The organism is Cyanobacterium sp. T60_A2020_053 (assembly GCA_015272165.1).
In the GTDB taxonomy this organism is placed as follows: Bacteria; Cyanobacteriota; Cyanobacteriia; order Cyanobacteriales; family Cyanobacteriaceae; genus Cyanobacterium.
The window spans coordinates 57,672-115,342 of the sequence record JACYMF010000008.1; the positions used below are offsets into that span (position 1 = coordinate 57,672).

Sequence of the window (57,671 nt, forward strand, 5' to 3'; positions counted from 1 at the left end):
TGCCCGATGGTGGAGAATATTAAGAGGAGAAGGGCGCTGGTGAGTTGATAGGTTTGGGTTTTTTGTTCTTTTTCCCTTGCTTTTTGGTGTTTTTCTTGCCAATTTTCCTCGTTTTGGCTACGGCGAGGGGCGCTGGGAAACCCTCCCATGGTTAATTTTTCTGCTACTTTTTCAGGATTGATTTTGCCTTGCTCGTATTCTACCAAAGCCACGGCAGTTATAAGGTTAACTGTAGCGCCCACCACCCCATCACATTGATTAATTTGTCTTTCCACAGCTTTCACACAACCAGCGCACTTCATCCCCTCCACATCAAGGGCAACTGTATCAATTATGGTTGGTTTATTTGGTTTTGGTAACGATGCAATGGCAGTCATAAATGTTTAGCAATATATTTTTCTTTAATTAGACATCTCAGACAATATCAGAGATACGATAACGTTTCCTTATTCCCTTCCATATTAGAATAATTCTAATAACTGTTTAGAGGATTATCATAGAAAGTTTACCCCCTACACCTGAACTAAAAAATTTTTTAGCATAGGGCAAACGCATACTAAAAATAAATGCGCCAAGTGGTCATTGATTTTAGAGGTTGAATGGTTAAGCGCCCTCCACCCTACATTTTTTTGATATGTTTAGCGCCAGTCATCCCAATCCTGATTAAAAATGGAAGTATTAGGAAACTCTACTGGATTACCTTTAGTAACTAACAGCGCCCTCAACCTTGGCAAATAACGATTACGAAAAGCAAAACCCTCGGTAATTTCATAGGGGAAAATGTTTTCATTCAAAGCAAAAGAAGCTGTAACCCCTGCCGCCGCGCCCGATGACCATTCAAAAGAATGCACCCGATAAGCCGCCGCCGCAATGTGACTGGTAGCGATACTTTTTCCTGCCACCAATAAATTATCGATTTTTTGGGGAATCATAGCAGATAAAGGAATTTGGAAAGGATAGGCTTGACCTTGCCCCCGTCTTTCTCCTTCTCGCTCCGTATTACCCGGTTTTTCGTGGGGATACTCACTCATACAAGGGTGAAAATCAATGGCATAATGACCAATACCCACAGAATCAGCGTAAACAGTGGAACGGCTACGTTTAACGGCGTTTTCAGGGTTAACATCCCCTGAAATAACCGAAAATCCCTCCAAACCAGCGAGAATTGCCCGTAATTGTCTATATTCGCTATCAGTCAACGTTTTTTTGTAATAGTCATCATCATAATTAACGCGGGAAATATCCACTTCATTGACCATAAAACCATCCGGATAACCTAATTTTGGTCGCCCAATAATCCGGCGCCCTTCCCTTATATAAGGATATTTTGATAAACCATGCTCCGTACCCATAGGAGAGTCAAAACCCTTGAGAAAAACATGATCTGGATGAGGTTTTTTCACCCCGTCACCTAACTGAGAATCTGTAGTACCAGCCACCAACCAATGATAAAAACCCATGGCGTTTTCTTCCCCTTTTCTGAGGGTTTCAGTGCGTAATCCCCCTAACCATCCTCCCGGCTCTAATTGTCCTAATTCTTGCAGTTGATCTCTCGTATAAATTAAGTTATCTTGAGATGTACCCGGACGATAGTCATTACCCCAAGTCCAATTTTGCATGGCAATATCCCCCGGTGTGGGTTTAGTAAAACCAATACCGCTAAAAGTTACCCTCTCCCTAGGTTGTGCTTTGTAAATACGGCGATAGGTAAACACTAAATCAAAATTCGCTAATCTAGGCAATTCGTAGCTGTAATAGGGTGCATATTGCTGATAAAATTCTGGTTCTGGTTGGGGTTGAGGGGTGGCGGTTTTCTCCATGGCAAAGGTGTAGGTAAAACCTTGGGGGCAATAAGGATCAGCCGTTCTACTTGATGCTGATGGATCATAAGGAGAAATGGGATCAATACCGAGCTTGTGGGGGATGTCAGTTAAACCAATGATTTCCCCTGTTTCTGTGGCTTCTATGACCATCCAATCAGCTTTTAGGTCATTTTTGTCGTTTTTACTCGGTACAAATTTAATGACCGTTTTGGTAAGTCTGGGAGAATCTTCGAGACCATAAGCGTCTTCTATAATTGCTGATAAAGGCTCGGTGTTGAGGGGGGGAGTGTTAGGCTGGGGTTGATGTTGAATGGCGAGGGCGCTGGTGATTTGTTGATTGTTAATGGCGACATCTTTAATGACGGTATGGGGAAACCATTTTAATTTGCCTTTGCCTCGTTGTGCGGCTTCTTCTAGTTGTCTGGCAAGGATAGTATGGGCATCTTTGGGCAGAAAACAGGAAGCGCTAACCCAACATTCACCCAAGTTATATTTACCGTAAAATTTGCCGATGTTCTCCCTAAATTCTAAGTAACCTTTGGGGAAAAATAATTCTTGTCTTTGGGTGCTACGTTCATCTAGTGCAGATGTACCCTGTGAAGAAATTTGACCACCTACCCAATCGGTAATATCAGTTAAACAAACGGTTTTACCCATTAACAGGGCTTCATAGGCGGCACCCGCCCCCGCTAATCCACCACCGATCACCAAAATCTCACATTCTTCGGTTTTTTCGTGGGGTATATTTCCTGCGGTGAGGGGCGCTGTGACTAATAATCCGAGGGGAAGGGATAGTATTTTTTGCCAAATTTTCTTCATGGTCACAAATCGATAATATTATGTTGACTTACCAGTATTTTGGTTGAAACTGATCATTGTTGATTATAGTGAATTTTTCTGATTTTTAAATCTAAAACCTGAAACCTAACACCCGAAACCTGACACCTCCCCTCACCAAAATACTTTTTCAGCAAAGCCTAATTAGTTAAGAAAAACTTATTAAGCTAATATTAATTTTTTATAACAATCCTAGTCAAGCAATGGAGTAATTTGTATCATTATATACAGAAATAATTTTTAAATTATCAGCCAAACAAAAAAACATCTGAAAAATGACAAGCAGAGCTCATGATATTAGTTAATTTTGAGACCACAAAATATGAGGCTAGTATTTGATGATCTGAGCGTCATATCAGAAATTATTATTATTTATGGAGAAATATAATGATGTTAACTCAATTAAAATCAGTATCATCCCCTACAGAATTAGATGTTCAAGAAGGGTTTTCAGTTGATAAAATTAATTGCAATAGTGTATGTCACATCACCTATAATCGTGATTCTTGGGTGAAATTATATCAATGTCCTAGTGCTTATGCTGAAGAAGAGGCTTTATTACTATGTGAGCAGTCTTCTGGTGTTTGGGTTAGCTGGATACCCAATCATGGCGAAGCATTATTAGATAAAAGCGAATTTTATTGTTAATTTATCGAAATAGGATAATGGTGGAGGGCGCTGGTTGTATCAATAATTATTAAGTTTTATTTGATTCTTTGCATAAATCAAGAAAATTTAACTGATAAATAAATAGAACAATCAATCAATCACTACCATGAATAAAATTTATACTGGTTTAGTTGCTATTAATTTATCCTTGTCTTCCCAGCATTGCTCAACCTCTTTTAACTCCATCTCTCATCACTCAATCCATCGAACCGACTACTGCTGAAGAATATCTTTATCGTGCCATAGGGTTTGTTCGTAAAGAAAATTATCAAAAAGCTATTGCAGACTTAAATAAGGTACTTCAATTAGAACCCAATAATGTTACTGCTTATCAAGTTAGAGGGGATGCTTATTTTGATTTGGAAGAATACCAAAACGCTGTAAGTGACTATACCAATGCTCTTAAATATGAAAAACTAGCCCTTACTTATTTTCTGCGAGGTAGAGCCTATTTTCAATTGGATCAAGATCAACAGGCTTTACAAGATTTTAACAGTGCCATTAGTCTTAATAATGACGATGAAGATTATTATTATTTTCGAGGACTAACATATTATATTTTAGATGATTATCAAAAGGCAATACCTGATTTGACTGTAGCGTTAAAGTCTAATGATGAGGAAACCATCGCTTCTAATAATAAGGAATATATTTATTTTTACAGAGGTTCATCTTATTTTGAGGCAGATCAATATGAGAAAGCACTAGCTGATCTTAATCAAGCCATTAGCATGACGCAATCTAACCCCAGATTTTTTTCCATCAGAAGTTTGACATATTAGAATTTGAATCAGTATCAGAATGCAATCAAAGATGCTCAATCAGCTTTGAATATCTACCAAGAAAATCAAGAGACAGAACAAGTAGAACTCATGCAAAGGTTAATCGGAGAAATCAGGGCTGATATGTAAGTTATTGTGCAAAATTAATTGTATATTCGTGATTTGATTTAGTTTTTCACTCCGTTGTTGCCCCACCGTGTAATGAATTACACGGAACCAACAGTATCCCGTTCAATAAATTGAACTAAGATTATTTTTAAGCTAAGACGCATTTAAATTACCGTTTATACTAAGTCTTAAAATAACTCAAACGCTGACCTGTTGCCTCTTGCCTACCTTCACCAGTAAACTTAAATGCAAACTAGCTTAATTGATTTATAAGGGATCAAACTAACTTAATATTACCCATAAAAATTGTTCATAGTTTACTTTTTGACGATGGGGAATACAATAACCTAAGTAGGAATGTGATCCTATTCAGTCAATCATCAGCAAAAATAAATCCGTTAATATGGCTAACAGCGCCCTTCACCCTTCCACTATTCGCCCGTTAATTGCTACATCCTTGGATGGTATTAGCTTTAAAAATAATTTTTTATATGCCCTTGATTCTCGTAATGGGTATTTAATGAAAATTAATCCTCACACTAGCGTTACCAAGATAATTAACTACAATTACTGGCAAGATTTTATTGGCGCGAAAGGATTATGTATTACGGATGAAGAAATTTGGTTTGTAACTCAAAGTAGTGTTTATTGTACTCCTATTACATGGCAAGAAGAAGAATTAGTCATAAAAAGCGCTCCTCAGTATCGTTTCAGCTTGGCTTATCCCAGTAATGGTATTGCTATTTGGGAAAAAACTATTTATGTTACTTGCCAAAAAAACGGCACAATTACGGTTTATAGTAAAGCCGATGGCAAACAAATCACTAAGTTTTATGCGCCGGGTATCGGTAACGAAAACATCACCATCAGAGGGGAAGAAATCTGGTTATGTGATAATCTCGAACAAACTGTTTATTGTTTGGAGCGCGCTACAGGTAAGACTAAGTATAGTTTATTAACCCCTTTTGAGTATCCCAGCGCCCTTGACTTTTACCAAAATCCTGACACGGGAGAAGAAACTTTATATATTGCCTATACCGACCAAGAACCTTATATTAGAGATAATCCTAACGCTGAACCTAACCACGAATTATTATATCGAGATCGTACCTTCATTCATCCCCTCTATTTTAAATATTACGAAGACGAAAAATACACCCTATCCAATGGTTTTTTAATCGAAATGAGCTACCTTGAGGAAGTAGCGCCCCTCGATGACATTACCATCAAAGATTTAGAATGGCGCATCGCCTTACCTACCGAAAGCCATCGCCAAAAAATTCGCAGTATTGAAGCGGTAGGTTTACCCTACATCGAAGAAAATAATAACGGGCAGAAAGTCGCCCTGTTTAAATTTCCTAAATTTACTTCCGAAGAGCGATTTGTCTTCGGTTGGCGCGCCATGGTTGAGGTATGGAGTATTAAATATCAGCTTACTCCCAGAGATTGTGAAACTTTGCCACCTCTGCCCCCAGAATTTGCCGATAAATACCTCATTGATAATGATAACCTCGCTATGAGTGCCGATGTAATTTTGAGGGGCGCTGAAGAAGCGAGAGGCACAGAAACCAATTTACTGCGCAAAATGTACAGTATCCGTAACTATGTTTATGATCGTCTTAGCTACGGTATTAAACCTCACATTGATACCCCAGATATAGTTATTAAAAGGGGTGTAGGCTCATGCGGTGAATATCTCGGTTTACTCCTCGCCCTTTCTCGTCTCAATGGTATCGCTTCGCGCACTGTCGGGCGCTATAAATGTCCTCTTAAAGTATTGCAATTTGGTGTACCATTGAGTCCAGACTTTAACCATGTATGGATGGAATTTTACTTGCCTAGCATTGGTTGGCTACCCATGGAATCAAACCCCGATGATTTGCAAGATGGTGGCCCTTATCCCACGCGCTTTTTTATGGGGTTAGCTTGGTATCATCTGGAAATGGCAAAGGATACTACTTTTGAAACTTTGAGGAGTGAAGGGCAACCCGTGAGTAAGGAAAAAACCTCTATCGGGCAGTTAGCCATTAATCATGTTTCTTTTACTATTCTCAAAGAGTTAATCCCCAACTAGGAATAGATAATTGACAATTAGTTATAAAAGATTATGTCTTCGCAATTTACCCACCGTGTAATGAATTACACGGCTAACGGTATCTCGTTCAATAAATTGAACTAAGATCGTGTCTAATTGATTTGTAAGTTATCAAGTGGACTTGATATTATAAACACTAACCACTTTGCTAAAGTCTTTGATTTATAAGCCTTTAAACCATTGCCCATTGCCCTTCACCTCACGATTTTCTCAACCCATTGGCTAATTTGATCTTGATTAAGGCGATAACTGAGAGGATTTGCCACTAGATAAGCGCTACTTTCAAATAATACGTCAATTTCGATTAAGCCATTTTCCCTCAAAGTTTTCCCCGTGGAAACTAAGTCCACAATGGCTTCCGACATCCCTGTAATTGGTCCTAATTCTACCGAACCATACAAAGGTACTATCTCCACAGGTAAATCTAAACTACGGAAATGATCTTTGGCACAATTCACGAATTTAGAGGCTACGATGCCGTGCGCTGGGAGATCAACTGAACTACGATAAGGGCTATCTTTCGGTACTGCTACAGACAGACGACAAGAGCCAAAACCTAAATCAGCTAAATTGGCAACATTGGCTTTTTTTTCTCTCAGCACATCATAACCAACCACGCCGAGGTGCGCTTGTCCATATTCTACATAAACTGGGACATCCTGCGCCCGTACTAACAGCGCCCGTGCCTTTCCTTGAGTATCTTCGATTTGTAATTGTCGATTGCTGGATGACAAAAATAAGCTAAAGTCTAAACCGACTTTTTGCCACATTTCGATACTTTCTTGTAATAATGCCCCTTTAGGTAATGCGATAGTTAACATGAATAATGAATAATTAATAATGAATAATGAATAATTAATAACGAATAATTAATAAGCAATTTTCTTTCTTCCCCTTCTCCTCTGCTTCCCCTTCTCCTCTGCTTACCCTTCTCCTTGAAAATATTAAAGGATTTTTTCTAAACCATAAACGAGAGATTTAAGCTCAACAATTTTACGAATAGACAACAAAACTCCCGGCATATAACAACTACGATCACTGGTATCATGTCTGAGGGTATAAACTTCCCCCATCGAGCCAAAAATAATCTCCTCGTGAGCTAGTAAACCGGGTAAACGCACACTATGAATGCGAATATTATCACCGCAAATACTACCCCTAGCGCCCTCCAAATGCTCAGTTTCCTTCACCTGAGGAGGATTATAAGACTTACCTAAACCAGATAACATCTCCGCCGTTTTGATTGCTGTGCCACTAGGCGCATCCGCTTTCTGATTATGATGTAATTCGATAATTTCCACATAATCGAAATATTGAGAAGCATTGATAGCAGCCTGTTGCATCAACACCATACCAATAGAAAAATTAGGAATAATTAATGCACCTGTACTAGCTTTATCCGCAAAATCACTTAAATCCTTGATTTGATCTGCACTTAAACCAGTAGTGCCTACCACCGGGCGCACTCCATAGGCAAGGGCGCTACGAACATTTTCATAAACACCGTCAGGGTGGGTAAAATCGACCATTACCCCTTGAATTTTATACTGGGTAGCTAAAACTAAAACACTTTGTAAATCACTAAGGATAGGCACTTCCAGCGCCCCTATTCCTGCTACTTCACCTACATCTTGACCTAAAAGGGCTGAATTATGATCCACAGCGCCCACCAACATCATATCATCAGCTTTGGCAATGGCTTTAACAACCTCTTTGCCCATTTTGCCCCCAGCGCCATTCACCACCACAGGGATTAAATTATCTTGACTCATACAATCTCATTACCTTTGCTAACTCGACCCAAATTTTACCACAAAATAAGAAATTAATTAGGGTTTGAGGAAAAAGTGCAATGGTGAGGGCAAATTGACAATGGATAATAGAAGGAATGGAGAGTCTTATAAATCAATTCAACATAATCTTAGTTCAATTTATTGAACGAGATACTATTGGTTCCGTGTAATTCATTACACGGTGGGGAAATTGCGAAGATAACATCTATTTATAACGGATTATCCGAACTTGATATAATTCATTACACGGTGGGTAAATTACGAAGATATGGCAATCCCATGTGAATTATAAGATTATCAACACTCAAATTTTGATAACAAGGGGTTTAAACCCCCTGTCTGGTAAATTAGCTTACGAATTTTTTTGACTATTTAGATCATTCAAATTCGACTCTTTGATACAAATTTTCTAGGCTAATACTTAACTCTAAAGACTCCAAAGATAAAAGGGCATCTTTACCTAAATAATCTGTTAAAACCCATTTTCCTGCGGAATTTTTAGCAAATTGTTTCACATAATATCTATACTGATCAATTAAGATATATTCTTGTAAATCAGCAATGGAACGATAGCTGTCAAATTTATCCCCTTGATCATAATTTTGAGTAGATTTAGACAACACTTCCACAATTAAAAGAGGGTTAGTAATACAGGTTTTATTTTCCCCTTGATAAACCGGTTTTCCCTTCACCACCATAACATCAGGGTAAGTATAACGGTGATAATCTTCAATCCATAAGCGCACGTCATTGATATAGACTTGATATTTTTCAGGATGAAGTTGTGTAAATAAGAATGAAGCAATGGTTAAAGCTAAAATATTATGATTAGTTGTGCCTCCAGTCATGAGGGTAATTTCTCCATGGTGATATTCGTGTTTTTCTTCTGAGGTTTCCTCTAAAATGAGATATTCTTCGGGAGTGTAATATTGCTTCTCTGTGGAATCAGAGATAATGGTTTTTTCTTCTTTTAGTGCAATGGCATTTGTCATAATAAATAATGGATAATTGGATAATTAATTATCTTTGATGAAAGAGTGAAAAATATTTTAAATTTACTCTTGCCCTTTGTCTTCTTTCCTTTGAGCTATACTTACGAGTATTCTATCATATTCTACAGTAATAGAATCCAGAAAGTTAACAAAATTTACTCTATTTTTTCGCCAGTAATAGAATCAAAAATTACAATTTTTTCTATGTCTATCACTAAGTTAATAATTTCTTTTTTGTCGATATTAACGTTACTAGGTACTAAAAAATCGAGGGTTATATCTGTTTCTAATAATAGTCCTTTGATGAGGATTTCTTTGCCTAAAGGTTCAATAATTTTGGTTTGTAGGGGAATCCCAGCGCCCTCCGCCGTAGTTGTGATATGCTCAGGACGAATACCTAAATCAAAACTCTGTCCATTATGGGGCGAAAAAGAAGCAAGAAAACGAGAGGGTAGAGTAATGGGGTAAATATTACCGAGATAAAATTGACCATCTTGGAATACGGCTGGAATGATATTCATGGGCGGACTACCCAAAAAAGTAGCTACCATTTTATTAACAGGGGAATTATAAACATCTGTGGGAGTGCCTATCTGTTGTATTTTTCCTTGATCTAATACTACAATACGATCTCCTAATGTCATCGCTTCAATTTGATCATGGGTGACATAAATAGTAGTTATGTTAACCTGAGAGTGAAGTATTTTTAACTCTGTTCTAGTTTGCTCTCGTAATTGCGCATCGAGGTTAGATAAAGGCTCATCTAACAAAAATACTTGAGGATTTCTAATGATAGCACGACCCAACGCTACCCGTTGTTGTTGCCCCCCTGACAGTTGTTTTGGTTTACGTTGGAGGAGATGACTAATGTTGAGGATATTTGCCACCTGTTGCACCTTTTCTTCTATCAGCGCCCTTCCCACTCCACGCATTTTTAAACCAAAAGCCATATTTTCTGCCACCGTCAAATGAGGATATAGCGCGTAATTTTGAAACACCATGGCTACGTCACGGTGACGGGCGCTGGTATCATTCATTAATTTTTCATTAAAATAAATATTACCTTCGCTAATCGACTCTAAACCGGCGATACTACGCAAAATAGTTGATTTCCCACACCCAGAAGGTCCAACCAATACCCAAAATTCCCCGTTGGGTATCTCTAAATTGATATTATCAATGATGATGGTTTGATTGATTTTTCGGCTAACTCTTTCCAGTTTTACCCTTGCCATACCTAATTTGCAACGTTAACCATTAAATTTTATCAGCTTTCAACTTTTACTATCAATTATCTTTTCGGATTTTTGCACGGTGAAACAGGCATCTTGCCTGTATTTCTGGAGAGGTGTAGGCAAGGGGTTTAAACCCCTTGTTATATCAAGTTCGTTTGATCAGCCGAAGGCTGCCGCTGCGCGATCATTTATAAATAAATTAAACTAATCTTAGTTCAATTTATTGAACGTAATTCTATTAGACGTGTAATTCATTACACGGTGGGGCAACAGCGAAGAGACAATCTATTTGTAACTAATATCCGAACTCGATATTACGGAACAAACCAAACCCAAAATTTATCGTTATGATAGAATGCAAAATTTCTTGAGTAATAGTACTCCATATGGGGATGAATACCACAACCTTGTTAAACAATCGTTATCAAATTACCTCTACCCTCGGTAGAGGCGGTTTTGGAGAAACCTTTTTAGCCATTGATACCCATTTACCGTCAGGAAAAAAATGCGTCATTAAGTTGCTGAAACCGATTATTAGCAGTGGTAGGATACCCCAATGGATGTATGATCGTTTTGAACAAGAAGCTCGATTATTAGAGCATTTAGGGGATGCCCACCGCCAAATCCCTCGTCTCTATGCCTATTTTTCCGAGGGCAATAATTTTTATTTAGTGCAAGAGTGGATCGAAGGTACTACTCTATTAGAAAAAGTCAAAAAAGAAGGTCAACTTTCTCCCCATCAAGTAGAAGAAATTTTACTTAATATTTTGCCCGTCTTGAAGTTTTTACACGGTGAAAATATTGTCCATCGTGATGTAAAACCCGATAATATCATTTTTCGAGAATCGGATAATTTGCCTGTTTTAATCGACTTTGGGGCAGTGAAAGAGGCTTTAACTACCTTTGTTGACATGGAAGGTAATTCTGCCTATTCTATCGCCATTGGCACACCCGGTTATATGCCATCAGAACAAGCAGCCGGGCGCCCGATTTACTCCAGTGACTTATATAGTTTAGGTTTAACAGCAGTTTATTTATTGACAGGCAAAAGTCCTCAATATTTAGCCACGGATACCGATACGGGGGAAATTCTCTGGCGGGAAGAATTACCCGATTTACATAGTAATTTAGCAGGAGTGATTGATCGAGCCATTCGTTTTCATCCCAGAGAGCGTTTTAAAAGTGCCAATGAGATGATGGAAGCACTCCAGCCTATATCCAGCGCCCCTCTCCCTACCGTTAGTTTTCAGGGGGTAAAAGTAGCCAATCAAACGATTAGTCATGATCCTACCATAGCGGTGGGGGGCAGAAGACAAAATGCACCCATGGGTAATGATGCCACCATAGCAGTGGGTGGAGTAAATCATAGTAAAGTTAGTCAAATTTATCGTCAAAATGCGCCCCTCACCCCTACCAATGGGGTTAATCTTTCCCCACAAATCACAGATTCTCCAAGGGAAAGTAATTGGTTTAGTGGTTTTTTGCCTTTTCTGTGGTTAATGGTGATTGGTATTGCCTCTTTTACCATCGGTTATAACGTCATTGCTTCCCGTTTTGCGCCAGCGCCCGAAGTGACGGAAAATAATACCCCTGACACTCCAGAAGAGTTATTTCCTCCTAAAAATCCCCTGCGCCGTCAAATTGATTTAATTATTCCCCAAGAAAATCCATCACCCAATCCTGACACGGAAATTGATAACTCCGTGGATGCTAACTTAGAGGAAAATCCCACTTCACCGCAACCTGAAGCAAATATTCCTGAAACACCTCCCACCGTTGAAGAAACGCCTCCTCCAGAGAATCCTCCTCCATCTCCTATTAAAAATCCTCCTCTGGTGTCAGTGGGAGGGTTGGTTAATCAGTTGATGGGTAGATTTGGCAATCCGGCTTATAAAGAGCAAGGGCGCTGGGAAAATACCACTGTTTGGGTGTATCCTAATCTTTTTAATAGTACCACCGAAGTACGTTACACTATCCATGATCAAAATGGGCAAGTAAAAGAAATTGATTTGTTTTTTCCCCTCACCGCTAACATAGACAATGTAATAACTTTGTTTGATCGTTTGGTGGATGGTAATGTCACTCCTGTGGTGCGAGGGGCGCTGGAAGAGGTTTTGAGAGGGGAAACTGATTTACGCTCTTTTAATCTTGGTAAATGGAAAGGAATGATTCGTTTACAGGATGATTTAATTAATCTCAATATCCATTCGGGAGATAATTGATAATTGATCTGAAGATTAGACAATATGGCAAATAAGGAGCAAGAGTTTGAGTGGGATGAGCAAAAAAATATCAAGAATCAAGAAAAACATGGAATTAGATTTGAGGATGCAATCCCTGTTTTTGACAATGATATGCTAATAGAAATAGATAATAGATTTGATTATGGTGAGATAAGGTGTAAAGCAATCGGAAAAACTATAGCCGTGTATTTTACAGTTATTTATACTGAAAGAGGAGAAAAGATTAGAATTATATCAGCGCGTAAATCCCATAAAAAAGAAAAGGTGAAATATGACAATTATTACAGTTAAACGAAAAGACATCCCTCCTATGACAGAAGAAAGAATGAAGGAAATTCTAGCAATACCTGATGAAGATATTGATTTCTCAGATATTCCTGAATTAGATGATGAATTTTTCAAAAACGCTCAATCAGTTAATTATGCTAAAGGTGAAAGGTTTAAGCCATTAAGCAAAACAAAATAGAGTTTGGGCGAATGGACAATTTAGGATTTACACACCGATTAAATATTAAAACTTCATAATTCATAATTTTCCCATTCCTCTTAACCTCTCGACTTAACTAGGGGTTGCTGAAAAAGTATTTTGGTGAGGGGGAGGTGTCAGGTTGCGGGTGTCAGGTTTCAGGTGAAATGCTTGTAAATTAAAGACTTTAGCCAAATATTTATTTTTCATAAATTGCTCATTTATATCAATAATTTTTGATTAGGGGATCAGAAATACAGATTTTTTGGCAAAAAAAGACTATTTTTGGCACTTTTTTGAGTTTTATTATGCTTAAAACCTATATTAGACAAAGGTTTTAATTTATTCAGCAGACCCTAACTATTACATCAAGACTTACCTAATATGCTATGATTTACTAGGTTGAAGGACTCTAAAGTAATTAGTATGAGTAAAATTGTTGAAATTAAAAACCTACGCAAAAATTACGGCAAAATTGAAGCGATTAAAGATATTTCTTTTAGTATAAATAAAGGAGAAATCTTTGGTTTATTAGGTCCTAACGGTGCAGGAAAAACTACCACCATACGCTGTCTAACCACCTTAGCACAACCTGACGGCGGTGAAATTATTGTGGATGGTGTTTCAGCAATTTCTCAACCAAAAAAGGTGCGCCAAAAATTGGGTTATGTGGCGCAAGAGGTGGCTATCGATAAAATGTTAACGGGTAGGGAATTATTGCAACTGCAAGGGGCATTGTATCATTTACCCAAAAAACTGATTAACGCTAGAATTGATCAATTAGTGGATTTATTAACCCTTTCAGAATACATTGATCGCGCGACAGGGACATATTCTGGGGGAATTCGTAAACGTTTGGATTTGGCTTCAGGGTTATTACATCAACCACAATTATTGATTTTAGATGAGCCTTCGGTGGGTTTAGATATTGAAAGTCGGGTTATTGTCTGGGAGTTTTTACAACAATTAAAATTAGCTGGTACAACGGTATTAATTACTAGCCATTATTTGGAAGAGATAGACGCACTGGCGGATAGTTTAGCAATTATTGATCAAGGTAAAGTTATTGCTGAAGGTAGCCCAAACAGTTTAAAGGCAAGGATTGGTGGTGATCGTGTTACGGTGAAAGTTAGGGAGTTTTCTCCTCTTGCTGAGGCGCAAATGCTTCAAGAGAAATTAGCTTCTCTTCCTTTTGTTAAGGATATTATTATCAATAAAGCCCAAGGTAATTCTCTTAATTTGATTGTGTCAGGGGAAGGGCGAGGGGCGCTGGAAAAAGAAATTAATTTACTAGGTTTACCATTATTTAGTATTAGTCAATCTCGCCCCAGTCTTGATGATGTTTACTTGGCAGCCACCGGGCGCACTCTCCTCGATGCGGAAATGGAAGCCTTTACCAAACGAGATTTAAAAGCAGAGAAAAAACAGGCAATGAGTGGCAAATAGGGTTTGTTGAAACAATGGATAATTGATAATTAATTTCTTCATCTGTCACTCATTAATTATTAATTCTTGCTTCCCTTTCCCCCCCTTTTCCCTTTTCCCTACCTCAACGACACCACTAATAAGTGCAACCCCTCGCTATATAATCCAACGAAAGGTTAAATTAATGCGAGGGGCAACAAATTTAGTAGTTTTGGGGATTTGATGTAACCAATAGTGTTGAGTTTCACCCCCCATCACTAACAAACTACCGTCAGTTAAATTAATTTCGGTTTTAGCTGGGTTTTTTTTGTCTCTCGATTTCAACATAAATCGCCTGACTCCGCCAAAACTAACGGAAGCAATGACGGGATTTTTGCCCAATTCTGGCTCATTATCGCTATGCCATCCCATACTATCTTGACCATTTCGATAGTAATTTAATAATACGCTGTTAAATTCATGATTAGCAAGAGGTTCAACTTTTGCTTTTATTTGTAATAAACACTCTAACCAATCATTACGATACATAGTCAAACCTGAATAGGTGTAATTTTTATCGCCATACCAAGCGATTAAGCGTGGTTGTAAGTGAGTTTTGCCAAAAACAGTTATGGAATCTTGGCGCCATTGTATTTCTTGTTGTAGTTGTGTGAATATTTGATCACTGGTGGCATGATCAAATAAATTAGGATAGTAGTAAATGTCGCTATGGGGTAAATCAATTTTGGTCAGTATCATACAGTTGATAATGGGTAATTAGTTATTAATGATCTTTCTTAAAAATCTCTACTTTTCACCTTATAAATAATAAGATTTGTATTTTTAAAATACTATAAAGCCTAATCAAATAAACTTTGAGTCAATGATTTTCTATTAATTTTTCATACCTACTGTAAAATCGCCAACTTTTTTTTCTCATTTTTCTTAATTTATATTAACATTATCAAAAGGTCAAAAGAAGATTCATGAGATTTTAATTAATTATAATTAAGAATATAAATTGCTCAATTTCTAATTTATAGCTATAGTAAAGACTGACATATTCAAAAAATACTAAGAAACGATGATACCAATCATGGATTATCCACCAAATTTTAATTTTAATTTTATTATAGCAACTTTAGCTCAAATCCCGATTGCTGAAGATGTAATTCCCTTACTAATTAGCGTGGGAAAGGCTCTTTTAATTTTGATTGTTGGTTTGATTTTAGCCAATATTTTCAAGACAGTTATCAAAAAATGGTTACATAAAACCGACATTGATAATAAAATTGCTAATTTTATTGTCGGGGAGAATAGTCAAGTATCATCACAAATTGAAACAGAAAAATGGATTTCTGAAATTGTTGGTTGGATTATTACTCTTATAGTCATAGTTGCTTTTCTCGATGCTTTAGATTTAGATGTGGTTTCTCAGCCACTTAATGCGCTTTTAGAACAAGTTTTGGCGTTTTTACCTAGTTTGGGGGGCACTGTTGCTTTATTGGCAGCGGCTTGGGTTATTGCTACGGTAGTTAAGCTATTTATAGTTAAGGTTTTTCGTCAATTAAATATCGATGAAAAATTAAATCAACAAGTACAAGATGAGGAAGAAGGATTAGAAAATACCGAACAAATTGCTATCGGTGAAACCATCGGTAATGCGCTTTATTGGTTTATTTTTCTCCTGTTTTTACCTTCTATTTTAGGTATTTTAAGACTAGAAGGTACTTTACGACCGTTAGAAGAATTAGTCAGTGATATATTGGGCATTATACCCAATATTTTCTCGGCGGTTATTATTGCTTTTATTGGTTGGGTAGTTGCCCAAGTGGTGAAAAAAGTAGTAATTAATTTGCTCAAGGCAACTGGTGTAAATATTATTGGCGAAAAGTTCGGTTTATCTGCTACTAAAAAGAATCAATCTCTAGCTTATATTATTGGTTCAGTAGTCTATATATTGATTTTAATTCCTATTGCTATTACTGCTCTTGATGCTTTACAAATTAAAGCTATTTCTGTTCCAGCTATTGCAATGTTGGATCAAGTTTTGGAGCTTTTACCCAAGTTATTTGCCTCGATTTTAGTTCTAGGCTTTGCTTATTTTGCCAGTCAATATTTAGCAGAGTTACTCACTAATTTATTAACTAATATTGGATTTAATAATGTTTTTGTATGGTTAGGGATTACGGAATCAGCGCCCTCCACCGCACCTCAAGCCGATGAGGAATTGTATGAAACACCTCAATCCTATGAGGAATCCTCTGAGAATATAACTAAAACACCGGCGCAGATGGTGGGCATTGTTTTAATTATTGCCATCATGTTAATTGCCACTGTGACGGCGGTGGATATTTTACAAATTGAGGCGTTAAAAGAAGTAGTTGCTTTTATCTCCCTGTTAGCTGGACAGGTATTAGTGGCGATTGTTATCCTTGGAGTAGGGTTATATTTTGCTAATTTAGTGTTTAGATTAATTGCTAATTCTGGCACTAATCAGGCGCAATTTTTAGGACAAACTGCGCGCGTCGCCATTATGGTGTTAGTCATTGCTATGGCTTTGGAAAGAATCGGCATCGCGCCTAACATTGTTAATTTAGCCTTTGGCTTGTTAATGGGTGGTATTGCGGTAGCCATCGCCCTTGCCTTCGGTTTAGGAGGTAGAGAGGCGGCAGGAAGGGCGCTACAGCAGTGGTTAGACTCTTTTTACACCAGAAATGATTAATTGATAGTTGATAATTGATAATGGGTTGAACAATATTCGTTCAACCCTTTTTTTTTCCTTATTTTTCTAGTTGATTTCTAATTTCTTGGTGATATTCTTTGGTAATGGGGTAAAAGTAAGCTAAAACCATCCCGATAACTAATACCAGTGCCGGTAAAATACTCACTACTAAACGGATGGCGAGGAGGGCGCTGGGGGGTTGGGTGGGGATTTCTTCCCCCGGTATTGTGCGCAAAAATCCTGATAAATCAAGTGCAATTCCTACTAAAAATAACCCTAAAGCTAAACCCATTTTTTGTAATAAAACCATAAAACCATAAAAGATTCCTTCTCGTCTTTTTCCTGTATTTAACTGGTCTAAATCAATAACATCAGGTATCATTGACCAAGGAATCAGATAAGCTACTGATACTCCACAACCTGCTAAAATTGCTAAAAAATATAATAAACCAGTCTGCCCCGGTTGCACTAAAAATAAACCTATTTCAGCAATAATCCAGATTATTGAACCTAAAAAATAGACGATTTTTTTATCTAATTTTTTGCTGATTAATTGCCATACAAATAACATTACTAAAGCTGTACCTTGCACAGCAATAGCGACTTGGGGAAACGATGCCTCTGGCATTCCCATCCAATTTACTACGAAAAACAGTAAAATTGAAGCGGTTAATTGTACTGCTAACCATGAACATAAATAGATACCAATTACATATAAAAAAGGCTTATTTTGCAAAGCAATTTTTAATTGTTCAAAAAAAGGGATATTTTCTTCATTGTCTCCTTGTATTAAAGATTGCGTTAATAAATGTTTTTCTGTTTTTCCTTTAATTAAAGTCCATGACATAGTAGTAAGTAAAATCATAAAAAACAGACTGATTATGCTATTGAAAATAGTTTGACTATTAGAGTTAGTTAATAAATTAGTTACACTAACTATTAATAAAATAGTCGCAATAGACAGTAAAATTAAGCCAAAAATTGTTTTATTTTTTGGGGATAAAAATGGTTGGTATCCTCTTTCTCTTAACTGTAATGGACACCATAATAATGAAATTATACTGATTAAACTAGAAATTAAACCAAGAATAATATATTTTTCTTGATCGCTATCTTGATAAACTTGAAAGATTATTTGAGCTAAAATTAATGAAAGAATACTAGCGCCAATAGAAAAACTAAAACGAAAACTATTCAGGGAAGTGCGCTCATTATAATCAATAGTTAACTCTGGAGTAAGGGCTTGATAAGGTAGATTTACTGCTGTATAAAATATATTAAAAATTATACCTATTATCACATAATAAATAAATAGAAAAATTTGGTTAAAATTTGGTACGATCCACTGTAGAAAAAAACTTAATCCAAATGGTATTGTTGCTAAAATAATCCAGGGCATTCTTCTTCCCCATTTAGTGGAAGTGCGATCACTTAAAATACCAATAATTGGATCATTAATAGCATCAGCGATTTTGCCGATCATTAAAACACTACCTGCTAAACTAGCAGTTAAACCAGCTACATTGGTCAAAAATGGTAATAAAAAGAATACTAATAAATTGGCGGTGAGGGCGCTGGCAATATCTCCGGCACCAAAGGCAATTTTAGTGGTTAAATATAGTTTTTCTGCTGATTTTTCTTGATTTTCCATTATTTTTTTATTGTTTAATAATTACAGTTTTTCCTTTTTAATATAAAAAATTAATCTTTTAAAATTGGTTGATTAAATTATAAATGATCAATAATTTTTCTACTTTTAGCATGGAAAACTATTACTTAATTTAGAAAAAAATAAGTTTTAATATTAATGTCTATAATACAGTATTGATAAGAATTATTTTTTATTGATTTATCATAGCTAATGTAGAAAAACTATAATTGATAATTGCTATAATAGGACTTTTATAAATTAATTATTAATCATAATTTAGTTTGCTGAAGATGAAACAATTTTTTTTTAAATCTCCTGTGATTATGACTGGTAAATGGGTATGGTATAATTTCTGGCGGTTGATGATGTCGAACTTAGCGCCCTCCGACGATACTGGCAATTATCAGCGCCCTTCATCCCATTTTCGTCATCAGGTTAAGGAAATAGAAGCTAATCGTTACACTTTGTATGGTGGCATAACTTGCCCTTGGGCGCATCGCACTTTAATGGTAAGGGCGCTAAAAGATTTAGAGGATGTCATCGAGGTTAATTTGCTAGTGCCTTCGGTGAATGAGGGGGGATGGATAATGCAGGAAGTATCGGAAAATTGTCGCACCCTCAAGGAATTATACCAGTTAGCCGAGCCTAGTTATGAGGGGCGCTGTACGGTGCCTGTTTTATGGGACAAAAAAACTAAAAAAATCATTAACAATGAAAGTGCAGATATTATTATTATTTTGAATGAAAAATTTAATCAATTTAGTAATCAAAAAAAAATCGATCTTTACCCTCAAAATTTACAAGAACAAATAGATTTATGGAATAAAAAAATTTATCATTATATTAATAATGGTGTTTATCGTTGTGGATTTGCTCAAACTCAATCAGCTTATGAAAAAGCCTGTTTAGGATTATTTACAACCCTTGATGAAATCGACTTACATTTAGCCGATAATCGTTATTTATGTGGGGATGACTTAACCTTAGGTGACGTGCGCTTGTTTACTACCTTAATTCGCTTTGATAGTGTTTATTTCCATCTCTTTAAATGTAGCCTCAAAAGAATCAAAGACTATACCAATTTAAACCGTTATCTTGAAGATATTAATAACTTACCAAAAATTAAAAATACCTATGATATAAAAAAGATTAAGGAAGACTATTATCATAACCTTTTTCCTCTTAATCCTAGCGGGATAATTCCTCTAACAACATCCTAAATAAAAAAAGATTACCAAGGTAAAACAGCGCCCTCCCAACTAAAAAATTTACCATGATCATCTATAGTTAAATTATTAATTATTGTTAATAATTGTTGAGTGCAACGTTGCACCGAAAATAACTTTTCGGGGGGGACATTATTTTGGAATGGTTGAGATAAATTAGTATCAGTTGTACCCGGATGTAACGCCACAACAATGGTTTTTTTACTCACTCGACTATATTCAATAGAAATATTTTTGATAAACATATTTAGAGCAGATTTTGAAGCGCGATAACCATACCAACCACCTAAGCGATTATCTTCAATGCTACCAACTTTAGCTGAAATACAAGCAAAAATGCTTCCTTCTTGATGTTTAAATAAAGGTAATAAATGTTTAGCAAATAGTACCGTAGGAATACTATTAACGGTAAAATAACGCAATAAATTTTCAGTATTGATATATTTTAAGCTCTTTTCTGGTTGCAAATTATCTTCATGCAAAACACCAACACAATTAATAACTAAATGCAAGTTATTAGTATCTGTTTTAATACTTTCAATAATATTGATTATATTAGATTCTTGGGTAACATCTCCCTGCAAACATTGTAATTTATCAGGAAAATTATTTGCCATAGCTAATAATTGACTAGCGTTATTAGTATTTCTATAAGTAGCATAAATTTTGTTAATGTGAGAATCATTAATTAACTGTTGCACAAAGCCAAAACCAATACCTTGAGTTGCGCCAACTATCAACACATTTTTTGTTTTAGAGTTATCCATAAAAACAATAGCAATCTTATCTGAGTTGTGAGATTGTCAATAATTAAATTTTGATAACAAGGGGTTTAAACCCCTTGTCTTATAATATCAAGTCTGTTTAATCACTTACAAATATTATCAAATATTACCCCCCTCTCCTATGGGAGAGGGGCATTTTCATTCTCAAAATTGTTAGTTTCTCAAACTAGCTAATAGTCTGAAACTTAGAGGTTTTTAACTAGAAATAAATTAACTATTAGTAAAAAATCTCCCTTTCTCCCGTGCTTCCTCTGCTTCCCCTTCCAAAATTTAGATTTTTGGTTCGACTTTGAAAATCCCCTGCTATGGGAGAGGGGTAGGGGGTGAAGGCAAAAGATTGTAATATCGACATTCATTCAGTTTGACTAACTAACTTTAAATCGTGCCACGTTAGATTCTAACTGTTGAGCAACTTGTAATAATTGCCCGAAAGAATCAGATAATTTAGTTACCGAAACAGTAGTTTTTTCCGCAACTCGTGCCACATCAGACATTTTTTCGCCCACGCTTTCCGAGTTTTCCGACTGCTCAAAAGCAGCAGCCGCAATCACTTCTACCAATTCGTTAATCTGTAAAGTAGCCGCCGTGATTTGGTTCAAACTTTGGCGCGTTTCCTCCACCAGTTTACTACCTTCTACCACCTGCTCGTTACCTTGTTCCATCGCCGTTACTACGCTTTTGGTTTCTGAGATAATTTCACTAACTAGCTTTTCAATATCAGCCGTTGCTGATGCTGATTGACTCGCCAGCGCCCTCACCTCTTCAGCAATTACCGCAAACCCTGTTCCTTGCTCCCCGGCGCGCGCCGCCTCGATGGAGGCTTTCAAAGCCAAAAGGTGAGTTTGAGCAGCAAAGCGCCCGATGAGAGATACCACATTGGAAATATTTTGGGTCGTATCCCCTAACTTTTTCACCTGTTTGGCTGCCTGTTGCACCGTAGTCCGAATATCGAGAATAGATTTAACCGTCCGGTTCATGGCGAGGTCCCCCATTTCTACGCTCTCTTGGGCTTTTTGCAGGGCTTCTTCTGCCTGTTCAGCACTTTCCGCCACCATATTACTAGAACGACTCATAGCGTCAATAGTAGCTAAGGCTTGGCTGATATTTTCTACCTGTTCCCTGATTTCTCCTTGTAAGACCTTAACATCACTTTCGTTAATGGTAGTAGTTTCCGTTACAGAAAGCGCCGCCGTTTGTACCTGAGATACAATTTTACGCAAGTTTTCAATGGTGGCATTGTAAGAGTCAGCAATAGTGCCGATTTCATCTTCCGTCACCGTGGCTCGAATGGTCAAATCACCATCAGAAACTGGATCAACCTGCATTAAGAGGTCTAAAGCTCGTTTTTGTAATAACTCCCTTGCCTCTCTTTGTTCTTGCTCTGAGTTTCGCTGAGTTTCTACTAACTGCACCCTTTCCAAACCTAAACCCACTTGAGTGGCAATTTGTCCAAAAATCTCCACTTCTCCTTTTTCCCAATTTCTCGGTCCTGAGCATTGATGACAAATTAATAATCCCATCAAATTCTGATTAACGATGATGGGCGATACTAAGTTGGCGATCACTTTAAACGGCTCAAGTTGTTTAAGGTGACATTCCGTTAATCCAGCTTGATAAATATTGGGGGTAGCCTGTACGCGCCCTTGCAAGTATTTTTCCACATAACGATCTGCAAAACAAGGATCAGCAACAGTAGCGCCCAAAGCCTGTGGATAGCCTTGTACTACTGATTCAGCGGTAATTGTACCCTTCCAAGTTTCGTCAAATTCATAAACAATGGTACGGTCAGCGCCCATCACCGGTCGAACTTCCGCTACGATTTGATTTAATAATTGCTGACGACTACTTTTAGACGCAATAGAAAGAGTTAATTCTTTGAGCTGATCTGATCTTCTCGCACTAAGGATTTGACCTTTCAACAGGTTAACCCTGTCCAAAATCACCCCAAAACGCAGGGCAAGTTGTCCCATAAAGGTAATTTCTTTATCCTCCCACTGATGGTAATTTTCACAATGGTGGGCGATAAATAAAGCGAATAATTGTCCCTGACTGATAATCGGCACTACTAAATTTGATTTAATTTGCAATCTGTGCATCAAGGCTTCGTGTTCAGGTGCAAATCCAGCTTCATAGACATTTTCAGTAGGTACAACTCGACCATTGATGTAGGCTTCCCTTAATTCTAAAGGAATACAAGGATCGTTAATTTCTTCTTCAAGGGCGCTAGGGAATCGGACGCTACCAGCTTCATTAGAAATATAACCACTCCAATCCGGTTTAAAACGATAAATAACCACCCGATCCACTTTTAAAATGGCTTGAGCTTTAGCTAAAGCGCGGTTAAATACCTGATCCACGTCAGTTTCATCTAGGGTTTTCGCCCCTGTAATTTCTTGTAATAACACCGCTTTGTCGTTATCTAACATTAACATCTCTTGGTTTTCAGCGATGTTATCAGCTAACTGGTTAAAAGCTCTACCTAGTTTACCAATTTCATCATCCCCTAAAATATTAATTTTCTCCCTATAGTCTCCCTCGGCAAATTTTTCCGTTGCTCTTTGTAAATTTTCAATTCTACGAGCGATTGCCCTTCCTAAAATGACAATAAAAATTAGGTTTAAGGCAACAACTGCCACCGCAACTTGTGATTGTAAAGTCACACTATTGCGCAAAATCGAGTTTAATTCTGTCTCTGGTGTACCGCGCACCAATACCCCTACGGGTTCATCTAAACTGTTGATAATGGCACGGGCGCTTACTGTGTAAATATCGTCTTCTTCTGCTAAATTAGTTCTGGTGAAAACAATTTCGCCTTCATTTTCCAGCGCCCTCCGCAATATACCTTCATCGGCTAAAGGTTCATCATATTCCAATTCTTCATTATGTTCGTGAGAGGCGCTGGCTAACTGAAATTGTCCATTATCTAATAATTTGTAAATTGCTGAATAACCACCGTTAAACTCATTTACAGTAGTTTCCACCACACTATATTTACCATTAATGACATCACCAGCTACCAGCGCCCCAATAACTCGATTAGTATTAGGAACTACCACTGGAGTCACCACATAACGAATTAAAGCATCGCTACCCGGTTGAAAAAGTCTGAGATTCAGGGGATTTTCCCTTTGTAATTCATCCCAAGATACCAACTCACTGATCCGAATTTGTTGATTACTTTCGATTGCCCTTGTTACTAATCCTTGGGGGTCAAAAATTTCTCCCTGACGGTTACTAGCATTACCATTAACAATAATACGTTTATCTATACCTACCAAAGTAGCATATTCGATATTTCTAGCATTAATTTCGTTTAAAAGAATTTGGCGCGCTACCCTCAACTGGTCTATGGAGGGATTTTGTCCATTAAATTTAGTTAAAGCAGTGTTAATAATAGCTGAGTTATCGGATTGACCACGAAAACCAAAACTCATTTGATCAATTTTTATATCATAATTAACTGCTGATGCCTTTAACTCAGATGCTGATTGTTTGGCTAACTGTTGTCTTCCTCCTCGGATGGTTTGGGTTACACCTACCCCCACCAGAGAGGCAATGGCTAACGCTTGAGCAGTCACCAATACCAATAACTGTTTTTGTCTTAAGGAAAGGTTGTAGAACCATTGCACCACTGGACCTAGTTCTTTTTGAGGTTCTTCTGGTGCTTGACTCGGAGGGGGGGTAACAATCGGAGTTCGGTCAATTTTTTGGGTTGTTACACGATTGAGATTTAATCTAGGTTTTTCGGGCGCTTGTGTCATTTTTCTTGGCGTTGATAACAGCGTAATTTTATTGGTTCGTAGGGGTTGAATATTATTCAACCCTTATAGAGTTTTAACCCTTATAGAGTTTTAACCCTTATAGAGTTTTAACCCTTAATAGCTTCGCAATTTCCCCACCGTGTAATGAATTACACGGCTATTAGGTATCGTTCAATAAATTGAACTAAGATTAGATGATGATTATTCATAATTCATAATTCTTCTAACTAACTTTAAATTTACTGACACTTTCTTGTAAATTTTCAGAAACTTTCAATAATTTACGGAATTTGCGTGCTACGTCTTCCACCGCCGTAGAAGTTTCACTGGCAATGGTGGCAACATCTGCCATGGTTTCCGTGATTTCGTCTGATGTCTGAGACTGTTCTGCCGCCGCCGAGGCGATGGTAGTTACTAATTGGTTAATTTGGGCTGAGGCTGCGGTAATTTGGGTCAAGGATGCTCGAGTTTCTTCTACTAACCTTGTACCTTCTACTACCTGTTCTGTACCAAATTCCATAGCTTTTACTACTTCATTGGTTTCCTGTTGAATCTCAGCTACTACTTTTTCAATATCCGATGTCGCTTCTGCTGACTGGCGCGCCAGTGAGCGCACTTCCTCCGCAACTACCGCAAAACCTCGACCTTCTTCCCCGGCGTGCGCCGCCTCAATGGATGCGTTTAACGCTAATAGGTTGGTTTGATCGGCAAAACTACCAATCAGGTTCACAACTTTAGAAATTTTTTGGGTTGATTCCCCTAATCGTTTTACTTTTTTGGCGGTTTCTGCTACGGTTTCTCGAATGGCTAAAATACCATCAACCGTACGATTCATCGCTAATTCCCCTTCTTCTACACTGCGATTGGCTTGTAATACTGCTTGTTCAGCTTGTTCGGCGTTATCGAGGACGAGGCGCGCTGAGAAGGACAAAGATTGAACCCGTTCTAATGCTACGTTAATATCATCAGACTGACGGAGAATTTCTATTGCCAAGTTAGCAATAACTGCTTCCTGTTCACTAACTACCTCCGTTACCGCACGAGTACCACCTTGTACTTGAGTTACGATTTTTCTCAAACTTTCAATGGTCGCATTGTATGAGTCAGCGATAGTACCAATTTCATCTTCCGTTACTGTGGCACGAATGGTCAAATCCCCTTGAGATACGGGGTCAACCTGCATTAAGAGTTCTAATGCCCTTTGCTGGATTCTTTCTTTCTCTTGTCTTTGCTCTAATTCTGAAGCTCTTTGTCTTTCCAATAACTGGATACGTTCTAAAGCTGGTCCAATTTGAGTGGCTAACTGAGAAATAAAGCTGGATTCTGATTCTGTCCACTGACGAGGTCCGGAACATTGGTGAGCAATTAATAAACCTAAAAGGTTATTATCCACAATTACTGGTGTTACTAAGTTTGCTTTCACTGCAAAGGGTTCTAACTGCTCAATATGGCATTTCGTCAGCCCAGCGGTGTAAATATTCGGTGTGGCTTGGACTCGACCTTGTTTGTATTTGTCCACATACTTATCAGCAAAACAAGGGTCTTTAATCATAGCACCCAAGGCTTGGGGAAACTGTGGATCGACAGATTCGGCAATAATAGTACCTTTCCAATCTTGATCAAAAGTATAGATAATCACTCGATCCGTTCTCAAGGCTTCTCTGGTTTTAGCGGTGGTTACCTCGAAAACTTTTTCTTGATTGAGAGATTCAGCAATTTTGAAACTGATGTCTTTTAATTTGACTGATAAGAAACCGTCTAACTGCTGGTTTTGAATCAACATTACCCGTTCTAAAGCTGGACCCATTTGAGTAGCTGTTTGGGTGAAAAAGTCGATTTCATTAGGGCGCCAATTTCTGGGGCTAGAACACTGATGAGCAATCAATAGTCCTAATAGTTTTCCTTCTACGACGACGGGCGCTACTAAATTGGCTTTGACAGCAAAGGGTTCCAACTGCTTGAGATGACAATCTGTTAAACCGGCATTGTAGATGTCGTTGGTAGCTTGTACCCGACCATTGAGATATTTATCAACGTATTTTCCTTCAAAACAGGGATCATGAATTTGAGCCCCCAGCGCGCGTGGGTAGTTCCGATCTACTGATTCAGCAATTACTGTCCCTTGCCAATTTTCATTGAAAGTATAGACAATGACTCGATCAGAACCTAGCGCTTGACGAATTTCGTTAACAGCAATATTGAACACCTCATTAACTTCAAAGGCTTTGGTCATTTCAAGGGTAATATTTTTCAGCAAGTTCGACTGAGAAGCAAACATTTGTTGTTCCTGAATCAAATTCCGCAGTTGGGAAGTCATTTGGTTGACATTTTCCCCTAACTGTGCAATCTCGTCATCCCCATCAACAGCAATTTGTTGATCTAATTCTCCTTGACCAATTTTTTTCACAGCTCGAGACATTTTGGTAATGGGGTCAGTAGCTTTTCCAGCTAGAAGCAAGGAAGCAACTGCCACCGCAGCGCCCGTCACCACTACCCCAGTGAATAACCATCCCAACAAAGCACTTTTATAGGCAAAGGCTGTACCACTATCAATGGTAATTAAAGTTTTCCAAATTCTTTGTTCTTGATCTTGTTGCCAAGTATTTAGAGCAAATAAAATCTCCTCGTTATTTTTTCTTCCTTCTAATACTTCACTGACATCCGCTACGGTGTTACCACCAAGAATATTACGGGTTTGGGGAATTACTTCTTCTATGGTAGTACCCACTAATTCAGTTTCTGAACTAATAATAATCTGATTTTCACTGTTAACAATATAAAAATCCTGTTGATTATTTCCGATGTAACCAAATAAGTTAGCAATACCGGTGACGGGAATAGAACCGACTACCACTGCGGTTACTTCCTGACTAGCATTCAAAATGGGTGAAGCCATATATAAATAACTTTCACCATTTCTTTGAATTAAAGAACTAATTTTGCTACTTTTTTGGTTAATTACTTCGCTAAAATAACCCTGAGTAAACTGGTTGCCAAAGTCTCTCCCCTCCGTAGTTAGCACTAAATCACCACGCAGGTTAAATACGCCGATACTATCGAAATCAGGATAAATTTGTAAATAGTTATCTAGGTATGCCTGTTGATCTGCTTCGGTGACGGGCGCTCCTCTAAAAGTCCTAATAGTAAAAACATCTAACTGACTAATGGCTTCAATATTTTCTAATCGTGAGTTTAAATAAGTTTCTAACTCTCTCGTGACACTGGAGGCAGTTTGTGCCAACTGTAAATCAACTTGATTTCTAAACTGGGCATTAGTAGAAAGATAAGCAATACTTCCCACTACCACCGAAGGCACTACCCCCATCAAAATCGCTGTGATGGTGGCTTTATTCTTCAAATTTTGTTTTTGCCACCAACTTTTAAAAGTATTACCAGCTTGGTTTAATACTGGACTAGAAGATATTTTGGTCACAGAGGAAGAACCATTCAGTTGTTCTAGATTTTTGCTCTGTGAATTATTAACTTGAGGAGTGGGTTTTGGGGAAGTCTGGGTCATCGAATCTACCTCTTGGCTATTTTTGCTAATCTATGTTAAGTATTTATACCTACACTGCTTCGGGTGTTGAGTAAGTAATCATAAATCTTTATCTACCCAACTATTCTAGCTTAATTGATTCTTGGTGAAGGTATTTTTTCATTAACAATCAAGACTTACACACTTTTAGGAAAATTTAGGAATTTTGATACATTTCCCCTTTTCTTTTCGTAAACCCTAATTATCCATTGTCCATGACTATGATTTTTTACTTTCTTCATTATTGTGACCATAACCATAGGTATAACCGTAGCCATAATTTTTTTTGTAACCAGATTTATAACCATAGCCGTAACCATATCCCTCATCTTTGCGATTAAAGCAGTTAAGAATTAATCCAGCCACATTAATATTAGCCTGTTCGATAATCTCTCGACTAGCTTTCAAAAGAGGCAAAGTAGCTTTACCTTGACGAATTACCATTAACATAGCGTCACTCATCCTCGCAAACAACTGAGCATCCGCCGCCACAGTCAAAGGTGGTGCGTCAATAATAATCAAAGCATAATTTTTTCTTTGTTCCTGAATAAAATTAAGCATTTGGGGAGAACCGATTAAACCCACCGGGTTATTATTATGTCCCCCCGCCGGAAAAATATCTAAATTTTCGATACCCAAAATATCTTGACCACTAACTAATAACTGCTCAAAAGGAATACGACCGTTACTCTGTAGATATTGATTTAAACCTTTTTCTGCTTGATAATTCCAAATGACTTTTTGAGATGGTTTACGCATATCCCCTTCAATTAAAAGCACTTTTTTAGCGCCCTCCGCCGAGTCATCTTGAGGATTTAAAATTTCGGCAGCAACGGTAGCCAAATTGGCCGCAGTAGTGGATTTCCCCTCCCCGGGTACAGAACTAGAAATGGTAATGACATTTAGTGCTTGTTTTTCGGTACTCATAAAACTGAGGGTAGTATATAACTGTCGATATTCCTCAGCAATTACCGAGTTAGAATGGTCTCTGGCAGGTATTTGAGTTGTGCTATCTTTGCCTAAAACCTCAGAAAAATTGTTAACCCTAGCTAAGATAGTTTGAGGTAATACTTTCTTAACACTTTCAGAACTTTTGAGACCTTTATCTAATTTATCTAAAATTAGAGCAACAATGGAAGCTAAAATGACACCACCAATGAAGGATTGAGCGATGTAGAGTAGTTTTCGACTTGGTATAGGAGTATCGGGAACTAATGCCCTTTCTACCAATTGAATATTGCCCTGGGTCTTACTCAGAGAAATTTGTACATCCTGATAGTTTTGTACCAAGTTTCGCACTAAATTTTCTCTGACTTCAATATCTCTTTGTAGTTGTTGGTTTTTAAACTCTAATTCTGGTAACTGATTAACTCTTTGACGGTAATCATCAATTAAGTTTTCTAAGGATACCAGTTGAGCTTCTAGGCTTTGTATTTGTCTTTCGGTATCAGCATACTCTTCTAATAATCGAGTTTGGGTTTGTCCGGGTTGCACAATGGCATCAATATTGACGTTGGTATTATCTTGAGTTTGACTGACAAAGGTGTTATCTATTTGATTTTGTAATTGTTCTCTTAATACTTCTTCTTCTCTTTGTAGTGCAATAATTTGGGGATGTTGATCACCAAAACGGACTTTTTCTGTTTCAATTTTCGCTTTGAGGGTTTGCAATTCTTTTAATAAGCTACCAGCTACGGGGGATTCATTAATAAAACTAGAAACTACAGCGCTCCTCGAATCCACTTGGAAAATTTCTTGTAGGGATTGTTGTTTTGCTCTGAGGGCGGATAATTCCGTTTTAGTGGTAGCCATTTGTTTATCCAACTCGCCAATAATTTGCACAGTGGAACTAGCTTCGGCTTGAATGTCTAAAATACGATTGGATTGCTTAAATTCTTTTAATTCTTCTGTGACTAATTCTAATGATTCTTGGCTTTTGGGTAGTTGTTGTTCGAGAAAAGTAGCTACGTTGCGATTTTCTTGTAAATTTCTTTCTAAATCAATGGCAAGATAATTATCCATCCAACTGTTAACGATTTGAGCGGCCAGAAGAGGGTCTTCATCTTCATAAGATAATTCAATAATCTCTGTATCTCTAATATTAGTAATATTAATGTTTTTAAGTATATCTAGTTCTTCTTCATCTTGTTGTTGATCTAGTTGTAAATCTTTTATTACTCTTTGGGCAAGTAGTTCAGAATTAATCAATTCCAAATCGTTAGCAACGTTACTTCTTTTTTGATTGAGGGCAAGAATATCAGCTATATTACCGCCACCACGGTTATTGGGAAATAAAAGTTTGCCGGTGGCTCGATAAACGTCCACTTGAGTGGCTGCTTTTTGGAAGCCTAGTAACACTACCGCAATAAAAACAATACTGGCAGGAAACCAACGACGGCGAAGAATTTTTAGATATAGAATTAAATCTTCCATTATGAGTAGTTACTGAACTGATTGATAATAAAGGTTTGTGATAAATTGTTCTGGGGAGTAGGAGTGAGGCAGGAAAAATTTTGCTTTGTTAAATATAGCTTAATCTACTGCTACTTTGATTAGTCCTAAAATACTTAACACTTGTCGGATGGGATCAAAAAAGGAAGTCATGCGATCGGAACGGGCTGCCAATGCTGACCTTTCAATAAAGACGATGTCATTATTTAATAGTTGCGGATTCGTTTCTTCATTAATGGGGGCGCTAAAGTCCACGGGAATACTTCTTCTCGTCACCGTGCCGTCTGGATTTAAGCGAATTAGTTGCGCTACGGTATCTTTGGCTCTTTTTTGGTCGAAACTACCGGCTGCTAAGATAGCTTGTTGTAGGGTAATGTTGGGTTGTAGTTGTTTGATACCCGGATTCTCTACTTCTCCCACTACGTTAATATTAATATTATTAGGAGAGAAACTGGCGGTAGCTAATTGTCTTACTTCTGTTTCATTGATGGCGGTGGAGGTGGGGATAAAAATTTGATCACCATTTTGTAAGATAGCATCTTGTTGAAAGTCCCCTGATTCTAGTAATTCCCATAGGTTCACTTGTACTGTTTGTCTTTGTCCGTTGGGCAGTTGCCGGCGCACTTCAATATTTCGGATGTCGGCGCGCGCCGTCAAACCCCCTGAACTTTTGATTGCCCTTGATACGGTGGGAATACCCGCTAAACTCTCTTGACTGGTGATACGATCAGTTTGAAATTCAAGGCGATCGCTCAAATCAGAGGAGCGCACGTCACTACCACTTAAAGTATAAGGTCCGGGTCGATTGACTTCCCCGACAATATTAACGGAAATGGGAATGCTGAGGTTAGCGGAAAAATTGGCAGTGGCGATACGATAGACTTCATTGGGGTTGAGGCTGGGGGCGCTGGGTATCAAAATCCGATCACCATCTCTTAAGATGATATTTTCGTTGGCGTCTCCTTGATCAATAAAATTCCAGAGGTTAACATTAATTGTTTGTTGTTCCCCTTTATAGTTTCTAATGACTTGGATATTACGGGTATCAGCAGAAGCATTAATACCACTGGCAATATCCAAAGCATCAATGATGGTAGGAAATTTAATTGATCCCCTGATATTGCCTGTATTACCTATTTGTCTAAAGGGTACAGTATAAGCACCCGGCGTTCTCACTTCTCCCACTACACTAACATTAATTGGTCTGGGGGTAACTAAATTAACGGCGATGATGGGGTTACGCAGTAATCCTCTTGACACATATTCACGGGTAATCAATTGTGAGGCTTCCGCTAGGGTTAAGTCTCCTACATCAATATTATTAAGTAATGGTAAATTGACTGTACTATCAATTAATACTTGATACTCTTTACTATATTCTGGCACATTAAATACATCGATACTAATTAAATCTCCCCCTCCTAATGTATAGGGCTGTTGGCGAGGAGGAGCGCTGTTACGAGCAAAATTTCCTGTTTCCAAACGATTAATGGGTTTGAGGCTTTCCCTGATGGGCATGGTTTGGGCTAAGGTGGAGGGCGCTAGGGAAGTGTAAAAGCCACATAAACCAAGGGATATAAAGCACTTGAGATCACTTTGTAACATTATTCTTTATTATCTGCAATTTTAATATTTTGTCATTGTTACATATAATTACGGAAATTGAACAATCTGCATTAGTCTTAATTTCAAAAAAATTGATAAGATTTACGAAGGAAATCAATTAAGTAACAAGTTTTATGCAGTATCGCCGTTTCGGTAGGACAGAATTAGCAATGCCCGTGTTTTCCTGTGGTGGAATGCGCTATCAATACAAATGGCAAGATTTACCACAAAAAGACATTCCTGTTGATAACCAAGCCAATCTTGAAGCAATTATCAAACGCAGTTTAGAGTTGGGCATTAACCACATCGAAACTGCTCGATTTTATGGTACTTCTGAAATGCAGTTAGGGCGAATTTTACCCACTTTACCCCGAGAAAAATTAATAGTACAAACTAAAATAGCGCCCTCCAGCCATAGCAAAGATTTTGGGGAAAATTTTGAGAAATCTTTACGATATTTAGGATTAGAATATGTGGATTTGTTAGGTATTCACGGCATTAATACTCCTGAATTACTACATGATACTGTGAAACCGGAAGGATGTTTAGAATTAGCCAAAAAATGGCAACAACAAGGCAAAGTAAAACATATCGGCTTTTCTACCCACGGTGACACAGATTTAATCATCGAAACAATAAAAACCAATCAATTTGACTACGTTAACTTACATTGGTATTGGATTAATCAAGAAAATTGGCGCGCCGTTACAGAAGCAAATCGTCATGATATGGGGGTTTTCATCATTAGCCCTGCCAATAAAGGAGGATTACTCTATCAACCTTCTCCCAAATTAGTCAAATTATGTCAACCTTTAAGCCCTGTCGTCTTCAATAACCTTTTTTGTTTATCTCACCCAGAAATACATACCTTGAGTGTGGGCGCTGGGCAACCATCAGACTTTGATGAGCATATTAAAACTTTATCACTATTAGACCAAGCGGATCAACTATTACCCCCTATTATTGAACGTTTAGAAGCAGAAGCAAAACAAGTTTTAGGAGAAAAATGGCTAAAAACTTGGCGCTTGGGTTTACCTCACCACAAAGACACTCCGGGTAATATCAATATTCCCCTGATTTTATGGTTGAGAAATCTTGCCCTAGCTTACGATATGGTGGAATATGGGAAAATGCGTTATAACTTGCTTGGTAACGGTGGGCATTGGTTTCCAGGGCAAAAAGCTGATAAACTGCCAGAAGTTGATCTTAAATCTTGTTTAGTTAATAGCCCTTATCAACAGGAAATTCCCCAATTTTTAGCAGAAACTGAAGTATTATTAGGAGGGCAAGAAGTAAAACGTTTGTCTCAGAGTAGTTAGGGTTTGCTGAATAAGTATTTTAGGTATTGATAGGGAAGAGGGAAAAGGGAATAGTTAAAATGCTTAAAATCAATGGTATTAAATCATAAACCGCCAAGAAATTTATGATCTTGTTGGCGAAACATTTTGTTACAGAAAATTTGACAAAATTAACAATTTGTGGATAGATTTGTGTTGGATCATAAACCGCCAAGAAATAAATTTCATGGCTCATAGCTCAAGTCGGCTAAAGCGACTAAAGGTATGTTGATAAATCGCTTCAGTAGATTTTAGCTGTTAGCTTCGTCAATTTATTGCGAAGCGGGTTGTGGCATAAAACCGACTTTTTGTCAAGTTTTATGTTAGTATTTATTTCACCAACAGAGTAATTGATTACAAGGTGGGTAAATTGCGAAGATATAATCTTTTATAACAGATTCCCGAACTTGATATTAGAGCTTAAATTGGTTGGATTAAATAACCACAACGATGCTCACCGCTATTAATCCAGTTGGTGCGCTCTACCTTACAATCAGGAAAGAGAGAGGCAAACATTTCTAATTCATGACTGCACACTTGAGGGTAGGATTCAGCCACATCAGAAATAGCGCAATTATTTTCACTGAGGAAGAATTGGGGTGAATTTTGGTCGTTATTATTTAAACAATATAACTCAGCCATATAGCCTTCTTTTTTTCTCATTTCCGCTAATTTATGAACTCTTTCCCATAAGTTTTCACTCGTTAAATATTCTCTATATAAAGAGGCTTTTTTTTGCCATTGTTTCGCTAAAACTTGTGCTACTTGTTGCTCTCCTACTGTTTCTGTTAGGGTATCTAAAAATGATACGGCAAAGTCTCCATAATTTTGGGGGAATTGTTCTTTTCCTTTCTCGCTAAGACGGTAGAGATATTGAGGTCTCCCCGATTTTATGGGGATAATTTGATGGGTAATTAATTCTTGTTGTTCTAAGTCTTTAAGATGTTTTCTCGTGGCTTGGACACTAATTTGGAGGGCGCTGGCAATGTCTGACACTGTTGCCTCATTTTCTTTTAACAAAAACTGTAAAATAGTTTCCTTACTAGACTGATGTAGGGAAGTTTTCATGTTCTCCCTCTCAAGAAGCATTTTTTTACTAAAACAACAATAATGTTGCTAAAGCTGAATTATAACAGATTTTCAAACTTGATAGCAAGACCACATCAAGGTTATACAAAAAATTCAAGTCGTGAAGGCAAATGGATAATTGACAATGGATAATGGACAATTGACGATTAAGATTTACTGAATAGGTCAAAGCTATCTTTAATTTTACCTTTGTCATTTTGACTTAATGCAAAAATTACCCACAAAAAAAAGCTGGTCAAGACTAAGGGGTTTAGTCTCGACCATTAGGTGTGGTTTAAGTGTTAGGTAGTTTGATTATAGCGAAGTTTTTTTTAATTTGACAAGGAAAAACCAAAAATTTTGCCATAAAAATTAAATTCTTCGTCCAGCGCCCTCCGAATATTTTGAGCTTTACGGAAGCCATGTTGCTCATCGGGGAATGTGATATAAAGAGTCTCAATGCCTTTGGTTTTTAAGGCTTTAACCATCATCTCTGCTTGATTAGGAGGGACGATTTTATCTTCTAAACCTTGAAAAAATGCCACGGGGCATGATAACTTATTCACATGGTTTAAGGGTGAGCGCTGTTGATAAATTTCTTTTTCTTCAGGATATTTGCCAATCAAATTATCAAGGTAACGGGATTCAAATTTATGGGTATCGGTAGCAAGGATAATCAAATCACTAACTCCATAATAACTCGCTCCGGCTTTAAAAGTATCATGGAATGTTAGCGCCGCAAGGGTTGTATAACCCCCAGCACTTCCTCCAGAAATTGCCATTTTTTCCTCGTCAACTTTACCAATTTCTGCTAAATATTTGGCAACATTTAGGCAATCTTCTACATCAACAATACCCCAATTTTTATTTAATCGCTCTCGATATTCTCGACCATATCCTGTACTACCACCATAATTCACGTCCACAAAGGCAAAACCTCGACTTGTCCAGTATTGGATGCGCAGGTTATAACTAGCTGTAGTCATGGCAGTGGGGCCACCGTGACTTTTTACCAACAGGGGTGGTAATTCTTCGGCGGGCGCTAGGAAATCTTTATTTTGAGGAGAATAATACCAAGCATAGGCGGTTTTACCGTTGCTGGTGGGAAATTCAATTTGTTCGGGCTGACTGAGATAACCTTCGTCTAAGTTTAAGTTACTAGCTTGTTGTAATATTTTAATTTCTTCCATAGCTACATCTCCCCAAACTACGGCAGTGGGTTGGCTTGGTGCGCCACCGGTAAAAAGAATTTGATCTCCTTTAGTCTGTAGATAGGCAATATTAGTGAAAGGGGTGTTTAACTCTGTCAAATCTTTTGATTTGGTGTTGAGGCGCGCTAAATGCCAAGTGCCATCTTGGGTATAGGTGCAAATAAGATTATCTTCATCAGCAAAACCATAGACTGATTCTCCAAATACCCAATGAGGATAGCCGAATTCCGCATCGAGGGGATAAATTGGATCAATTGTACCATCTTCTAAACGGCGATAAATATTCCACCAATTACGGCGATCACTGATAAAGTATAATAAGCCGTTAGGGCTAAATTCGGGCTGACAAATGGACTCGGTTTCGCTTCCTGCAATAAGTTTGGTATTGATAATTTTACCGTTATCATCTAAGGTGGCGAGAGTTAAATAGGTGCTTTCCCAAGGCATATAAGGATGATGCCATGATAACCATGCCAGTTGAGTTTGATCAGGAGAAAGACGGGGAGAAGCATAAAAATCAGCGCCCGTCACCAAATCTTGCACTTCTCCGCTATGTAAATCAATGGTAACTAATTTGTTTTCTGGTTCGTGATCGGCGTTATTATGATCTTCGGCTACACAAATCAAACGGTTACGGCTACTATCAAGGCAAAAATCAGCATATCTCAGTTTTCCTTCAGGGGTAAGAGGTTGCGGTGTTTCCCCCATTTTCTGTACATATACCCTCTGATCTTGATTATTGCAAAAATAAACTGTACCATTTTTAACCAAATAAGCGCCCCCACCGTATTCATGCACTCGACTGCGCACGTTGAAGGGCGCTGGGGTGACATCTTCAGTTTGGAGGGCGCTGTCACAATGAACAATCACCGCCCTACCCCCCTCTGAAGGGCGATTTTCCAGCCAATAAATGTCATTTTGGTCAAATTTGACCTCACTTAAACCTTTACTACCCGAAACAATCAATTCTGAAGTAATGGGGGATTGCCATTGCCCGTAACTTTTAACACACTGATTAGTCATAGATAGATTATTTTATTATTTCTTAACAATCATCTTGACATATATCGGTGGAGGGCGCTTGTCAGTGGGAGGAAATTATGAATTATGAAGTTTTAATACTTAAATCCTCAATTATCAATTATCCATCACCTCATCATCCATTTCCTCATCATCATCAACATCCAGAGGAGTGATACTATTAATTAGTTGGATTAACTGATCGCCTTTTTCGAGAGAAACATCTTCAAAGAAACTTAACGCAGGAGTATGACGTAAATTAATTTTTTGCCCTAAGCTACGTCTGACAAAAGCAGTACAGGCTTTTAAACCTGCCATGGTTTCTTCTTTTGCTTCTGGAGTGCCATAAATACTTACAAAAATTTTGGCGTGTTGTAAATCTCCAGATACCTGTACATAGGTAATACTAACCATTCCCGCACCGACTCGATCATCTTTGATGCCACTAATTAACATCTGACTAACTTCTCTTTTAATCAGAGAAGATACTTTTTCAATACGACGACTATTAGCCATTTTATATTGCTCTTAATAATATTTTTTATACTTCTTTTTTTATATAATTAATTTTAGTAATTTAATTTAGAAAATCAATTTATGAATGTTTTATCTCAAAAATAGCTATTTTTTTACTTATTTTCTATATCTACTTTTAATCACATGGTATTCAAACCTAACATAGCTTCTAGAGTAAAATATAGGAAAGAAAAACCGCCAATCAAAATCCCAAAAATAGCTATTCCAGTGAAAGGATTATTAAATAAAGGTTTAATTTGTTCCCACAAAAAAATAAATATTCCCAAAATTAAACTCACCATGTAGCGAGGATAACGCAATACATTTTCAAAAAATTCACCCATAGCTTACCTAAACCAAACTTTTTCTGTCTTAAACTATAACAATTTATTTTCTATTTTGTCAAATTTGAGTTTTAATTTTTATTAATTATCGACTAAATTAATTAACTTATTAATATACAATAAATAAAACTTTTATCTATCAACTTATTTAATCATAAAATATGGTAAAGTAATAGTTTTTATCAAGAGTAAATTTGGTAACAGAGTGGTTAATTTTTTTTAAGATCAAGTAACTTAGCTTGGGTAAAATCAACTTGATCAAAATTGCACCAGCGCCCGTCAGCGTTATTAAAAATAGTATTATGAACATTAGCTAAAACTAGATAAGCCTTAACTAAATGAGTATTAACCAACTGTGCAAAACTAAGATTAACCTTATATAAATAAGCTCCAATTAACTCAGCTTCATAAAGATTAGCATAACTTAAATCAGACTCATTAAGAGTAGCATTAATTAAGTTTGCTTCACTAAGATTAGCTCTATTTAACTGAGCATTAATGATCAAACTATCACGCAAATTAGCTAACCGTAAATTAACTCCAATTAAATTACAATAACTTAGATTAGTACCTCGTAAATCAGCGCCCCTCAAACTACAACCAATCAAATTACTATGACTAAGATCACAGTAACTTAAATCAACTTGATCTAAATTATGATTACTTAAATCAATACCTCTTAAATCAAGAATTTTGCTACCAGAATTATGATGGCGTAATTGATTCCAGCGTTGAATATCAGAAGTTAAAACTTGCCATTCTAATTGATGTTTCATCGTCACAAATTAATAATTTTCCCTATCTCCTCGACACCATTTCTCAAAGCTATGATGAGAAGGCAAGGGGAGCAACAAGGGGCGCACATCCCCTTGCCTTTCCTTGTTACCTTGCCTATATACAATCAATTTTGCCAGAGAACTTACTAGCTATTTATTTGGCAATAAGTTGCTTCGATTCAGCTTCTTGAGCGAGGAATTTTTCTAATTCCGTTAACGCTTCTGCATCTACTTTAGTCTGCATGGGACAGAATTTAGGACCACACATAGAACAGAATTCAGCCGTTTTATAAATATCCGCCGGTAAAGTTTCATCGTGATATTCTTTTGCCCTTTCTGGGTCTAAAGATAACTCAAATTGACGATTCCAGTCAAAATTATAACGAGCTTCCGATAATTGATCATCTCGATCTCGGGCGCCGGGGCGATGACGGGCAATATCAGCAGCATGAGCAGCGATTTTATAAGCAATTAAACCATTGCGCACGTCTTCAGCGTCAGGTAAGCCTAAATGTTCTTTGGGTGTTACATAACATAACATGGCAGTGCCATACCAACCAGCCATGGCAGCACCAATGGCACTGGTAATATGGTCGTAACCGGGCGCAATATCAGTAACTAACGGACCGAGAACGTAGAAGGGCGCTTCGGAGCATTCTTCCATTTGTTTTTTAACATTGAACTCAATTTGATCCATCGGTACATGACCCGGACCTTCCACCATTACTTGTAAATCATGTTCCCAAGCACGGCGAGTTAACTGTCCGAGGGTTTTTAACTCAGCTAATTGAGCTTCATCGGATGCGTCATGGGTACAACCGGGGCGCAAAGAATCTCCCAAACTGAAAGATACATCATGTTTTTTAAAGATTTCGATAATCTCGTCAAAATGAGTGTAAAGGGGGTTTTGTTTGTGGTGATGTAACATCCAACGGGCAATAATACCACCGCCACGGGAAACAATGCCAGTAATACGATTACGCACAAGGGGTAAATGTTCAATTAAAATACCAGCATGGATTGTCATATAATCCACCCCTTGTTGAGCGTGTTTTTCGATGATGTGCAAAAAGTCATTGGCGGTAAGACTTTCGATGTTACCATGAACGCTCTCTAGTGCTTGATAAATAGGCACTGTACCAATGGGAATAGGTGAAGCGTTAATAATAGCGGTACGAATTTCATCTAAATTACCACCCCCTGTGGATAAATCCATCAGGGTATCAGCACCATATTTAACGGCGAGGTGAAGTTTTGCTACTTCTTCATCAATGTTGGAACTGTTGGGAGAAGCTCCGATATTAGCGTTAACTTTACATTTAGAAGCAATACCAATGGCCATGGGTTCGAGATTAGGATGATTGATATTGGCTGGGATAATCATTCTTCCCCTTGCCACTTCATCTTTAATCAATTCTACGGGTAAATTTTCCCGTTTGGCAACGTACTGCATTTCTTCGGTGATGACACCTTGACGGGCGTAGTGCATTTGAGACACATTAGCTTGTCCCCGTCTTTTTGCGATCCATTCAGTTCTCATTTTTTCTTCCTCGATAAACAGCTTCCCTACGCTGGTATTACCCAGTCTCAGGTTCTAAGGGTTTTTCTCAGCCTATAGTCCATAGACACCCCTAGCTATGCCGTTTATTATATCACCAATTCTTGCGCCGATCTCCATTGAATTAGGGTTTGCTGAAAAAGTGCTATCGTGAGGTGAAGGGCAAAGTTAAAAGGGCAAAGGGCAAAGGTTTAAAGGTTTCAGGTTGTCGGAAATACAGCATTTTCAGCGAAAAAACCATATTTTTGACACTTTTTCTAGGTTTTATTATACTTAAAACCCCTACTAAACAAAAGTTTTGATCTATTCAGCAGACCCTAATTAGATATTCTTTTTAATTTATTAAAACTACTGTAGAAGAGCCGATTTTTTCTATTTTTTTAGATTATCAAAGTTACGAAACCAACCCTTTTTCCAAAAAAAGATCATCATTCCAATGGCTACAATTAACATTAGTACCCAGGCAAAAACATAACCCCAATACCAGTTTAATTCTGGCATATTATATGGAGATTTATCGGGATTAAAATTCATGCCATAAATTCCAGCAATAAAGGTTAAAGGGATAAAAACACTGGAAACAACGGTTAAGGTTTTCATAATCCCATTCATGCGGTTACTTACTGAAGAAAGGTAAATATCCATTAAGCTAGATGCTAAATCTCGATAGTTTTCTACTATGTCAAGAATTTGAATAAGATGATCATAACAATCCCGCAAAAATACCCTGATTTCATCAGAAATTAACTCATTTTTCTCTCTCAGTAGGGAATTCATCGCATCTCGTAATGGCCAAACCGAACGACGTATTAAAAGTAAATCCTGTTGTAATTGATGAATTTTCGTTAATGATTGATGGGTAGGAGTAGTTACTACTTCTTTTTGCAATAAATGTATAGATTCCCCATATATCTCCATCACAGGAAAAAAACCATCGATAATCGCATCAATTAAAATATAGAATAAATAATCTACTCTTTTTTCCCGAATTAATCCTTTTTTATGACGAATTCTTTCTCTTACTTCGTGAAAACAATCGTAATCAGGCTCTTCTTGTATGGTTAATAGATAATGTTTTCCCAAAACGAAGCTAATTTGCTCAGTAACAAAAAAATTTGAATGTTTATCCACCGTCACCATAGGAGAAATAAAGATTAAATAGTCTTCATATTCTACCATTTTTGGACGCTGAGGAACGTTAACAATATCTTCAAGGGCAATAGGATGAAGGTTAAACACTTGACTTAATTGTTTCCAAGTTGTTTCATTCCCTAAGCCGTCAAGATTAATCCATGAGACAGATTCAGTATTAAGAGAAAGAGTACAATCTAAAGGGTTTTCCAGTTTTTTACGAGTGGCTTGGTTTTCGTCATAGTCAATCAGTGTAATTATAGGGGCGATGGCATCAGGTTGAAAATTAAGACTGCCGGGTATAGTATTATGAGAATTATTAAAGTAATTAAAATGGGTAACCAAATTGGAAGGACGAAAATGAGTCATAGTAGTTGATTATTGTTTGAAAATAGCCCAATTAGGATTAGTAAAAGCATCTATTCATCAGATATTTGAAGAAACCATAATTAATTGACGTTGAATGAGTAAGCGCACTCCATCCAAGTTAAAATCGTCTGATTGTGAGAGAATATCCCCCACCGATAAACTTTGATTGGGGTTGAGGGCGCTGGATTTCATAAAATTAAATTCACCATCAGACAAAGTAATCGGGTGATATTGATAATCCAATAAACTGCGACTTTCCCAACCCATCATGCAGGGATTCAACTCTGGTATTGCTTTTAATAATTTCTCATCATCTTGCCAAGTTTCTTTGATAAAAGGCGGTTTAGCAAGGAAAAACTCATAATGAGTCACGCTGGAAGGATCAAGTAATTCAATTAAACGATAACGCTGTTGAGGGGTTAAAGATTGCGCCCTCCGCCGTAAATCTTCCCTAGGGATTAATTTTTCTAACTGCCAAAAATCAGGATTAGAAAAACCCACAAAATCTAAACCAGAAGTAGCGATAAAATCAAATAAAGAATTGATGTTGTAGTCAAACTCATTAGGATGCACATACATATCCGCAAAACATTCATCCCGTTGATTTTCCAGCGCCCATCGCTCTTTTTCCCGTTGTAAGAGACGACTATAATCGGGTAAACCAGCAAACAAATCCCTACCAACTTTAACACCGTCTTGATAATCCCCTCGTTTTTCCCCTTGAAGTAAAGCAATGGCTTCTTGCATCAAGAGAATTTCCCATCTACCTAACTCAGCGTAAACGAAAATATGGAATAAACCATCGGGCGCTAACTTATCCGCTAAAGCCTGAATACCAATTACTGGATTAGGTAAATGATGTAATACTCCCACGGAGTTAATTAAATCAAATTCTCCCTCCAACTCTCTGGCATCTTCTACCTGAAACTGTTTAAACTCGATTTTGCCTTGAAAATCTTTTAAAACCCCTGATTTTTCTAACCTTCTCTGTGCCGTAGCGAGGGCATTTTCACTAATATCCACCGCTAAAATGTCAGCGTGAGGATTATGTAAAACTAGGTATTCTGTACTAGAGCCTGTACCACAACCAGCATCAAGAATGCGCGGTGAAGGGCGCTGGGGTTTTTTGCCTTTGCAAAAATTATAAGCTGACTGATAATGCCAACGCCAATTATAACCCGGCGGTGGTTCACTCAAAAGAGGATCAGGGGGAAAAGGATAAGTATTATAGAGTTTTTGAACTGCTTTTCTAACTTCAGACATGATTAATTTAACTTGGTGTTTGATTATTCTCCCCTCTCCCATGGGAGAGGGGTTGGGGGTGAGGGTATCAAAGACTAACCTTCATAATCATCATCAATTAAATCATCACCCATCAGCGCCCGTTCCGAAGACAAAGCGCGGGCAATGTTATCATCAATAACAGCAGGTTCAGACTCATCATAAAGATAAGTAGGCTCAAGATAATCACTAACATCACCGATAAAATCAGAATTACCAGCGCCCACCTCCGTATCTTCCCAATCTAGGTTAGCCTCATAAGCATTGAAACCAGTACCAGCAGGAATTAAACGACCGATAATGACGTTTTCTTTCAAACCTCGTAACCAGTCAGTTTTACCCTCAATGGCCGCCTCAGTTAGTACCCTTGTAGTTTCTTGGAAACTAGCCGCCGAGATGAAACTATCAGTATTCAAACTCGCTTTGGTAATACCCATTAACTTAGGAGTGTATTCGATGGGCGCCCCTCCCGTGATAGAAAGAGTCTCATTATCCTTAGCAATATCTCGTAACTCTACCAATTCACCCGGTAAACGAATACTATCACCACCATCATCAATGTGAACCTTAGAAGTCATTTGACGGACAATTACCTCAATATGTTTATCAGAAATATCAATGCCTTGAGACTGATAAACCCCTTGAATTTGATCCACAAGGAAACGTTGTGCTTTTTGGACAGCTTTCAGCGCCGCTTCATAAGCGCCCTCCGTCTCTTTATAGTAATCATAAAAGACTTCCAACAACTCGTGAGGACTGACCAAACCATCAGAAAGAGCATCACCTGTATCAACCCGTTGATCATCCCCGACAATGATGTTTTGAGTAGGACTTAAAGAATATTCAGAAATAGTGCCATCATCCTCAATCACTTTGACATCGATAGCCTCATCATCCTTATATTCCACCTGACAAACTCCGGGGCGACGTGCCAAAACGGACGGTTCTTTTGGTTTACGAGCTTCCAACAGTTCCTCAATTCTCGGTAAACCCTGTACAATATCCCCAGTTTTTGCCCGTTCAAAAACCAATAGTACAAGATTATCACCCCTTTGCACTAAGTCACCCTGTTGAATGTGTAAAATTGCCCCCGTAGATACTCGGTAGGGGCGCGCTTGGCGTAAAGTTAATTTACCTTTACCCTGTTTCATGATGTAAGCGGATTCGGGCGCTGGTAAACCCTCAGCGATTAACTCACCTTCGGTAATAAAATCACCCTCTTTCTTGAGTAATTTTTCCTTAGTTTCAATTTCCACCAAGTCATTTTCACGCACCACTAAAACCCGGCGAATGGCTTCCCCGTCTTCTCTGATACCTCGAATAATACCATTCTCTTGACAAAGAATTTGAGTAGTGGCTACCACAGCGCCCGGCACGATTTCCTGACCATCCGTTACTGTGATATTGGTAGTGATGTGAGATTCCGCATCTAATTCACGGCGCAACATCACCGACTCTAGTACCACAATTTGTAATCGGTAACAATCCTCATCTTTTTCGTCTGGAATTAACTCAATATCAGCACTCATGCCGTCACTGGTTTCCAGCACAAGCTGAGTAGTAACTAATTGTACTCCCTCAACACTTTTCACCCTTTCCCCATCCTTAAAGAAAGTACGCAACACAGGACGTAAATTAATTTTACCCCCAGCACTATTCAAAGACTCTTGGGAAGGAGACTCAATGGTGTTCACTACCTCATATTGTTTCATGGGGCGTAATAATAAACCGACACCTTCATTAGTATCCACAAACTCAGTGATACATTCATGTTGAGTCACAACTCCCGGCATAATTTCCGTACCCGGAGATAAAATTGTCCCATCCTCCAAGGTTGCCATGGCTTCGGGGTCTAAATCCAAGTATAATTGACCCGGTTTGATGATAATTTCTCGCAAAATATCATTTTTCTGGACAACTTCCACTACTCCACTGGATTGACAGAACATATCCTTAACTACTTCTGTACCACCTTCCACATATTGACCATCTTCCACTAATAATAAAGAAATATCCTTATTAATCTCGTGACTTTCTTCGGGAATCCAGATCAAAATTCCTTCTGTGGTAACTTCATAACCTTGCTTTTTATTACCGCGCCCAGTTTCCAAACCGGCATAACGCATAATCCCACCAGTTTCGGTGGTAAAACTATCGTCAATTAACTCCGCCACAATTTGATTATGTTGTACCTTCGTACCCGGAGACACTTTCAAGGCGAAACGTTCATCTCTGGGGGTATGGATAACGTACTGTTGCTGATTGCCGTGATGTTCTAGGAAAATATCAGCTTGATCTAAAGATACAGAAGCGGTAATAATTTCAATTTCTCGACTACCTTCTTCAAAACGGCACACACCACCGCTTTTAGTTTTGAGCTTGGTTTCCGCTAAAACTTCACCTTGTTTAATAGTGTCACCATTTTTAACCACTGGTTCAGCGTTGGGAGGCAAATTATAAACTTGTCCTGACAATACCCAAATCAAACCGTTACGAGAAGCGGTAATGGTGGTGTTGCCCTGTTTGTCGGTGGTGGAGAGAGGATCAACATCTTGGAATATTACTTCCCCAGCTAAATCGGAGGCAACGTCTTTGGTCACTCTTTCCGTTGATCTAGTTTTTTGGGGCATTACTTCGGCGAGTAAGTCTCCAACTTGTACTTGATCTCCTTCTCTAACAGCGAGTAAACTGTTAATTGGTACGGCAACTTTTTCTTTACCCACTAAAACATCACCGTTTACCTCTACTAATAGTTTTTGGTCTCCGTGACGAGTACGATTTTCTCTGACTTTTAATTTTTTATCAAATTTAATTTTTCCAGCCACAGGAGTAGTAATCCTTTGAGCAACTTCCCCTGTAAACACTCCTCCTGTGTGGAAAGTACGCATGGTTAACTGTGTACCCGGTTCACCGATGGACTGGGCGGCAATAATACCGATAGCTTCACCCATGTTGACCCATTCGCCGTGAGCCAATGACCAACCGTAACATTTTTGACACACGGAGCGCGCTGTTTCACAGGTTAAAGGTGATCTCACTTTAACTCGTTCCACAGTTTTACCAATTAATTTTGCTAAATCTGCGTCAATGGCTTGATTTCGTTCGCCAATTACTTCCCCTGTGATAGGATGCACTACATCATCAGCTAATACCCTTCCCAACAGGCGATCACCTAAAGGAATTAAAACCCGATCACCGTCTTTCATGGGTTCTACCCAAATGCCTTTATGAGTACCGCAATCCGTTTCTCTGATGATTACATCTTGGGATACATCTACTAAACGGCGGGTTAAATAACCAGAGTCAGCAGTTCTCAATGCCGTATCTACTAAACCCTTACGGGCGCCGTAGGAAGAAATAATGTATTCTGTAACGGTTAAACCTTCACGGAAGTTAGTTTTAATGGGTAAATCGATGATTTCTCCTTGAGGATCAGCCATCAAACCACGCATTCCCACCAACTGACGAACTTGGCTAATGTTACCCCTAGCGCCCGAAAACGCCATCATATAAACTGAGTTGAGGGGATCAAATTCTTTAAAGTTTCTGACTACTTCATCTTTAAGAGATTCTGAAGTATCATTCCATGTATCAATTACTTTTTGGAAACGTTCTACTTCGGTAATTTCCCCGTTAGCATAACGATTCATGGTAGTGCGGATGGTAGTTTCCGCTTCTGCTAACATTTCTTTTTTAATAGGTGGTACTTTCAAATCTTCCACACTAATGGAAACGGCGGCTTGAGTGGCATAATGAAAGCCCATGGTTTTGAGTTTATCACACACGGCAGCGCACCTCGCCGAACCGTATTGCGTAAAGGTTTTCGAGATGAGTTTTTTTAATGCTCCTTTGTCGATAATTTTGTTATAAAAAATAGCAGGGTTAGGGGTTTTTTCTTGCTGTTGAGACATAATTTGATAATTTTGTTGATGGGTTGATCAAAAAGTCCTTTCTTGAGAAGGGGGAGAAAGGGGAGAAAGGGGAGAAGAGGGCGAAAGGGGAGACAGGAGGATGATAATTCATAATTCATAATTCATAATTTACCATCCACTATCCACTACCCACTAATCTTTTTAATACTCGTCGTCGTCTTGACCTAAACTAGCTAGGTTTTCATAAGTCGGGCGTTTGGGCGCACGGGTGTGGGCGCTGTCCATTAAGTCGATTTCAATGTCTTCGTTATCTTCCATTACTTTATGGACAGAGACATCTAAACCGAGGGATTGTAGTTCTCTTAACAACACTTTGAAAGATTCTGGTGTACCCGGGTGAGGAATAGATTTTCCTTTGACGATGGCATTAAGAGCCTCATTTCTCCCTTGCATATCATCGGATTTAACCGTTAATAATTCCTGTAAGGTGTAGGCTGCGCCGTAGGCTTCTAATGCCCATACTTCCATTTCTCCAAATCTTTGTCCACCGTGTTGGGCTTTACCACCCAATGGTTGTTGTGTGACAAGGGAATAAGGACCGGTGGAGCGCGCGTGAATCTTATGTTGTACCAAGTGAACCAGTTTCAGCATATAGGCTTTTCCGATAGTTACAGGGTTATCAAAGGGTTCTCCCGATCGCCCGTCATACACTTGAATTTTACCCGGGTGATCTTCATTGAAGACCCATTCTTTACCCTTCTTCTTAGCGGCATCGCGGAGTAAACCGTTAACGGTATTACGAGATGCTTCTTCCCCATACATTTCATCAAAGGGAGTCATTTTAAACCGATAACCTAAATGCTCTCCAGCCCATCCTAACAGGCACTCAAAAACCTGACCCACGTTCATACGGGAAGGTACACCAAGGGGGTTAAGAACAATGTCCACGGGGCTACCATCGGGCAAATAGGGCATATCTTCACGGGGGAGGATACGAGAAACAATTCCTTTATTGCCGTGACGACCAGCCATTTTATCGCCCACTTGAATTTTTCTTTTTTCAGCGATATAAACCCTGACGATCATGTTGGTGTTCGGTGGTAATTCGTCCCCTTGCTCTCTGGTAAAGACGCGCACGTTAACCACTCGACCTCTTTCACCGTTAGGAAGTCTGAGGGAGTTATCACGAACATCTCTTGCTTTTTCACCGAAAATAGCGCGTAATAGTTTTTCTTCTGGGGGTTGATCTGACTCACCTTTAGGGGTAACTTTACCCACCAAAATATCACCAGCTTCTACCCAAGCGCCCACCCGAATAATCCCATTTTCATCGAGGTTAAGCAGGGCATCTTCTCCTACGTTGGGGATTTCTCTAGTTACTTCTTCTGGTCCTAATTTAGTTTGACGGGATTCAATGTCGTGTTTTTCAACGTGAATGGTGGTGTAAATATCATCTTGTACCAATCTTTCACTAATTAAGATGGCATCCTCGTAGTTATAGCCTTCCCAAGGCATATAAGCCACGGTGATATTTTGACCTAAAGCCAATTCGCCCCCTTCGGTGGCTGAACCATCCGCCAATACTTGACCGGGTACTACTTCCTCCCCTTCGTCCACTAACGGGCGCTGGTTTAAACAAGTATCTTGGTTCGATCTTTCGTATTTTTGCAAGTCATAAACGATTTCTAAACCCTTTTTGGTAACGAGCTTAATGGTTTTAGCGTCCACATAGGTAATTTTGCCGTAGTCCCGCGCCACAATTACCATGCCGGAGTCGCGTGCCGCTTGACCTTCTAATCCTGTACCCACCAACGGGCGCTCAGGACTTAATAAAGGCACTGCTTGGCGTTGCATATTTGACCCCATCAGCGCTCGGTTAGCGTCATCATGTTCTAAGAAGGGAATCATAGATGTAGCTACGGAAACGATTTGCACGGGGGAAACTGCCACATAGTCCACTTGATCGGGCGCTGTGGTAGAAAATTCCTGACGGTAACGAATGGGTACAATATCCCCTAAAATGTTGCCGTCTTCATCGGTGGATAAATCTCCGGGTGCTACTCTTTTATCATCTTCTTCGTCGGCGGTGAGGTATTCGGGCGCTAAATCCCAGCGCACTTTGCCGTTTTCGACTTTGTAATAAGGGGTTGCAATAAATCCATATTCGTTAACTCTGGCATAGGTTGCTAAAGAACCGATCAAACCAGCGTTAGGACCTTCGGGCGTTTCCACAGGACAAATGCGCCCGTAGTGGCTAGGGTGAATATCTCGTACAGCAAAACCAGCACGATCCCTACTTAACCCCCCCGGACCGAGGGCTGAAATACGACGTTTATGAGTCAACTCGGCTAAAGGATTGGTTTGATCCATAAATTGTGAAAGCTGAGAAGAACCAAAAAACTCTTTAATAGCTGCTGCCAAAGGTTTAGGGTTAACTAAAGCTGTGGGACTGAGGGTATTAGGATCGCCCACTGTCATTCTTTCTTTGATAATTCGTTCTAAGCGTGATAAGCCCACACGCATTTGATTTTGTAATAATTCTCCTACACTTCTCACCCGACGATTACCGAGGTGATCAATATCGTCCACATTACCGATGTCAAATTCGAGGTTAATCAAATAATCCACAGTGGAGAGAATATCGTCAACGGTTAAAACTCTGAGATTATCAGCTACCGTGAGACGTAGTTTTTTGTTCATTTTATAGCGCCCGACTTTACCTAAATCGTAGCGTTTAGGATCAAAGAAACGGGTTTCTAATAGGGCTTGACCACCGCTCACTGTGGGAGGTTCACCCGGTCTCAATTTACGATAAAGTTCCATCAAGGCTTCATCGGTGGTGGTATTACCTTCTTTTTCGATGGTTTTTTGATAGAAGTCAGCATGGCGGAAACGATCCATTATTTCTCTGTCAGTCAATCCCATGGCTTTTAATAACACATGGGCGGAAATTTTACGGGTTTTATCAATTCTTACCCATACTACGCCGTTTTTGTCGGTTTCAAATTTCAACCAAGCGCCTCGGTTGGGAATTACGGAAGCGGAGTAGGTTCTTTTACCGTTTTTATCCAATTCTGATTTGAAATAAACACCCGGAGAACGGACGATCTGGTTAACAATTACCCTTTCTGCACCGTTAATCAAAAATGTACCCCGGTCAGTCATGAGGGGAAGTTGACCGATGAAGACTTCTTGTTCTTTTATATCTCCCGTTTCTTTGTTCATTAAACGGGTGGGTACATAAATTTGGACTTCGTAACTGGCTTCTCTTTTTTTAGCTTCTTCGATGTCGTATTTTGGTTCTTTGAGACGATATTTTTCGCCGATAAACTGTAGTTCTAATTTTCCTGCATAATCGGTGATAGGGCTAAAACTGTTGAGTTCTTCAATAATGCCATGCTCTAAAAACCATTTATAGCTAGAGCGTTGAATTTCGATTAAATCGGGTAACAGTTCTTGGGTTCTCATAGGTCGGTTTTTGGTGTTTATTTCTGATTTTTTTGGGTATAAAAACAGCGTTTATCTATCATAACGCTTATTTTTCCCTTTTTTTGGTAATTTTTCGAGTTTGAGACTTGATTCGCCCTCACCCCAACCCCTCTCCCGCAGCAGGGCGTTTTCAAAGTCAGGATCAAAATTGATTTGTTTTTGACAAGAAGACAATATAAGGATGATCCCCCCCAACCCCCCTTAAAAAGGGGGGAGATTCAGGGAGACAGGAGGATTTTTTACTATTAATTGATTTATTGGTAGTTAAAAACCTCTGAATTTCAGATTATTGGCTAGTTTGAGAAACTAACATTTTTGAGAATGAAAACGCCCTGCTCCCGCAGGAGAGGGGAGTAAAGTTTTTAGGTTAGGTTAAATAAGGTTTCAGCGTTTTGGGTGGTATGTTGAGCGATAATGCTCAAGTCAATTCCTTTCAATTCCGCTAATCTCTCGGCGACATGATACACATAGGCTGGTTCATTCCTATCACCACGATGAGGACTGGGAGCAAGAAATGGACAGTCTGTCTCAATTAACAGACGGTCTAAGGGGGTGAGGAGGGCGCTGTTATGAACGGTTTTAGCGTTTTTGAATGTGACCACGCCACTAAAACTGATATACATTCCTAAGTCTAAAAACCATTGAGTTTCTTCTGGTGTGCCTGTCCAGCAGTGCATTACGCCTTTAATTTGTCCTTTGTTACTCAAAAATTCTGTTAGCAGGTCTCTAAAACTAGCGCCCGCCTCCCTACAGTGAATAATCACTGGTTTATTAAGCTGATACGCTATTTCTAGTTGTCGCCAACAGATTTCTTTTTGTTTTTCTTGCTCTTGATCTTTAAAAAAGTCCAAGCCCATCTCGCCAATAGCTACTACTTTGGGGTGAGATTGGGCAAAGTTAAGGATTTTTTGGGCGGTGATTTCTCCAGCCCATTTTTGGTGATCAAGGGGGTGTAAGCCTACGGAACAATATAGTTCGGGATAGGCTTGGGCAAGGGCGCTGATGGTTTCAAATTCGTCGGGATGTACACAGGAATGAACTAATTTACTTACTCCTTGTTGGCGCCAGCGCCCGACTACCTGCTCTAAATCTTCTTTGAATCTATCAAAGTTGATATGGACATGGGTATCAATTAGTTGCATACAATTAACTATTCTGTCCTCATTGGCTGATTTTTATTACCATCATAACTTCTGGACTTTTTGCTCAATTTTTTGTTTTTCCAGTCGTAACGGGTTAAATGCCTTTAGGTCGTAATTAAGTTAGGTCGTAATCAAGGGTTTATAACCGTATTTTTTATGCTGATTGAGATTCAGCAGTTTTTAATGCTCTTGCTAATCTAGCTTTTTTTCTGGCACCGTTATTTTTGTGTAATATTCCTTTTTTAACAGCTTTGTCAATTTTGCTGTATGCTGAAGCCATGGATGTTTTTACCACTTGCTTTTGTTCTTCACTGGGAGTAGAGACATAAACTTCTACGGCTTGAAAGTATTTTTTCATTAGGGTTCTAACCGCAGATTTGTAAGACTTATTCCGTAAGCGATTGCGTTCGTTAATTTGGATTCTTTTTGATGCTGATTTGGAGTTAGCCACGATTTTATTCTAAATAATAATAATTTACTGTAAATATTTTAGTTAGGATTTCCCTATATAGTCAAGTTATCTATCTTAGCCTTACTTGCTACTTCTTGACAAGGACATTTTTTCATTGCCACAACTGGCTCGGTATTGGTATATTAATAGTTATTGAGAAAATTTATTATTTTAGTCTCTAAAGATTATTATTAGTTGTATGGCAGTATCGACAATCTTAAAGGTTAGTGGCGTTACCAAAAGTTTTTCCCCTCATCAAGCCCCTGCGGTGAATAATGTTAGTTTTAGTTTACGAGAGGGAGAATTATTAGGTTTACTAGGTCCTTCGGGTTGTGGGAAAACTACTTTATTAAGAATGATTGCTGGTTTTGATAAGCCTAACGAGGGAGAAATTGAGTTAGGTGGTGAAATGGTGACGGGCGCTGGTTGTTGGGTTGTGCCTGAGAAGAGGGGCGCTGGTATGGTATTTCAAGATTATGCTTTGTTTCCTCATTTAACGGTAGAGGAAAATATTGCTTTTGGGTTAAAAACGAAAAAACCGCGCCCCAGCGCCCTCCAAATTAAGCAAAGAGTCAAAGAAATTTTGCATTTAGTGGGCTTAGAAGGTTTTGCCAAACGTTATCCCCATGAATTATCGGGGGGGCAACAACAACGTATCGCTTTAGCTAGGGCTTTAGCGCCCCAACCCAAGTTAATATTATTGGATGAGCCTTTAAGTAATTTGGATGTGCAAGTGAGAGAAAGACTGCGCCACGAAATCAGAAATATACTCAAAAGCACTAATACTTCAGGGATTTTTGTCACCCATGATCAACAAGAAGCCATGGCTATTGCTGATACTATTGGGGTAATGCAGAAAGGGGTATTAGAACAAATTGATTCTCCAGAAAGTCTCTACACTCAACCCCTATCAAGGTTTGTAGCGGAATTTGTTACTAATGGTAATTTTTTAGAAGCTGTCAAAGAAGGTGATATTTGGCGCACGGAGGTGGGCGCTTGGCAGTTGGAAACACCTTTTCAAGGTTCAGAGGCTGAAATTATGTTTCGTCAAGAGGATATTTTGTTATATCCTGATGATAATAGTTCTACTACTATTCAAGAAAGAGAGTTTTTAGGGCGTGAGTATCGTTATTGTTTAGAAACCTCTTCAGGTAAAAGGTTACACGCGCTAACTCCCATGACTACTCAGTTACCTGTCGGCACTAAGGTAAGTTTGCAGATTAATTCTCAAACTGCCCAATTTTTTCCGAAAGAAAATTAATTTATAATGCTTTGCCCTCACCCCCAACCCCTCTCCCACGGGAGCAGGGCGTTTTCAAAGTCGGCATCAAAATTGATTTGTTTAGCAGGGGAAGCAGAGGAAGCAAGGGAGAAAGGGAGATTTTTTACTATTAAGTGATTTATTAGTAGTTAAAAACCTTTGAATTTCAGACTATTAGCTAGTTTGAGAAACTGAGATTTTGAGAATGAAAACGCCCTGCCGTGGGAGAGGGGAGTAATATTTGATAATTAGGGTTTGATGAATAAATCAAAACCCTTGTCTAACAAAGGTTGTAAGCATAATAAAACTCAAAAAAGTGCCAAAAATAGTCTTTTTTTGCCAAAAAATCTGTATTTCTGATCCCCTAATCAAAAATTATTGATATAAATGAGCAATTTATGAAAAATAAATATTTGGCTAAAGTCTTTAATTTACAAGCATTTCACCTGAAACCTGACACCCGAAACCTGACACCTCCCCCTCACCACTCCACTTTTTCAGCAGCCCCTTATTATCGATTTTTTGCCAACCTCTAGTGTTATTCCAAATTTTCTAATTTGATGCGAGGATCAACAATACTTAGTAGTATATCAGCGATTAAATTACCGATAATTAACATCCCAGCGCCCATCATCAAACTAGCCATAACTAGGTATAAATCTTGAGCTTGAACTGCTTGTAAAATCAAACGACCTAAACCGGGCCAATTAAAGAAAAATTCAGCAATAAAAGCACCACTTAATAAACTAGCAAATTCAAAACCTAATAGGGTAATTAAAGGGTTAATGGCATTGCGTAAAGCGTGAACATATAACACTCGATTTTCTGGTAATCCTTTCGCCCTTGCGGTTTGAATATAATCTTGTTTTAATACGTCTAATAATTGCCCTCTAGTTAATCTTTGTAATCCGGCAAAACTGGTAATACTTAGAGCGATGGTCGGTAAAATCATGTGCCAAATAATATCAATTATTTTACCGAAAAAAGAGAATTGATTATGATTAACACTGGTCATGCCACCCACGGGAAATAAAGGGGATAAATTTTGAGCAATGACTAATAAAATTAAAGCTGTAATAAAGCTCGGAAATCCTTGACCAAAATAACTAACGACTCGCAAAAAACGGTCTAAATTGGTGTTTTGGTGGAGGGCGCTGAGAATGCCTAAAGGCAAGGCAATCGCCCAAGTAAGGATAATGGAAGTAATTGCCAGAAGCAAAGTGGCGGGGATTCTCTCTAAAATTAGACTAGAAACTGAACGAGAATAAACAAAACTTTGACCAAAATCGAAGCGAGTTATTACTTGTCTAAACCATAACCAATACTGTTCTAAAAGAGGTTTATCTAAGCCAAAACGTCTAGTTAAATCTTCGATAGTTTCAGGAGAAATAGTAGGATTTTGACGTAAGGTATCGAGATAATCTCCGGGGGCTAATTGAATGATAAAAAAACTTAAAATTGAAGCTAAAAATAGGGTTAAAATACCTTGAGATACCCTTTTAATTAAATAGATTGAGCGTTCACTGAAAAATAGATTTTGTAAACTATTTAATACTGCTAATGGTTGAATAACTTTTCTCCTCATTTTTTTTAGCAAAAATTAATTAACTCTATCAACATTTCCAGCTTTAACCCAGCCTTCTTGAGTGCCTCCAGCAATTTTAACTTTTTGCCACGCACCGTCAGAACTAGAACCAAGAATAATCAGCTCAGAATTGTAGCCCACACCGCCCACTCGTTCGGCATCTGCGGAGGGGTTTGACCTCAAACTTAAACCAGTTGACCAAGTAACTCGCGCCCGATAAGCGCCCTCCGGCAGTTTTTCTTCTTCGGCTTCGGGTTCAGGCTCAGGCTTTGGTTCAGGCTTTGGTTCAGGTTCGGGTGCTTCGGCGACGGGCGCTTCTTCTGGGGTGGAGGGCGCTGGGGTTTCTTCCACGGTAGTATTTTCGGGAAATGTCGGATTAACAGGTTCTGAGTCCATTCTAGTCAAAAAATAATATGCTCCACCGGCAATTCCTGTACCAAATAGAATGATACCGACCACAAATCCAACGATAAATTGAATAAAGCCGGAAATTTTCATAACACTTAAATTGATTGGCTAAATTTTTGAACTTAATTATAGCACTGACTTTCTAGTTTCAGTCAATGAATTAAAAGGGCAAGGGGCAAGGGGCAAAGGGCAACGGTAAATTTCAAGATAGCTTTCACTACCTTATTTCTTTGCTTACGTCTTAAAAGACAGGGTTTTCAACCCTTCATAATTCATAATTCATAATTCATAATTCTTCCTCCCCTACGCCTTTTCTCCTCACATCATAGAAAGCTACTCTTGACAAGGGGGATATTCTAAAGAAAGTTGACCCAAATAACCCTTGCGGAAGTCTTGTAACAGTTGCCTAGCGCCCCTCTCCCTATCCCCTTGATAACGCATGACACCTAATTCATTCATAAACTCTTCCCCCGTCATATCCAAGGCATCTAAACCATAACGAGCCGACAAAGCGCCCTCCAAACCTAGATTAACCAATAAATCTACAAAGGCTTCCGCTACTTCTTGATTATTGTAGGCAGCATCGCCAATATCTTCACAAACAGCCAATTTGAGAGCATCCGCCTGATTTTCTAACTTGAGGGGAATTACTCCCGGTGCATCTAATAATTCAATATCATCAGAAATTCTCACCCATTGTAACTGACGAGTTACCCCTGCTTTACGGGCGCTTTTGACAATTTTACGATTTAATAAGCGGTTGATGAGCGCTGATTTGCCCACATTAGGAAAACCAATCACCACAGCGCGCACCGGGCGAGGCAACATACCCCGATTATGGCGCTTTTCATTCACCGCCACCCCACAAGACTGTGCCGCTTTACTAATAGTTTTCACCCCTTGCCCATCTTTAGCGTTAGCAAAAAATGGCGTTTCACTCTGGGAAACAAACCAATTTTGCCAGAGTTTCTTTAAATCAGGGGTAATCATGTCCACCCGATTGAGAATTAATAAACGAGGTTTTTCGCCAATCCATTCCTTAACTTGGGGATGATGAGAGGCAAGGGGAATACGAGCATCCCTCACTTCTAAGACAACATCAACTCGTTTTAACTGTTCTTTTAGCTGTTTTTCTGCTTTGCTGATGTGTCCGGGATACCATTGAATTAATGCCATGAAATTATTATTAACCTTAAACAATTAATATAGCAATTTCTGAGAAAGTCTGTCAAAGTAACGAATTGTTAATGATTACTTTCTAATGAGTAACAATTTAATGGAAGATAAAATATAATGGGGTTGCAATCCAAATATTCTTGATAATCGAAATAATGAATATTTTTAATAATTCATTTAGTTTGCAAAGTAAAAAATGGAAAATATTACCTTTTATTCTAAGTGGTATAATTTTATTTACCGTCAATTCTCATCTAAATTTTAATTATTTCACTAGAGGCTATTTAACGATATTGGAAATACAAATTTTAGCTTTATTATTTTATTTTTTTATCGCTAAATCTAAACGAAAATTACCAATCAATAATAAATAAACTTTGATTAATTTGAGGCTGGAAGCCAGAAATAAGTTGAAAAAAAGTTATTTTTTTGGAGATGTTCAATTAATGTAATATAGGAAAAATATTGAGATTATGAAAAATAGAGGAATTGCTATTGTATTAGTTTTTTTCTTGGGAGGATTTGGGGTTCACAAATTCTACTTAGGCAATAATTTTGCTGGAGTTTTATATCTGGTTTTCTTTTGGACTTTTATTCCTAGTATTTTGGCTATTTTTGATTTTTTCGGTTTACTTCTGATGTCAGCTCAGGCTTTTAATGCTCAATATAATTTTATTTCTGGTTCATCTCCATCTCAGTTTACATTTGAATCAACTAAAGATAAAGTAGCAACTTTAAATGAATTGAAAAAACTCTATGATAACGGCATAATTACGGCAGAAGAATACGAAGAAAAGCGCCGAAAATTTTTAGATTCTATCTAAGTAAACTAACTATATTAAATCGTGTCTAATAATTCTAATTGGTTTGAAAAAACACCGCAATGGATATGGGGTGCATTTGTTCCTATGTTTGGGGGTGCATCGTTGATTTTTGCAGGTTGGAAAGCTAAAACTAATTCTTGGATGGCTATGGGAGGAGGATTGATTGTTGGTAGTCTTTTTATGTCCTCAATTTTCCCACCTTTAATGTATTTGATCTGGGGCGGACAAGTATTTTTAGCTTTTAAATTTAAACAAGATTATTTAATTAAAACTGTGCCAAAAGGTACGAAGATACCTTCGTCAAAAATTGCTCAATTATTAGCAGAAAAGCGAGGACAAGTTGATATAAATAATTGCTCTAAAGACGATATTGTTTATCAGTTAGGTTTACCGATTATTTACGCTAATGATTTGGAAATATTGAGACGAGAGGGTTATTTTTTCACTGATATTGATGAGTTAGCGGAAGTGGCTGGAATACCTGAGCATCTCTTACAAAGAATTGAACCTTTAATTGTTTTTCGCTATGATTTAAGGAAAGAAACTGATATTTCTTGGCGAAGATTAAATAGCTATTCTGTAGAAGAATTAGTTAATCATGGTATTGATTTTGAAAGTGCAAAAAAAATTGTTTCAGAAAGAACTAAAAATGGACAATTTAATTCT

General features: G+C 38.2%; 41 protein-coding genes and 1 riboswitch (2 of these 42 cut by a window edge). Of the genes, 13 read left to right on the forward strand and 28 right to left on the reverse strand.

Annotation, left to right across the window (positions count from 1 at the left end):
* Positions 1-377 carry the 5' end (the start) of a copper-translocating P-type ATPase gene (locus IGQ45_00845; protein ID MBF2055772.1) on the reverse strand. It extends 1,948 nt beyond the left edge of the window, so only the first 377 of its 2,325 coding nucleotides appear in the window; the start codon lies at positions 375-377; its stop codon lies beyond the left edge, outside the window.
* Positions 378-638: 261 nt separating this feature from the next.
* Positions 639-2,642, reverse strand: a complete 2,004-nt coding sequence (locus tag IGQ45_00850; GenBank protein MBF2055773.1) for an FAD-dependent oxidoreductase — start codon at positions 2,640-2,642, stop codon at positions 639-641.
* 408 nt (positions 2,643-3,050) lie between these two features.
* On the opposite strand from IGQ45_00850, the gene IGQ45_00855 reads away from it, so the two are divergent.
* The 3 genes from IGQ45_00855 (at position 3,051) to IGQ45_00865 (ending at position 6,293) form a co-directional block, all read left to right on the forward strand.
* On the forward strand, positions 3,051-3,308 hold the full coding sequence (locus IGQ45_00855; protein ID MBF2055774.1) for a hypothetical protein: 258 nt from the start codon (positions 3,051-3,053) through the stop codon (positions 3,306-3,308).
* Positions 3,309-3,460: 152 nt separating this feature from the next.
* Positions 3,461-4,111: a tetratricopeptide repeat protein gene (locus IGQ45_00860; GenBank protein ID MBF2055775.1), complete on the forward strand. Its 651-nt coding sequence runs from the start codon at positions 3,461-3,463 to the stop codon at positions 4,109-4,111.
* A 511-nt stretch (positions 4,112-4,622) separates the two neighbouring features.
* A complete protein-coding gene (locus tag IGQ45_00865; GenBank protein MBF2055776.1) occupies positions 4,623-6,293 on the forward strand; it encodes a transglutaminase family protein in 1,671 nt (556 codons plus the stop codon).
* A 215-nt stretch (positions 6,294-6,508) separates the two neighbouring features.
* On the opposite strand, the gene IGQ45_00870 is transcribed toward IGQ45_00865, so the two are convergent.
* From IGQ45_00870 to IGQ45_00885, 4 genes are all read right to left on the reverse strand, one after another.
* Positions 6,509-7,135 carry an ATP phosphoribosyltransferase gene (locus IGQ45_00870; protein MBF2055777.1) on the reverse strand — a complete coding sequence of 209 codons (627 nt, stop codon included), beginning with the start codon at positions 7,133-7,135 and terminating at the stop codon, positions 6,509-6,511.
* 123 nt (positions 7,136-7,258) lie between these two features.
* The gene (locus IGQ45_00875) at positions 7,259-8,086 is read right to left on the reverse strand and encodes a 4-hydroxy-tetrahydrodipicolinate reductase (protein ID MBF2055778.1); all 828 of its coding nucleotides are present in this window, start codon (positions 8,084-8,086) and stop codon (positions 7,259-7,261) included.
* A 398-nt stretch (positions 8,087-8,484) separates the two neighbouring features.
* Entirely contained in the window at positions 8,485-9,099 is a 615-nt protein-coding gene (locus IGQ45_00880; GenBank protein MBF2055779.1) for a Uma2 family endonuclease, read from the reverse strand.
* Between the two features lie 155 nt (positions 9,100-9,254).
* Positions 9,255-10,334 carry an ABC transporter ATP-binding protein gene (locus IGQ45_00885; protein ID MBF2055780.1) on the reverse strand — a complete coding sequence of 360 codons (1,080 nt, stop codon included), beginning with the start codon at positions 10,332-10,334 and terminating at the stop codon, positions 9,255-9,257.
* A 386-nt stretch (positions 10,335-10,720) separates the two neighbouring features.
* Here IGQ45_00885 and IGQ45_00890 point away from each other — a divergent pair, with 386 nt between their 5' ends.
* From IGQ45_00890 to IGQ45_00905, 4 genes are all read left to right on the forward strand, one after another.
* A complete protein-coding gene (locus IGQ45_00890) occupies positions 10,721-12,556 on the forward strand; it encodes a serine/threonine protein kinase (GenBank protein ID MBF2055781.1) in 1,836 nt (611 codons plus the stop codon).
* A gap of 24 nt (positions 12,557-12,580) precedes the next feature.
* Positions 12,581-12,868: a BrnT family toxin gene (locus tag IGQ45_00895; GenBank protein ID MBF2055782.1), complete on the forward strand. Its 288-nt coding sequence runs from the start codon at positions 12,581-12,583 to the stop codon at positions 12,866-12,868.
* Positions 12,849-13,043 (forward strand): hypothetical protein, encoded by a 195-nt coding sequence (locus IGQ45_00900; GenBank protein MBF2055783.1) that lies wholly within the window; start codon positions 12,849-12,851, stop codon positions 13,041-13,043. The genes IGQ45_00895 and IGQ45_00900 overlap by 20 nt, the downstream gene beginning before the upstream one ends.
* Before the next feature lie 426 nt (positions 13,044-13,469).
* Positions 13,470-14,489: an ATP-binding cassette domain-containing protein gene (locus tag IGQ45_00905; GenBank protein ID MBF2055784.1), complete on the forward strand. Its 1,020-nt coding sequence runs from the start codon at positions 13,470-13,472 to the stop codon at positions 14,487-14,489.
* A 135-nt stretch (positions 14,490-14,624) separates the two neighbouring features.
* Here the strand turns inward: IGQ45_00905 and IGQ45_00910 are convergent, their stop codons facing one another.
* The gene (locus IGQ45_00910; protein ID MBF2055785.1) at positions 14,625-15,206 is read right to left on the reverse strand and encodes an alpha-ketoglutarate-dependent dioxygenase AlkB; all 582 of its coding nucleotides are present in this window, start codon (positions 15,204-15,206) and stop codon (positions 14,625-14,627) included.
* A gap of 325 nt (positions 15,207-15,531) precedes the next feature.
* Between IGQ45_00910 and IGQ45_00915 the strand changes: the two genes are divergently transcribed.
* Complete coding sequence (locus IGQ45_00915; GenBank protein ID MBF2055786.1) at positions 15,532-17,172, forward strand: mechanosensitive ion channel; 1,641 nt, start codon at positions 15,532-15,534, stop codon at positions 17,170-17,172.
* 58 nt (positions 17,173-17,230) lie between these two features.
* Here IGQ45_00915 and IGQ45_00920 read toward each other — a convergent pair whose 3' ends face one another.
* The gene (locus tag IGQ45_00920) at positions 17,231-18,823 is read right to left on the reverse strand and encodes an MFS transporter (GenBank protein ID MBF2055787.1); all 1,593 of its coding nucleotides are present in this window, start codon (positions 18,821-18,823) and stop codon (positions 17,231-17,233) included.
* A 290-nt stretch (positions 18,824-19,113) separates the two neighbouring features.
* Here IGQ45_00920 and IGQ45_00925 point away from each other — a divergent pair, with 290 nt between their 5' ends.
* Positions 19,114-20,043 carry a glutathione S-transferase C-terminal domain-containing protein gene (locus IGQ45_00925; GenBank protein MBF2055788.1) on the forward strand — a complete coding sequence of 310 codons (930 nt, stop codon included), beginning with the start codon at positions 19,114-19,116 and terminating at the stop codon, positions 20,041-20,043.
* An 11-nt stretch (positions 20,044-20,054) separates the two neighbouring features.
* Here the strand turns inward: IGQ45_00925 and IGQ45_00930 are convergent, their stop codons facing one another.
* The 5 genes from IGQ45_00930 to IGQ45_00950 form a co-directional block, all read right to left on the reverse strand.
* Positions 20,055-20,816 carry an SDR family NAD(P)-dependent oxidoreductase gene (locus IGQ45_00930; GenBank protein MBF2055789.1) on the reverse strand — a complete coding sequence of 254 codons (762 nt, stop codon included), beginning with the start codon at positions 20,814-20,816 and terminating at the stop codon, positions 20,055-20,057.
* Positions 20,817-21,199: 383 nt separating this feature from the next.
* A complete protein-coding gene (locus IGQ45_00935) occupies positions 21,200-24,595 on the reverse strand; it encodes a GAF domain-containing protein (GenBank protein MBF2055790.1) in 3,396 nt (1,131 codons plus the stop codon).
* A gap of 223 nt (positions 24,596-24,818) precedes the next feature.
* Positions 24,819-28,112: a GAF domain-containing protein gene (locus tag IGQ45_00940; GenBank protein ID MBF2055791.1), complete on the reverse strand. Its 3,294-nt coding sequence runs from the start codon at positions 28,110-28,112 to the stop codon at positions 24,819-24,821.
* Between the two features lie 237 nt (positions 28,113-28,349).
* Positions 28,350-30,563, reverse strand: a complete 2,214-nt coding sequence (locus IGQ45_00945) for a polysaccharide biosynthesis tyrosine autokinase (GenBank protein ID MBF2055792.1) — start codon at positions 30,561-30,563, stop codon at positions 28,350-28,352.
* Positions 30,564-30,662: 99 nt separating this feature from the next.
* Positions 30,663-32,186 (reverse strand): SLBB domain-containing protein, encoded by a 1,524-nt coding sequence (locus IGQ45_00950; GenBank protein MBF2055793.1) that lies wholly within the window; start codon positions 32,184-32,186, stop codon positions 30,663-30,665.
* A gap of 134 nt (positions 32,187-32,320) precedes the next feature.
* On the opposite strand from IGQ45_00950, the gene IGQ45_00955 reads away from it, so the two are divergent.
* On the forward strand, positions 32,321-33,505 hold the full coding sequence (locus IGQ45_00955; protein ID MBF2055794.1) for an aldo/keto reductase: 1,185 nt from the start codon (positions 32,321-32,323) through the stop codon (positions 33,503-33,505).
* Positions 33,506-33,943: 438 nt separating this feature from the next.
* Here the strand turns inward: IGQ45_00955 and sufR are convergent, their stop codons facing one another.
* The 12 genes from sufR to IGQ45_01015 form a co-directional block, all read right to left on the reverse strand.
* Positions 33,944-34,591, reverse strand: coding sequence for an iron-sulfur cluster biosynthesis transcriptional regulator SufR (gene sufR / locus IGQ45_00960; protein ID MBF2055795.1), 648 nt, complete (start codon positions 34,589-34,591; stop codon positions 33,944-33,946).
* Between the two features lie 332 nt (positions 34,592-34,923).
* Complete coding sequence (locus IGQ45_00965) at positions 34,924-36,825, reverse strand: S9 family peptidase (protein ID MBF2055796.1); 1,902 nt, start codon at positions 36,823-36,825, stop codon at positions 34,924-34,926.
* Positions 36,826-36,939: 114 nt separating this feature from the next.
* Positions 36,940-37,338: a 30S ribosome-binding factor RbfA gene (rbfA, locus tag IGQ45_00970; GenBank protein MBF2055797.1), complete on the reverse strand. Its 399-nt coding sequence runs from the start codon at positions 37,336-37,338 to the stop codon at positions 36,940-36,942.
* Positions 37,339-37,478: 140 nt separating this feature from the next.
* Positions 37,479-37,682, reverse strand: a complete 204-nt coding sequence (locus IGQ45_00975) for a DUF751 family protein (GenBank protein ID MBF2055798.1) — start codon at positions 37,680-37,682, stop codon at positions 37,479-37,481.
* Positions 37,683-37,891: 209 nt separating this feature from the next.
* Positions 37,892-38,458: a pentapeptide repeat-containing protein gene (locus IGQ45_00980; protein MBF2055799.1), complete on the reverse strand. Its 567-nt coding sequence runs from the start codon at positions 38,456-38,458 to the stop codon at positions 37,892-37,894.
* 154 nt (positions 38,459-38,612) lie between these two features.
* Entirely contained in the window at positions 38,613-39,998 is a 1,386-nt protein-coding gene (gene thiC, locus IGQ45_00985) for a phosphomethylpyrimidine synthase (protein MBF2055800.1), read from the reverse strand.
* 6 nt (positions 39,999-40,004) lie between these two features.
* Positions 40,005-40,101: riboswitch (TPP riboswitch) on the reverse strand.
* A gap of 287 nt (positions 40,102-40,388) precedes the next feature.
* Complete coding sequence (gene corA, locus IGQ45_00990) at positions 40,389-41,516, reverse strand: magnesium/cobalt transporter CorA (GenBank protein ID MBF2055801.1); 1,128 nt, start codon at positions 41,514-41,516, stop codon at positions 40,389-40,391.
* 57 nt (positions 41,517-41,573) lie between these two features.
* Positions 41,574-42,779 carry a methyltransferase domain-containing protein gene (locus IGQ45_00995; GenBank protein ID MBF2055802.1) on the reverse strand — a complete coding sequence of 402 codons (1,206 nt, stop codon included), beginning with the start codon at positions 42,777-42,779 and terminating at the stop codon, positions 41,574-41,576.
* A gap of 74 nt (positions 42,780-42,853) precedes the next feature.
* On the reverse strand, positions 42,854-46,708 hold the full coding sequence (locus tag IGQ45_01000) for a DNA-directed RNA polymerase subunit beta' (GenBank protein ID MBF2055803.1): 3,855 nt from the start codon (positions 46,706-46,708) through the stop codon (positions 42,854-42,856).
* 162 nt (positions 46,709-46,870) lie between these two features.
* Entirely contained in the window at positions 46,871-50,137 is a 3,267-nt protein-coding gene (gene rpoB / locus IGQ45_01005) for a DNA-directed RNA polymerase subunit beta (GenBank protein ID MBF2055804.1), read from the reverse strand.
* 383 nt (positions 50,138-50,520) lie between these two features.
* Entirely contained in the window at positions 50,521-51,300 is a 780-nt protein-coding gene (locus IGQ45_01010) for a TatD family hydrolase (protein ID MBF2055805.1), read from the reverse strand.
* A gap of 154 nt (positions 51,301-51,454) precedes the next feature.
* On the reverse strand, positions 51,455-51,751 hold the full coding sequence (locus IGQ45_01015) for a 30S ribosomal protein S20 (GenBank protein MBF2055806.1): 297 nt from the start codon (positions 51,749-51,751) through the stop codon (positions 51,455-51,457).
* Between the two features lie 199 nt (positions 51,752-51,950).
* Between IGQ45_01015 and IGQ45_01020 the strand changes: the two genes are divergently transcribed.
* The gene (locus IGQ45_01020; protein ID MBF2055807.1) at positions 51,951-53,012 is read left to right on the forward strand and encodes an ABC transporter ATP-binding protein; all 1,062 of its coding nucleotides are present in this window, start codon (positions 51,951-51,953) and stop codon (positions 53,010-53,012) included.
* 538 nt (positions 53,013-53,550) lie between these two features.
* On the opposite strand, the gene IGQ45_01025 is transcribed toward IGQ45_01020, so the two are convergent.
* The 3 genes from IGQ45_01025 to ylqF all read right to left on the reverse strand — a co-directional run bounded on the left by IGQ45_01025 (position 53,551) and on the right by ylqF (position 56,181).
* Positions 53,551-54,597: an ABC transporter permease gene (locus IGQ45_01025; protein ID MBF2055808.1), complete on the reverse strand. Its 1,047-nt coding sequence runs from the start codon at positions 54,595-54,597 to the stop codon at positions 53,551-53,553.
* Between the two features lie 15 nt (positions 54,598-54,612).
* Positions 54,613-55,095: an SH3 domain-containing protein gene (locus tag IGQ45_01030; protein ID MBF2055809.1), complete on the reverse strand. Its 483-nt coding sequence runs from the start codon at positions 55,093-55,095 to the stop codon at positions 54,613-54,615.
* Positions 55,096-55,338: 243 nt separating this feature from the next.
* On the reverse strand, positions 55,339-56,181 hold the full coding sequence (gene ylqF / locus IGQ45_01035; GenBank protein MBF2055810.1) for a ribosome biogenesis GTPase YlqF: 843 nt from the start codon (positions 56,179-56,181) through the stop codon (positions 55,339-55,341).
* A gap of 473 nt (positions 56,182-56,654) precedes the next feature.
* Between ylqF and IGQ45_01040 the strand changes: the two genes are divergently transcribed.
* Both IGQ45_01040 and IGQ45_01045 read left to right on the forward strand, forming a co-directional pair.
* Complete coding sequence (locus IGQ45_01040; GenBank protein ID MBF2055811.1) at positions 56,655-57,005, forward strand: NINE protein; 351 nt, start codon at positions 56,655-56,657, stop codon at positions 57,003-57,005.
* A gap of 21 nt (positions 57,006-57,026) precedes the next feature.
* Positions 57,027-57,671, forward strand: partial view of a helix-hairpin-helix domain-containing protein gene (locus tag IGQ45_01045; protein ID MBF2055812.1) — the 5' portion only. The gene runs 60 nt beyond the window's last position; the window shows 645 of its 705 coding nt (coding positions 1-645); the start codon lies at positions 57,027-57,029; its stop codon lies beyond the right edge, outside the window.

Excerpts from the sequence above, each read along its gene's own strand:
- IGQ45_00975 (MBF2055798.1), bottom strand. The coding sequence starts at position 37,682 with ATGGGTGAATTTTTTGAAAATGTATTGCGTTATCCTCGCTACATGGTG.
- rbfA (MBF2055797.1), bottom strand. The coding sequence starts at position 37,338 with ATGGCTAATAGTCGTCGTATTGAAAAAGTATCTTCTCTGATTAAAAGA.
- corA (MBF2055801.1), bottom strand. The coding sequence starts at position 41,516 with ATGACTCATTTTCGTCCTTCCAATTTGGTTACCCATTTTAATTACTTT.
- IGQ45_00850 (MBF2055773.1), bottom strand. The coding sequence starts at position 2,642 with ATGAAGAAAATTTGGCAAAAAATACTATCCCTTCCCCTCGGATTATTA.
- IGQ45_00920 (MBF2055787.1), bottom strand. The coding sequence starts at position 18,823 with ATGGAAAATCAAGAAAAATCAGCAGAAAAACTATATTTAACCACTAAA.
- ylqF (MBF2055810.1), bottom strand. The coding sequence starts at position 56,181 with ATGGCATTAATTCAATGGTATCCCGGACACATCAGCAAAGCAGAAAAA.
- IGQ45_01030 (MBF2055809.1), bottom strand. The coding sequence starts at position 55,095 with ATGAAAATTTCCGGCTTTATTCAATTTATCGTTGGATTTGTGGTCGGT.
- IGQ45_01000 (MBF2055803.1), bottom strand. The coding sequence starts at position 46,708 with ATGTCTCAACAGCAAGAAAAAACCCCTAACCCTGCTATTTTTTATAAC.
- IGQ45_00980 (MBF2055799.1), bottom strand. The coding sequence starts at position 38,458 with ATGAAACATCAATTAGAATGGCAAGTTTTAACTTCTGATATTCAACGC.
- IGQ45_00935 (MBF2055790.1), bottom strand. The coding sequence starts at position 24,595 with ATGACACAAGCGCCCGAAAAACCTAGATTAAATCTCAATCGTGTAACA.
- IGQ45_00855 (MBF2055774.1), top strand. The coding sequence starts at position 3,051 with ATGTTAACTCAATTAAAATCAGTATCATCCCCTACAGAATTAGATGTT.
- IGQ45_00945 (MBF2055792.1), bottom strand. The coding sequence starts at position 30,563 with ATGGAAGATTTAATTCTATATCTAAAAATTCTTCGCCGTCGTTGGTTT.
- IGQ45_01020 (MBF2055807.1), top strand. The coding sequence starts at position 51,951 with ATGGCAGTATCGACAATCTTAAAGGTTAGTGGCGTTACCAAAAGTTTT.
- IGQ45_00880 (MBF2055779.1), bottom strand. The coding sequence starts at position 9,099 with ATGACAAATGCCATTGCACTAAAAGAAGAAAAAACCATTATCTCTGAT.
- IGQ45_00905 (MBF2055784.1), top strand. The coding sequence starts at position 13,470 with ATGAGTAAAATTGTTGAAATTAAAAACCTACGCAAAAATTACGGCAAA.
- IGQ45_00885 (MBF2055780.1), bottom strand. The coding sequence starts at position 10,334 with ATGGCAAGGGTAAAACTGGAAAGAGTTAGCCGAAAAATCAATCAAACC.
- IGQ45_00875 (MBF2055778.1), bottom strand. The coding sequence starts at position 8,086 with ATGAGTCAAGATAATTTAATCCCTGTGGTGGTGAATGGCGCTGGGGGC.
- IGQ45_00890 (MBF2055781.1), top strand. The coding sequence starts at position 10,721 with ATGGGGATGAATACCACAACCTTGTTAAACAATCGTTATCAAATTACC.
- IGQ45_01010 (MBF2055805.1), bottom strand. The coding sequence starts at position 51,300 with ATGCAACTAATTGATACCCATGTCCATATCAACTTTGATAGATTCAAA.
- IGQ45_00895 (MBF2055782.1), top strand. The coding sequence starts at position 12,581 with ATGGCAAATAAGGAGCAAGAGTTTGAGTGGGATGAGCAAAAAAATATC.
- IGQ45_00995 (MBF2055802.1), bottom strand. The coding sequence starts at position 42,779 with ATGTCTGAAGTTAGAAAAGCAGTTCAAAAACTCTATAATACTTATCCT.
- IGQ45_00915 (MBF2055786.1), top strand. The coding sequence starts at position 15,532 with ATGATACCAATCATGGATTATCCACCAAATTTTAATTTTAATTTTATT.
- IGQ45_00940 (MBF2055791.1), bottom strand. The coding sequence starts at position 28,112 with ATGACCCAGACTTCCCCAAAACCCACTCCTCAAGTTAATAATTCACAG.
- IGQ45_01025 (MBF2055808.1), bottom strand. The coding sequence starts at position 54,597 with ATGAGGAGAAAAGTTATTCAACCATTAGCAGTATTAAATAGTTTACAA.
- IGQ45_00910 (MBF2055785.1), bottom strand. The coding sequence starts at position 15,206 with ATGATACTGACCAAAATTGATTTACCCCATAGCGACATTTACTACTAT.
- IGQ45_00965 (MBF2055796.1), bottom strand. The coding sequence starts at position 36,825 with ATGACTAATCAGTGTGTTAAAAGTTACGGGCAATGGCAATCCCCCATT.
- IGQ45_00950 (MBF2055793.1), bottom strand. The coding sequence starts at position 32,186 with ATGTTACAAAGTGATCTCAAGTGCTTTATATCCCTTGGTTTATGTGGC.
- thiC (MBF2055800.1), bottom strand. The coding sequence starts at position 39,998 with ATGAGAACTGAATGGATCGCAAAAAGACGGGGACAAGCTAATGTGTCT.
- IGQ45_01040 (MBF2055811.1), top strand. The coding sequence starts at position 56,655 with ATGAAAAATAGAGGAATTGCTATTGTATTAGTTTTTTTCTTGGGAGGA.
- rpoB (MBF2055804.1), bottom strand. The coding sequence starts at position 50,137 with ATGAGAACCCAAGAACTGTTACCCGATTTAATCGAAATTCAACGCTCT.
- IGQ45_00930 (MBF2055789.1), bottom strand. The coding sequence starts at position 20,816 with ATGGATAACTCTAAAACAAAAAATGTGTTGATAGTTGGCGCAACTCAA.
- IGQ45_00865 (MBF2055776.1), top strand. The coding sequence starts at position 4,623 with ATGGCTAACAGCGCCCTTCACCCTTCCACTATTCGCCCGTTAATTGCT.
- IGQ45_00870 (MBF2055777.1), bottom strand. The coding sequence starts at position 7,135 with ATGTTAACTATCGCATTACCTAAAGGGGCATTATTACAAGAAAGTATC.
- IGQ45_00955 (MBF2055794.1), top strand. The coding sequence starts at position 32,321 with ATGCAGTATCGCCGTTTCGGTAGGACAGAATTAGCAATGCCCGTGTTT.
- sufR (MBF2055795.1), bottom strand. The coding sequence starts at position 34,591 with ATGAAAACTTCCCTACATCAGTCTAGTAAGGAAACTATTTTACAGTTT.
- IGQ45_00900 (MBF2055783.1), top strand. The coding sequence starts at position 12,849 with ATGACAATTATTACAGTTAAACGAAAAGACATCCCTCCTATGACAGAA.
- IGQ45_00925 (MBF2055788.1), top strand. The coding sequence starts at position 19,114 with ATGAAACAATTTTTTTTTAAATCTCCTGTGATTATGACTGGTAAATGG.